Raw genomic sequence first — 57,113 nt, forward strand, 5'->3', positions numbered from 1 at the left:
CTCACTGCGCGCAACGCCAGCTCGAGGCGAGCGATTGCCACGGCTATGACCAGAATGCCGATTATGAGATATAATTTTGTCTGTTATGCCGAGATCGCCATATCCTGCACCACATCTTCCAGCTTGGGATCACGCAGCACATATCCGCGCGCCCAAACCGTTTCGATATGATTTTCACGGCCGGTGGCTTCGCTCAATTTCTTACGCAATTTACAAATGAAAACATCTAAAATTTTAAGCTCAGGTTCATCCATACCACCGTAAAGATGGTTTAAGAACATTTCCTTGGTCAGCGTTGTTCCTTTGCGCATACTCAGTAATTCTAACATCTGATATTCTTTACCAGTCAGATGTACGGTATTCCCACGGTCTTCTACGGTTTTTCCGTCCAAATTCACCTCGATATCACCGGTCTTAATGATCGATTGGGAATGCCCTTTTGACCGGCGAATGATGGCGTGAATACGTGCAATCAACTCCTCCCGGTGGAACGGCTTGGTCAGATAATCATCAGCGCCAGAACCAAATCCGCGCATTTTATTTTCTGTATCGGTCTCACCAGATAGAATTAAAATCGGCGTATCAATCCGCGCCACACGCAGCTGCCGCAGCACATCATGTCCGTTGATATCCGGCAGAACCAAGTCCAGCAAAATCAGATCGTAGTCATAGAGTTTGGCTAAATCGATGCCTTCCTCCCCTAGATCCGTCGTATAAACGTTGAAGTTTGCATGCCCTAGCATAAGTTCAATACTTTTAGACGTGGCAGGATCATCTTCGATCAAAAGTATCCGCATAAAAATCCCCAATGACAACTAAATACATGTTGAAATAAACTGATTAATTTAATGTTACCCAAAAATTCTATTTGTGTAAACTATTGATCAAATTGACGATACCTTTTTAAAGCGGTGGCGCGGAGGGCAGATTCGCCGTGCCGGGCCACTGCTGTTTGCCAACTGCTGTATTCATCTTGTGTCAAATCATAGAGGCTACAGGCCTCTTCCAATGAAATCAGGCCAAAACGCACCGCTTTCACAACAGCGGCCTTGTGTGAAGCGACCCAGCGCTTTGTGTTGGGCGGTGGCAGATCTCTGCGGCTTAAATACCCACCATCGGGCAACTGTGCTGTGCGCGGACCGCGAACCTTACGAATATGCATACTGCGGGCTCCTTTCTCGCGGCCAAATGAGCGCAAAGCACTTAATGTGTTGTGAAGCGCGCGATTTTTGTTATTATAATTCCGCTAAATTCTGTAGGACTGAGCACCTCCCATGCGCCACGACACCCCGTTAAATTCCCTTGGTTTTGCCAAGGCACCGGCAGACACGCGTGTGGTTGTTGCCATGTCAGGCGGGGTAGACAGCTCGGTTGTTGCCGCAGAATTGGCTGCACAAGGCTATGATGTTGTTGGCATTACGCTCCAACTTTATGATCATGGAGCGGCACTTGCCAAAAAGGGCGCTTGCTGTGCTGGCCGCGACATTCACGACGCGCGCCGCGTGGCAGAGGAGCTCAATTTTCCACACTATGTTCTGGACTATGAGAACACGTTTCGCGAGGCTGTCATCGACGATTTTGCTGAAAGCTATCTTGCTGGGGCCACACCTGTCCCTTGTATTCGCTGCAATGAGCGTGTGAAGTTTAAAGATTTGCTGCAAACGGCGAAAGATCTTGATGCAGATTGTATGGCCACGGGCCATTACATCCAACGCAAAATAGGCCCGAAAGGTGCACAATTGCACATGGCCGCAGATCAAAATCGAGATCAAAGTTACTTTTTATTTTCGACCACCTCCAAGCAGCTCGACTATCTGAGATTTCCGCTCGGGCATTTGACCTCAAAGGCTGAAACCCGGGCTCTGGCGAGCAAATACGGTCTTGGCGTGGCCGATAAACCTGATAGCCAAGATATTTGCTTCGTGCCAGATGGTGACTATGCAGCGGTGATTGAAAAGCTGCATCCTGGCTCAGCAAAGCCGGGCGATATTGTCGATCAGAGCGGCAAAGTCCTGGGAACCCATGACGGCATTATCCATTACACTATTGGTCAGAGGCGCGGTCTTGGAATCGGCGGGTTGACCGATCCAATCTACGTGGTCCATTTGGACATCGAAAACCGGCAGGTGGTTGTCGGACCAAAAGAGATGCTGGCGACACGGCAAGTGCGACTTAAGGAGGTCAATTGGCTTGGTGATAAGCCTCTGACCGCGCAGGCCGAATGGAGAATCGCCGCCAAAGTCAGATCCACCCGCCCGCCGCGCGACGCAGTGCTGCGCCCCTTGTCCGAGACTGAAGCGGTGGTGGAGCTCATGATAGCCGAAGAGGGTGTCGCGCCGGGCCAAGCCTGCGTTTTTTATGACCCCGAGGGCAGCCGAGTTTTGGGTGGGGGGTGGATCACCCGCGGCTAAGCCCGTCCCAGCCCCGTAAGCACAGCCCGTGCCGCACGATAGTGCAGGTCGGGATCTCCACGGCCTAGGCGTGTCATTGTCGCCTCGATGGCCTCCTGCTGCGCCGTGGGCGCCGTTAATATGTGCTGCAAAGCGGGTGCAATACGCTCGGCTTTACAGTTTTTACCGATGAACTCTGGAACAGCGCGGTTCTCTGACACTAGGTTAACCAACGTCACAGTATCAATTTTAAGCATAGAACCGATCACCAGCCGCGAGACAAGGCCCATGTCATAGGCAATCACCATCGGAGTGCCCGCTGCAGCCAGCTCAAGCGATACGGTGCCAGATGCCGCCAGAGCCGCTGTTGCGGCACTATAGGCCACCAGCCGCTCCTCAGCCGCGGCTTTCGCGCTGTGTCCGGAGCCTGTGATCAGCCGTTTTTCCTGCGGCAAAGCACTGATTTCGGCCTGCAAGAGCGGCGCCAGATGTGGCAATGTTGGAAAAATGAGCTGAAACTTTCCAAAACACGGCTGCGATAAGACCTCGCAGAATACGGGCAACAGGCGCTTGATTTCTGAGGCTCGAGAGCCCGGTAAAATCACTAAGGACTTCAACGCTGTATCTAAGTTGAAATCAGCTTGAAATTGGGCAATTTGTTTGGAGGTGATTGGCGCTTGAGCTGCAATCGGATGGCCCACAAAATCGCAGGCCATGCCTTCCGCCTCCATATAGGACGGTTCAAATGGCAGGAGCGCCAGCACATGATCGATGTAGCTTGCCATTTTCTTGGCACGCCCGGCGCGCCACGCCCAAACGGAGGGCGCAACATAATGGCAAGTTCTGATCCTAGGGTCAGCACTCCGCACAGCCCGCGCCACCCGCAAACAAAAATCAGGACTGTCGATGGTGATCAAAATATCTGGCTTCCAAGCCAGGACTTCAGCCACGGTCTTATGCAACCGACGCTTTAGGGCAAAATATTTTGGCAAAACCTCAGCCAACCCCATGACAGAAAGCTCTGACATGTCAAACAAGCTGTCCAAACCTTCGCTTTGCATCTCCGGCCCAGCGACCCCGCGGAAGCTCACATCGGAAACCAGATGGCGCAACCCGCGCATAAGATCCGCACCAAGACGATCGCCCGAGGCTTCACCCGCCACCACAAACACTTTCACGGCTCGGCCTCACAAACCCAAAGGAAAAGGCCCAACCGATCGGCCTCGGCAATGATTTTTGGTAAATCCAGCGCAACCACGCCACCTTGCACAATCGCAACGCCCGCCAGCCCCGCCTGCGCGACCTGCTCCATCGTCTCAGGACCTATAGCCGGCAGGTCCACGCGCCGCTCTTGCCCCTCCTTGGGAGCTTTATAAAGCAACCCGCCCTCAGGCCAATCTGTAGGACGGTCAGATGAGAGGCTGGACAACATCCACCGAGTGCCACCAAACACCTCAACGGCCAGCACATGACCAGAAGCCACCACGCAGCCCTGCCCCATATCCAAAGCTGAGAGTCCCGCAATCACTGAATGAGCCCGCGCCACATCGCGTCGCTCTTTTCCCATTGGCTGGCGGATGCTCAACACACCGCCCCGCGGCAAAAGCTCTGGGACGAGATGGGTAAACCCAACCACTTCAAACCCAGCCTGTTCGAAAATATCAACAACGGCGCGTAAAGCGGCGTCATCGCCACCAGAAAGCGCCCCAGAGATTTGCGCCACCAAGGGCTGCGTGGCCGCATCAATTTGCTCGGGATCGATCTTTGGACGCCTGATCGCACCAGCAAAACAAACCTGCAAGACACCGCGCTTTTTCAATGCCTTTAAGAATGTTCCGAGGGTTTCAAGCCGAAATGTCAAATCAACAGCAAGACCCTCAGGCGGAAATTGCTCAAGAGCCGCAATCACAGGCGCATGGGACAGGTTGCGAACAATCAGACCAGGCAAGGCGCCCTGCCCGCATATCAGCGCCAGCATCTGTTCAACCCGGTGTCAAAAAGGAGCGACCGCTGTCGCCCAGAATAAAATCGACAATCTCCTGCACATAGGCACTGTCGGTTTCCTCACCCAGCCGTTTCGCCCGATCTTGAAACGCACCTTCCCCTTGGGCCAGCATCTGAAACGCAGCGCGCAGAGCCGTGATGTCCTTGCGATCCACGCCACGGCGCTTGAGCCCAACCAAATTTAGGCCATCCAACTCGCCCCGTGACGCCTGCACCAAACCGAAGGGAATTACATCATTGGTCACCATGGTCACAGCGCCAATAATCGCACCCCTTCCCAGGCGCACGAATTGATGCACGCCGCAAAGGCCGCCAACAATCACCTCGTCTTCGATGATCACATGGCCGGCAATGGCGGCAGAATTTACAATAATGACCCGATTTCCCAGATGCGCGTCATGGGCAATATGGCAGCCCGCCATCAGCAAACAATCATCGCCAATCGAGGTGACGCCGCCACCCCCTTGAGTGCCTAGATTGATGGTAACATGCTCTCGGATGGTGTTGCCTTGGCCGATCTTCAGTTGTGAGACTTCGCCTTTAAACTTCAAATCCTGCGGAATTTCCCCAATTACTGCAAATGAGAAGATACGCGTTTCAGAGCCGACTTTGGTTTGCCCGCGAATAACCACATGCGAGCTGCAAACAACATTCTCGCCGAGCTCCACATGCGGTCCGATCCAACAAAACGGACCAATTTCACAGCCCGCCCCGATGCGGGCCCCTGGCTCGACAACCGCTGAAGGATGAATCTGTGCAGTGCTGTCTATGCTCACTTGCCGGTCTCCGGCAAATCCATCATGGCGGTAAATTCGGCTTCTGCTGCCATCTCGCCGTTGACCAAACCACAGCCCTTAAATTTCCAGATTTTGGACCCGCCGCGGAGGGTCTCCACATGCAATTCCAAAACATCGCCGGGCACAACTTTACGACGGAATTTGCATTTATCAATGGCCATAAAATAGATCAACATATTCGTATCTGCCAGGTTATGTGTTACCCCGACCATAACCGCCGCGGTTTGCGCCAGAGCTTCAACAATTGTGACACCCGGCATTATGGGCGTGCCGGGAAAATGGCCTTGAAAATGAGGTTCATTCATCGTGACGTTTTTGATCCCACGCGCCGATTTCACCCCGTCGATACCTTCGACACGATCTACCAAAAGGAAGGGATAGCGATGGGGGAGGATAGCTTGAATCAGTTGGATGTCAGCGCATGCGAGTTCGGTCATGTATATAATCCTTTATTTTATTAAAGGTATCAAACCCTGGCGCGCCGTGCAACATTTGCCACAGCCGGCTTTCCAGCCCATACTCTAAGCGAAGGGGACAACGAAGGTTTAATTTTCGGCCAGATAGGCCTTATCAACCCGCTCGACCAAAAGTTCTGTGATGTCTATGCCCTCAATGCTGCGCAAAATTGAGCTTTTCTCCAAAATCACCGTCGCATTGAGTTGCTGCATAATCAGGTCAAAAAAGGGCTCAATACGTTTGAAAAATTGTGGCTTCAGCCCCTTAAATTGCTCGTCCACCTGTCGAATTTTTTCAAGCCTTGCACTGCGAATTTTCTGCACTTTCACGTCAAATGCAACGGCGGCGGCGGCGAATTCTTCAGCAGACAAAGTCGCACGATCCTCAGTCAGCTGCAGCTCTTCATCTTTCAAGGCATTAAGAATGAGCGTATTTTCCGCGGCCACGTCTTGGTTGTCTTTGCGAAACTGCTCGCGCATCGATTTGCCATAGATGGAAATTTCATAGGCCCGATCAAGATCCACCACTAATATAGATGTCCCCTGCGCCGCTAAAGGCGCTGCGAGGAGTGTCCAAAACATGATGAGCCGCAGAACAGAAAGCCGGACTGACCCGGCGCAGGCAGCCATCAAAAAGACGTCGAAACGGTGAGATCAAAATTCTGCTCAACGTCATATTCTGCAGTCTTAACCGCATCAGTAAAGTTAAAGCGCAGCGGACCAATTGGCGTGTTCCAGAAGATCGACACACCAGCCACCGCGCGCAGGGTGAATTCATCGTGGTAAATTGTATTGGCCGATGCTTGACTGGTCCCCGACCCCACATGGGCTGAGTTTAAGCCCCATACGGAGCCCGCATCTAAGAACGCGCCAAACTCAATGCCGTATTCCTCTGGCAGACCGATTGGAAATTGCGTTTCAAATCGCGCAACGGCGTAGTATTCTCCCCCCAGCGCGTCATTAATTGAGTTGCTGCTGTCTACTTCGCGCGGGCCGAGACCGCCGGGCGCGAAGCCACGAAACAGGCCAGCTCCGAGGAAAAAGCGATCCGTGACCTGGCTCGAGCTGCCACTCGCATAATTGAGTGCGCCACCTTGAAGCGTCGCTGTGACTTTAAAGTCTTCATTGCGCACATAGGTTTCAGCACCCAATTTCAGATTCGTGCGGACAAATCGCGCATCACCGGCCAGTCCAAAATCTTGGGACAAACGTAAGAATATTCCGGCCTTCGGATTTAGACCTGTCCGGCGGTTGTCAAGAGAGTAGCTATAGCCCAAGCCGAGGGTTTTGCGGTCGCCCTCTGCCGCTTCTCCGGTAATAACTGCTGAAGATGTGGTCACATCTGTCAGCTCTTCCTTTTCATAGAAGAATTTCGGTGTCATATATCCAGATTCGCTGACCGGAAAGGCCAAAGCTGCGTCAAATCCGAAGGCACCAGTATTATACCGCGCGTTGTTCTTGCTTGTGCCTTGGTAATCAAGCCCAAAACTCAAGCTCAAATCGCGGTTATATAGCGACGGTTCTTTGAAGCCAAAATTAAAATTGCGGGTGCTTGAGGTGGTATTAACGCCGAAACTGGTGGCTTGGCCCCGTCCCAAGAAATTTGCTTCGCGAAAACTGGCCACCAACCCGACCCCATTGGCGGAGTTATAATTGGCACCGAATTTCAAGCTGCCGGTGGGCTTCTCAGTCACCTCAACTTTGACGATCCGTTGATTGGGCGCAGACCCCTCCTGGGCGGTTACATTAGACCGTGCAAAGAACCCCAGAGCCCTAATCCGTTCCGCGCTGGCGCGAATTTCACGCGGGTTCAGCGCATCGCCCTCAACGATTTTGAACTGTCGCCGGATCACCCGATCCAGCGTGGTCGTATTGCCAGCAATATCAATCCGCTCAACAAAAACGCGTGGGCCTCGAGATAGGATAAAATCAATATCCAAAGCCAAGCTTTCATTGTTACGGGTCACGCGCGGCTCAACACGTACGAAATCAAGCCCCAGCTCCAAAGCGCGGCGTTCCATACGGGCAATGGTACTTTCGACCAGGGCCGGAGAGTAGATATTCTCCTGCTCGACTTTGATCGCCTTGTCGAAATTGGCCGCGTCTACATCTTCGAGACTTGATGTCGTTGTAATTTTGCCAAAGGAGAATTGCTGCCCCTCTTGAACGCGGAAGGTGATAAAAAAGGAATCGCGGGTTTTGGAAAGCTCTGAGGTCACAGATTGGACTTGAAAATCGATGTAGCCGCGCGATTTATAAAAATCAGTCAGAACTTGTTTGTCGAATTCAACCCGGTCCTCGACATAGGCATCGCGCTGAATGAATGCCCGCAGAAGGCCGGCTTGCTTGGTGTTCAAAACGCGGCGCAAACGCCGGTCCGAGAATTTTCGGTTGCCAACAAAAGAGAGTCGTTCGATCTCTACAACACCGCCCTCAACGATCTCGAAAACAACATCGACCCGGTTGTCCGACCGCCGGATGATACGCGGCTCAACTGAAGCGGATATACGGCCTTGATTGGCATAGGCCTCGGCAATTGCATTGGCGTCATCACGCACTTGGCTCACCGAATAGACCCGTCTTGATTGCGAGCGCACCAAAGCGCTTAGCTGATTGCTGCCAAGCCGGTCATTGCCTTCAAACACCACTTCATTGACCGTCGGAAATTCAACAACTGTGACCTTGAGACGGTTGCCCTGCACCTCGGCCGATACGCTTTCAAACAGGTTTGAGGCACGCACGCGCTGCACCGCGTCATTGACCGCACCTGTGGTCAATGACGCGGGGGTTTCAATCTCTGTATAGCTGCGAATCGTTGCCGTCTCGATCCGCCGGTTGCCATCCACGATTATTTCATTGATTTTAAAATCATTTGCTTGCGCCGACTGCACCAACCAGACGCAAGAGATCATCATGACACTAAAGGCGCGGACCAAAATATTCACCCTTGCCGTATTAGCTCCAAAAAGTTTCATCACAATTGTCCCTGTTGATGACCTGATTAATAATTCGTCAACTTATCGCCTCGCCGGCAGTGTGTCAAAACCAACTGCGCGCCAATTGCCGCATTTAGTGAGGTTTTCAGCCACTGGGCCGAGTTACGGGCACATGAAATTCATGACCACTGCAAAGGCCGTCAGCGATAAAACCAAAAACAGCCCAATCGTCATCAAAACCCGTAAAGCGGAATCACTTGGTTTGCACCCCGTGATTGCTTCATAGGCGCAAAATAGCAAATGTCCGCCATCTAGGACCGGAATGGGAAAGAGGTTCATCAAACCAACCGCGGCCGACAGCCCCGCAATCAGCGCAACAAAGGGCATCGCCCCTTGACGCGCCATCTGCCCAGCCGTCTCAGCAATCGCCACAGGTCCGGAAATATTACACGCGCTGATCGAGCCCAGAATCATCTGCTTCAAACCTGCCAGCGACAGGTTAATAATCGACCAAGTGCGCTCCGCCGCCGCAAGCAACGCCACGCCAATGGGCAATGGGTCCGTGCCCGGCTCAAAGAATGTACCACCAGAAATACCTACCAATCGCCGGTTCACAAAATCGCCATTGGCGCTGGGAATTGCAACTGATTTAGCAGTTAGGCGCACATCAAATTCTGTGCCCGTCCGCCAGACCGAAAACCCCATTTCATCCCCATCCGCCTTAGCCACGGCCTGTTGCAGCTGTGAAAACCCATTAATCGGCAGCCCATCAATCCGCAAAATAACGTCTCCGGCCTGCAACCCCGCCTCAATCGCAGCAGAGCGCGGCTGGACCTGCGCCACCAAAGCCGGGAACGGTACGGGCCCAACCACTGAGCGACGATTCCCATCGCGCAACACTGTATAGCGCACGGGTGCCTCAAGCGCCTGACCGATCGTCGCAAATTCTTCGTAACTGCGCACCTCCTGCCCCTCAACGGCTAGGATTTCATCTCCAATCTCGAGGCCCATTTCCCCAGGCACGGGGGTTAATTGGGCGATTTTCAAACTGCCATCATATTGGCCATGCCACATGAAAAGTACGCAATATAGAATAATCGACAGGATAAAATTGAATACAGGCCCGGCCGCCGACGTCGCAGCCCGCGCCCAGATTGGCGCCCCATGCATGGTTTTGCGCCGCTCCTGAGCACTCAGCTTCGGCAAAAGCGCCGCATCAGGCGCGCTGGCAGCACTGGCATCGCCTTTGAAACGCACAAACCCGCCGAACGGCAGCGCTGCAAATTGCCACCGCGTACCATGCCGGTCGACCCGCGAAAGCAGCACGGTGCCAAATCCCACCGAAAAAACCTCCGCATGGATGCCGCACCAACGCCCAACAATGTAATGGCCGTATTCGTGCACCGCCACGATGATCGATAAGGCGATCACAAAAAAGAAGAACATCCAAATAAATCCGCCAAAAGAGGCGGAGAGTGCAGCCATATCAAACATCTATTGTCCGGGCCCTTTCGCGCGTGGCTTGATCGGCTTGCAAAACATCTGGTAAATCACGCGGCGCCGTGCCCAAAAGCCCAGACCGGTCCATATCGTGCAAAGCTTTTTCGACTAATATAGCCATATCCAAAAATCCAATGTCACCAGCAATGAAGCGATCTAACGCCACTTCTTTGGCCGCATTGAAAGCGGCGCCCCAAAGATGGCCCTGCCGCATAACCTCGCGCGCCAAACGAAGCGCAGGGTAACGCGCCTCATCGGCCGCATAGAAGCGAAATTGGCCAATCTGCGTGAGATCCAATCGCGCAACATCCAACGGTCGGCGCATAGGATAGTGAAGCGCAAAGCCAATGGCATGGCGCATATCCGGCGGTCCGACATGAGCCATCATCCCACCGTCTTGAAACCCAACCATTGCATGGATCAAACTTTCGGGGTGAATAATTGTCTCAATTTGCGCCTCACGAACCCCAAAGAACTCTTTGGTTTCAATTAATTCCATGGCCTTGTTAAACATAGAGGCACTGTCAATGGTAATCCTTTGGCCCATGGACCAATTGGGATGGGTTTGGGCCTGCGCCGGGGTGGCCTTGGCCAAATCCGCTTGCGGCCAATCGCGAAACGCACCGCCGCTTGCCGTAATGATAATCCGCTCAACATTTGCAATGTCTTCGCCAATTAGGACCTGAAACACCGCGGAATGTTCGCTGTCTACCGGCAGAATTGTCGCCCCATGTCTCCGGGCCTCTTCCAGTAAGATTGGACCTGCGGCCACCAGCGACTCTTTGTTGGCAAGCGCCAAGGTCGCGCCTTGCCGCACGGCATGTAAACTGGGCGTCAGCCCCGCCACGCCCACTATGCATGACATGATCCAATCCGCTGGCCGATCGGCCGCGCGCGCGATCGCCTGCGCGCCCGCCTCAACCGCCACACCAGATCCGGCCAGTGCCGCTTGCAACTCTGGCAAGAAATCTTCAAAGGCCGTGACAACCACTTCGGGGGAAAATTCAAGCGCGTCTTTGGCCAGCTGCGCAATATTGCGGCCGCCGCTCAAAGCCACCACGTGATAGGCCGCTGGGTCGCGCCGCAAAAGATCCAAAGTATTTTGCCCGATGGATCCTGTGGCGCCGAAGATTGAAACCCGGCGCGTCACGACAGAAACAGCGCCGTAATCAAGCCAAACGTCGCGGCCCCGCCAATGAAGCCATCAAGCCGATCTAAAAAACCGCCATGCCCTGGAATGAGTTGCGAGCTGTCTTTAACGCCCTGGCGGCGTTTTACCCAGCTCTCAGCGATATCCCCCATCTGCGCGCCGAAGGCCACGCATATAGCCACCGGAACGGGCCATATAGCGCCGATTTGTTGCGTCAGATACAGACCAAAAGTCCCTGCCAAAAGCCACCCTGCCACAGTGCCGCTCCAAGTTTTTTTGGGGCTTACAGCTGGCCAAAACTTCGCGCCGCCGATCCATCGTCCAGCGATATAACCTCCAATATCCGAAAGAATGACCACAGTGGCCAAGACCGCGATGCCAAGCGCCCCAAACGTCAAGGCAAGATACCAATAGGACAGCATACCAATCGTCAAGAGACCGCCATAACCGATGTACATCCTACGATTATGAGAGATGAACACCGCGCCCAGCATGATTGGAAGAAAGCCCGCTGCGGCTGCTAGGGTCAAATTCTGGGTCAAAACTGTTGGCAGCACGGCCATAGGCAACCATTCTATGCCGGCCACAGCCGCGACCGCCAGCAAGCGCCATCGATTTAGGCCAAACATGCGTGCCAATTCCCATTGCATGGCGACCACAGCCACCACGCCAAGGACCAACACCCCGATACGTCCAAAATAGAGAGAGGCAGAAAAAATAAGTAGCAAGGCCACAGCAGAGGCCATGCGCAGCGGCAGATCTGCCCATCGGTCCTGTGTCATGCGTAGATCGCTCCAAATCGGCGCTCACGAGCCCCAAAATTGGACAGCAATTTGGTGAACTCATCAGCATTAAAATCAGGCCAAAGCGTATCGATAAACTCATATTCCGCATATGCGGATTGCCACAGAAGAAAGTTGGAGATGCGCGCCTCGCCGCTGGTGCGGATCACCAAATCCGGATCGGGCAATAAATGCGTGTCCAAATACCGCGCCAAGACTTCGGCTGTCACATCCTTTGCGGCCAACACGCCGCTTTCCACATCTCCAGCCATACGCTGCGCCGCGCGCGTCACCTCATCACGTCCCCCGTAATTGAGCGCGATCGTCAAATGCACTTTTGAATTATGCGCCGTCAATGCCTCAAGCTCATCCATAAGTTTGATCAACGTTTTATCAAGCCGCAGACGATCCCCGATGAAGCGAACCCGCACGCCCTCACTTACCAAATCTCTGGCTTCGCTCAATATGTAACGCTTGAACAGTCGCATTAAACCACCAACTTCCGCCTGGGTGCGTTTCCAGTTTTCTGTTGAAAACGCGAATATCGTCAGATGCTTAACGCCAACATCCGGACAGGATTGAACGATTTCACGAATCCTTTTGGCCCCCTCGTGGTGGCCCGCTAACCGCGGCAGGCCGCGTTGCTGCGCCCAACGGCCATTTCCGTCCATGATAATCGCAACATGTTCCGCCGATTGTGCCATTGAACCAGTCCGATCTAAACCATCATAATTTCGGTTTGCTTGGTTTCTAAAGCGGTATCTATCAACTTAATTTGCGCATCGGTCAGGGACTGGACCTCTGTTTCCCAGAGCTTTTGGTCATCTTCCGGCATACCGGCCGCCTTGGCCTTTTTGATCTGATCCATTCCGTCCCGGCGGATATTGCGCACCGACACCCGGCAGTGCTCTGCGTAGCCCGCCGCCACTTTTGTTAACTCCCGACGCCGCTCTTCGTTCAGTTCCGGGATAGGCAGCATGATGATTGTGCCGTTAGTTTGCGGGTTTATTCCCAGACCGCTTTCGCGAATGGCTTTTTCGACTTTGCCAACCAGTGTTTTGTCCCAAACATTAACCGTAACCATCCGCGATTCCGGGACATTGACTGTGCCAACTTGGTTTATGGGGGTCATCTGCCCGTAAGCGTCCACCATCACCGGATCAAGAATAGATCCACTGGCCCGTCCTGTGCGCAGCGAGGCAAATTCTGTTTTCAACGAGGCCATTGCACCGTTCATGCGACGTTGAAGGTCATCAATATCAATATCTAATGGATCATCGGACATGCTATTTCTTTCTTAAGTTGGTTAACCGTGAACCTTGGTATAAGTTCCGTTGCCGGATAAAATTCCCTTAAACCCGCCAGGCTCATCGAGTGAGAACACAATGATCGGTAAATTATTATCACGCGCCAAAGCGATTGCTGAAGCATCCATAACTTTTAAGCGCTTTTGTAAAACCTCATCATAGGTCACCGACGCGTAGCGTACCGCGTCTCTGTGTTTCTTGGGATCTTTATCATAAATACCATCAACCTGTGTGCCTTTAAAAATTGCCTCGCAGGCCATTTCACTCGCCCTCAAGGTGGCCGCGGTATCGGTGGTGAAATAGGGATTGCCCGTCCCTGCTGCAAAAATCACCACCCGCTTTTTCTCCAAATGGCGCACTGCGCGGCGGCGAATGTAAGGTTCACACACCTGATCCATTGGGATCGCAGAGACCACCCGGGTATGAACGCCCTGCTCTTCTAATGAGCTTTGCATCGCAAGCGCGTTCATAACAGTTGCCAGCATACCCATGTAATCCGCCGTGGTGCGCTCCATACCCTGCGCAGAGCCCTGCAACCCTCGAAAGATGTTACCGCCACCGATGACCATGCAAATCTCGGCACCAACATCATGAACAGTTTTCACCTCAGTGGCGATCTGCTCCACGGTCGGTGGATGAAGACCGTATCCTTGATCTCCCATCAAGGCCTCACCAGAAATTTTCAATAGAACACGTTTGAATTGAACTTGGGAACTGGGAGTTTGGTGCATTGTGCCCTCATGTTATTTTTGCTTAAGATGTCTCAAAAATTGACCAAGAGCAACGGCGTGTGACAGAGCAAATGAAAAAAAGTGGAGAAATGCGATAAATGGTGCGAAATTCTTTGCTCTCAACGCTGGGGGAAACTCGCCCGGTTTTGATTGCTGGGGCAACCGCAAGTGGCAAATCCGCCCTTGCGCTAGATATCGCGGCAAAATTGGGCGGCGTCATTGTCAATGCCGATGCGCTGCAAGTCTACAGCGGTTGGCGCCTTCTTACCGCACGCCCCTCAGATGAGGAAGAAAACGGTGCACCGCATGCATTATATGGTCACGTGGCCAATCATGAAAGCTATTCAGTTGGCAATTGGCTGCGCGACATTGGCCCAATTCTGAGTGGAGACAAACGTCCGATCATTGTGGGCGGCACCGGGCTTTACTTTCGAGCTTTGACGGAGGGGCTCGCAGATATCCCCGCCATTTCTGCCAATATTCGCGCCCAATCGGCGGATCTCCTGTCCCAGGGCGGTCTGCAGCAGATGTTAGATGATTTAGATGCGGAAACACGCGCGAGGATTGACGTGCAAAATCCGATGCGGGTTGCGCGGGCTTGGGAGGTTTTGCAGGGCACCGGGCAATCTATTGTAAGTTGGCAAGCAAAAACTCCGCCGCCTCTGTTACCCCTGGCAGCCTGTCACGCACTGCATTTGACTAGCACTGTTGATTGGCTAAATGACAGGCTCAAGCGGCGCTTTGATATCATGATCGCGCAAGGAGCTCTAGAAGAAGCCCGTAGCAATTTTGAGACTTGGGACCCCGAGTGGCAGTCCTCACAAGCTATTGGCGCCCCTGAATTGATCGCGCATCTGTCTGGGCATTTGAGTTTAGAGGAAGCCACTGTCCTCGCCGTGACAGCCTCAAGTCAATTTGCCAAACGTCAAAGAACATGGTTTCGAAAACGTATGGCGTCTTGGCAGAGGTATAATGCTGACCAACTTTAAAATGGCATTGTTACATTATTAGGTAAGGCGGAGATATAGGCCCCGCTATTCATGGACATGTTGCAAACGATGACACCTGCCTAATTTTTAAGTCAGGCAGAGCGGCTGTACCGTTCTCGACTTGCGGGAACACCATTGCTAACCTAATATAAAAAATAAAAACTAAAGTTTTACCCCTCAAGCATGCGGCAAACACCGTCAATAACCAATCCGTATGCCCAAGGTTGTTGTAAATTAGAGAGCCTGTTCCTTAATACACTCAAAAACAATGCGCACCTCTTTACGCTGGCGACCCCCAATTGGCGTCAATAGGTAGAACGCACGGCTTGGAGCTAGATCGATTGTAAATGGCTTGGTAAGTTGACCCTTCGCAACATCACCGCCCATTAACGGGAACACTCCTAGCGCCACACCCTGCCCGTCTTTTACCGCACGCTGAACCATGTTTAAATCCACTATCACAACTTCGCTTTTGGGATTGAGATTAGGGCAACCCGCCTGGGCAAACTAGTTAATCCATTCACTACATCTTGAAATAACGCATTATAGGTGACAAACGTCGTTTTTGGGTTGTTGCTAATATACTTTCACGTTGACCTGAGCTGATTTTTAAGCATGAATAAGGTTCGAACAAGCTAAATGCAGAAGGCCAAATAAATAGCCAAAATTTTAGTTTTAATGACTTTCGGCGTCACAGGGAGAAAAAAATGACCCAAAAAAAAATATCCATGCATCCAGCTGCAGAAATGTATGCTAACGAAGTAAAAGAGGGCAAGCTTGACCGTCGCGAATTTATGTCCCGTGCAACAGCCCTCGGTGTAACAACCGTAGCGGCGTATGGCCTGTTAGGTATCAACACCCCGCTAAAAGCGGGCGGACACGCCAAACGAGGCGGTACAATTCGCATGCAGATGGAAGTTCGCGCTTTAAAAGATCCTCGAACTTATGACTGGACTCAAATTGCTACGGTAACTGCGGGTTGGCTAGAGTATCTGGTTGAGTATAATTCTGACGGTTCATTTGAGCCAATGTTGCTGGCCTCATGGTCCGCAAATGCAGACGCCACGCAATATACTTTGAAAGTTCGCGAGGGCGTTAAATGGAATAATGGCGACGATTTCACCGCGGATGATGTAGCTAGGAATATTATCGGTTGGTGTGAAAAAGATGTTGAAGGGAACTCAATGGCCGGTCGGATGGCTTCGCTGATTGATCCAGATACGAATAAGGCCCGAGATGGAGCTATAGTTGTAGTGGATGCATCGACAGTGCAGTTGAATTTATTGGCACCGGACATCACAATTGTACCTGGTTTCGCGGACTACCCTGCAGCAATTGTCCACAGCAGTCACAATCCTGACGATATGATCGGTACCGCAGTTGGGACTGGTTTTATGAGACCAGAATCCTACGAGGTGGGTGTTAAAGCAGTCAATGTTCGTAATGACAGCCACGAATGGTGGGGATACGCTGCCGGCAAAGGCGGTTTCTTGGACCGGATTGAATACATAGATTACGGGACAGACATGTCAGCAACTGTTGCGGCCTATGAATCAGAAGAAATTGACATGAACTGGGAATCAGTTGGTGAATTTTCTGATATATTCGACAGCATTGGACTCGTGAAATCAGCCGTTACTTCAGGATCCACTATCGTGGTTCGCACTAATCAAACGCATGAGCAGTATAAGGACAAACGGGTTCGGAAAGCCATTGCAATGGCTGTTGACAATAATGTACTTCTCGAGCTTGGGGTTAATGGTCAGGGTATCGCAGCAGACAATTGCCATGTTGGGCCGATACATCCAGAGCATGATCCGTCGGTCACTCGCATACCGCATGATCCTGCAGGAGCACTAGCTTTGATGAAAGAAGCTGGTATGGAGGACTATGAGCACGAGCTGATATCTATAGATGACAATTGGAGAAAAGACACAACTGACGCTGTTGCAGCCCAACTTCGGGATGCAGGCATTAAGGTAAAGCGTACAATCCTTCCAGGATCAACTTTCTGGAATGACTGGGCAAATTATCCATTTTCATCCACAAACTGGAACCACCGTCCATTAGGAACACAAGTTCTTGGCCTTGCATACCGTTCGGGAGAGGCTTGGAATGAATTTGGTTGGTCAAATCCTGATTTTGACGCATTGCTAGCAGAAGCCAATTCATTGGCAAACGCCGACGAGCGGCGAGTTGTAATGGGAAAAATGCAGGCTCTAGTAATTGAAGAGGGCGTAACTATCCAACCGTACTGGCGCCAGGTCGTTCGGCATCATACGGACAACTTAGTCGGCGTTGATATGCACATAGCATATCTGCCACAAGTTTATAAGTGGGCCTTGAAAGCCTAATTTCATAATTGGGCCGCTTCAATTATTTGGGGCGGCCCATCATATAGATAAATAAAAACTTTTATCAGTACCCTAAGGACCCCAAAATATGGGAATATTTTTAATCCGCCGCATATCATTAATGTTGCTCACAGCCCTATCTCTGACATTTATTGTCTTTGTGATGACCAATTTACAACCAAACTTGGAAAAATTAGCCAAAACACAGGGCAATTTCCGTATGTCAGAAGCGGAAGTATCGAGTTATTTAAGGGACCGTGGTTTTGAACGCCCCGTTACACTTAAATACGGGGAGTGGCTAGGGGTAGTTCCAAGTTATCGTATCGAAGGGCGAGATGGTGAAACCCGTAGTCGGTGCTCTGCCCATGGGGTAATTCAATCAAATACACCTAGATATTGTGGCATCATTCAAGGCTATTGGGGGCAAAGTTGGGTATTCAAAGAACCTGTCGCTAATGTCATTGCGAAGCGGCTATCCGCAACCGGTGTTTTGATGTTGTGGGTATTTCTAGTAATGATCCCGAGCGCATTATTTTTAGGTGTGTTAGCCGGAATGAAAGAGGGATCTCGATTAGATAGGACTTTGTCGACGGGCGCAATTGCAACGACTGCAACACCCGAGTACGTGTCAGGGGTAGTTTTCATTGCTCTTCTAGCATCATCAAAATTTGGCCTAAGCCCACTTTTTAGCTCTCTTGGTTGGTCAGATAAACGGATTTTATTCAAAGGATCTGCGACTTCGGCGGCCAAAGAAATACCAGCTGACTACGATGTATACTGGCTGCCAGATTTTTTAGAGGGTTTCTGGTGGAAAGTCGCAGAAGCCCCAACATTAGAAAATTTTATGTTACCGGTTCTTACAATTGCGCTTTATGGCATGGGGTACATTGCGAGAATGACAAGAGCTTCAATGGCGGAAGTAATGACAAGTCAATACATCCGAACAGCAAGGCTGAAAGGTGTTAATTTTAAAAATATTGTAATTAAACACGCGCTACGAAACGCTTTAATAGCCCCATTTACAGTGATTATGTTACAAATACCCTGGCTTCTCACAGGTGTTGTGATTGTTGAGACGCTTTTCAATTTTAAAGGGTTAGGCTTTGCACTAGTGCAAGCAGCGGGAAATAATGATATCGATTTACTTCTCGCTGTATCAGTTGTTTCTGTAATAGTGGTCCTAGTGACCCAACTGATATCAGATATCGGTTATGTCTTCTTAAACCCGCGCATAAGCATTTCATAGGAGCTGTGAGCAATGGAAGCTTTAACTTGGACAGGTAATGTTGGTGGTTTTTTAAACCCGATACTGGGTATATTTTTACTAATTTTATTAGTGGGATTTATGCTTCAGCTTATAAGCGGGTTGTTCATTCCCTCAGCACGAGGTTATGATGCTGATGGAAGCCTAATGGAACATCCCTTTACCGCAAAAATCAATCTAGCAGTCTCGATTAGCTTTGGTTTGTTTGTTGGAGTTTCGTTACTTTACCTTGTTCTCGGAATGATTTTTGGTTTAGAGGGTGGCGGTATCGTCGGAGGTATTTCAAAACAGCTCACCCCCGTATGGTTAACACTAATTTTAATTTTTGTTTTTTCAGTTGCATTTAAAAGAAAGCTCGGACTTTACGGCAAATTATTCGATAGCCCTGTAGGAATGGTTGGCCTCGGCCTGATTTTATTTTGGGTTCTCGTCGCTATTTTTGGTGGCATTTTTGATATGATCGTAACTCACAATGAACTTTCTCAAGTTTCTGGAATGAAAAATAAATTGCCTGGAACTCCCATGCGAGGCGCCGAAGGCACCGACTTTCAGTATTTTTTATTGGGAGGGGACGGCCTGGCAAGAGATGTATTCAGTCGAGCCGTCAAGGGTTCAGCAATTGTCATAGTTGTGGCACCGTTAGCGACGTTATTCGCGTTTATGGTTGGGATAACTTTAGGAATACCCGCTGGCTATTACTCAGACCCAATTTTAGAATTTGGCAATCGTGCCTTTCTAATAGCTTGCATTGTGGGCGCTCTTTTTATTTCGTTATTAACGTTTTTGGGCGCGGCTGTAGATATTATAATTTTATTAATTTTGATGGTGGTACTTATCCTTTGGCTTCTTGTTAAGTCCTCACTTGATACAGTTTTAAGTTTTTTAGCCAATTTAATCCTCGCTTTTCCAGTTATTCTCCTTTTCTTTCTTCTTGTGACCCCAGAAATAGTGAAGACGGGACTGCCAAATTATATGGCATTAATTTTATTTTTCTTTCCTGTCGTATTTCTCACTGTTTTGTTGAACTCTAAATATCATACACGTCCGGATGTCCGTCTATGGATTGTCGGCGGAGTAACAGTGTTATCTATGTGGGTCTATTTGTCCATGATATCCGAACCGGACACCGCAATTCATATTTTACCCATACCACTTGATTTTATATCTATGCCTCCTGAGATCCTGGTTGTTTTCGTATCAGTAGTATTTGTTAATTCCCCCACAGTATTTCGAATTGTCCGAGGCTTGACGCTGGATATTAAGTCTCGCGACTATGTCGCAGCGGCTCAAACACGCGGTGAAAGAGGATGGTACATTATGCTTTGGGAAATTTTACCAAATGTTCGTGGCCCACTAATCGTGGATTTTTGCCTAAGGATTGGCTACACAACAATCCTCTTGGGAACGCTCGGTTTTTTTGGATTAGGTCTTGAATCTGAAAGTCCGGACTGGGGTACAACCATTAACGCAGGCAGGCGTCTCTTGTCTATCGCACCGATACCAGCTCTGGTTCCAGCAATTGCACTCATGTCACTCGTGCTTGGCTTAAATTTACTTGCAGATGGTCTGCGCGAAGAAAGTTTGAGAGATTGAAATGAGCAAGAATGAAAATGAACCAATACTTGAAATTGAAGGACTATCAATTTCATTTTTTACGCGAATCCGGGAAATACCGGCCGTTATGGACTTCAGCTGTACAATCCAACCCGGCGAGGCGGTAGGACTGGTCGGCGAATCTGGATGCGGCAAATCCACTGTGGCACTTGGGGTCATGCAAGACCTGGGGGTTAATGGCCGTATTGTTGGTGGGTCAATAAAATTTAAAGGCCGCGACCTTAATCTCATGTCTGACGAGGAGCTTCGGGATATTCGTGGCTCCGAAATTGCGATGATATACCAAGAACCCATGGCTTCGCTAAATCCTGCTATGAAAATTGGCAAACAATTGATGGAAGTGCCGATGATCCACGAGGGGGTCAGCAAAGAGGCTGCCTATGCCCGGGCTTTGGAAGTCGTTACGGATGTGAAATTGCCAGATCCAGAGCGGATCTTAAAATCCTTTCCTCACCAATTGTCCGGTGGCCAACAGCAGCGCATCGTTATCGCCATGGCGCTTATGTCGAAGCCAGGTCTTTTGATCCTTGACGAACCGACCACTGCTTTGGATGTTACTGTTGAAGCAGCAGTTGTCGAATTAGTGAAAGATTTGGGCAAAAAATACGGCACCTCAATGCTGTTCATTTCGCATAATCTTGGCTTGGTCTTGGAAACCTGCGACCGAATTTGCGTCATGTACTCCGGCGAAGCGGTTGAGACTGGGCGCATTGAGGATGTATTCGACAAAATGCAGCACCCATATACGCAGGCGTTGTTTCGTTCGATCCCGCTGCCCGGCGCTGATAAGAACGGTCGCCCACTTATTGCCATTCCGGGCAATTTTCCGCTGCCGCATGAACGGCCAAATGGATGTAACTTCGGGCCCCGCTGCGAATATTTTGAGGTGGACCGATGTGATCAGGGCTATATATCAATGGACATTGTGCCCCATGGGGAGCGGCACGGTTCCCGTTGCCTGCGCTGGGGTGAAATTGATTGGGACGCCTCCCCTGAGCTGGCGGAAACCAAGGTCAAGACTGAGCCGGGTAAAGTTGTTCTTAAAATTGAAAATCTGAAAAAATATTATGAGGTGGCGGCCAATGCCCTCTTTGGAAGCGGCAACAAAAAAGTGGTAAAAGCCAATGAGACCTTAAGTTTCGAAGCCCGTGAATCCGAAACCCTAGCCATTGTCGGTGAATCTGGATGCGGAAAGTCCACTTTTGCCAAAGTTTTGATGGGCCTAGAGACGGCGACGGACGGAGATATACTTTTGGAGGGCAAAAACATCGAAAGTATCTCAGTTGAAAATCGTGACACCAAAACGGTGTCCGATGTGCAGATGGTCTTCCAAAATCCCTTTGACACGTTGAACCCCTCTATGACGGTCGGCAGCCAAATTGTCCGGGCATTGGAATTATTCAAAATTAGTGAGAATGCGGCTGCGCGCCACGAACGGATGCTGGAGCTTCTGGATTTGGTGAAATTGCCCCGCGAATTTGCGGACCGCATGCCGCGGCAACTCTCAGGTGGGCAGAAGCAGCGCGTGGGTATTGCCCGCGCATTTGCAGGCGACGCGAAGATTGTTGTCGCCGACGAGCCGGTGTCAGCGCTCGATGTCTCCGTACAAGCGGCCGTGACCGATTTGCTCATGGACATTCAACGCGAGCAAAAAACCACTTTGCTTTTTATCAGCCATGATTTGTCCATCGTGCGCTACCTATCGGACCGGGTTTTGGTCATGTATCTTGGACATGTGGTTGAAATGGGCAGCACTGAGCAAGTATTCCAACCGCCCTATCACCCGTATACGGAAGCGCTGCTCAGCGCGGTTCCAATCGCAGATACCTCAATTGAGAAAAAACACATTGTTCTTGAGGGAGATATTCCATCAGCGATGAACCCGCCATCGGGTTGTCCGTTCCAAACCCGTTGTGGTTGGAAATCGAAAGTCCCCGGCGGTCTATGTGAGAGCGAAGTGCCTAAGATCCGAGAACTGGCCGATGGTCACCAGATCAAATGCCATCTCGCTGATGATATTTTGGACAAAATGGACGCCGTGATTAAAATCGCCGCCGAATAGTCGTCACATCGCGCGCATTGCCCGTCTCATTTGGGCTATGCGACCTTTCCTTGGTTCCGGCTGCGTAAAGAAAACTCATCCTCCCCCCTTTCGATGGTTGCACAGCGGGGCAGTTCCAGAGATATATAGCGCAACGGGGTTCTGTCAGCCAGGCGGGGCTTACTTAATCAAACTTAACTCTAATTTAGCATAAATGCTGAATTAATCGAGCAATAACTTGGGAGCAATGGCCATGGCCGGTTCAGTAAATAAAGTGATTATCATTGGGAATTTGGGACAAGATCCTGAAGTGCGCAGTTTTCCAAGTGGCGGTAAAGTTTGTAACTTCTCTGTAGCGACTTCCGAAAACTGGAAGGATCGCAACACTGGGGAGCGCCGTGAAAAAACCGAATGGCATCGTGTCTCCATAACATCAGAGCCTTTGGTGCGCGTGGCCGAGCAGTATTTACGCAAGGGCTCAAAAGTTTACCTTGAGGGCCAGTTAGAAACGCGCAAATGGCAAGATCAATCTGGTCAGGATCGCTACACCACAGAGGTGGTTCTACGCCCCTACCGTTCTGAATTAACCATGCTTGACAGTCGCGGCGAAGGCGGCAGTGGTGGTGGCCAAGGCGGTGGATATATCGGCAATCAAGATGGCGGTGGCCAAGGCGGTTATATGGCCGATCCCAACCAGGGTGGCAATCAGGCGGGCGGTTATAGCAACCCCGCGCCCTCAGCTGATCTCGACGACGAAATCCCATTTTAAATCCTACCCCAGCACAAATGTCCCCTGCGCTGGGGTCAGTCCGCCTCGGCGTTTTCGGGTGCGGCTATACGGCTGGCGCGGCCATCGACTCCTCCAGCACAGATAAGACAACCGCCTGCGACACATCCGTTGTCACAAACGCCTGACCAATATCGCGGACCATAATAAAATTTAACTGCCCCGCAATTACTTTTTTGTCCTGCCCCATGAGCGCAACAAGAGCCACCGGATCAGGCAGTGCACCATCGATATCGGAAATATCGGTTTTCATCCCCATGGCCTTTAAATGTGCCCGCACCCGCGATGGAGCCTCTTGGGAACACAATCCCAAACGGGCAGAGGTCTCGAACGCTAAAGAGCAGCCAATCGCCACGCCTTCCCCGTGCAGCAGGCGATCAGAATATCCCGTGGCCGCTTCCAGCGCATGGCAAAACGTATGCCCGAGATTGAGCAAGGCGCGATCCCCCTGCTCTGTCTCATCACGCACCACAATATCAGCTTTCATTTGGCACGACATCCGCACAGCCTCGCTGCGCGCCGCGTGATCTCCAGCAACCAAGGCAGCTCCGTTTTGCTCAAGCCACTCAAAAAACGTCGCATTGCCCAGCAGTCCGTATTTCACGACCTCACCATAGCCAGCAAGGAAGTCCCGCGGGGCCAGCGTATCCAAAACATCTATATCAGCCAAAACGAGACTGGGTTGATGAAAGGCCCCGATGAGGTTTTTGCCCTGAACGGCATTTATCCCCGTCTTGCCGCCTACGGAGCTATCCACCTGCGCGAGCAAGCTGGTCGGAATCTGAATAAAGCGCACGCCGCGGCGTAAGATAGCGGCAGCAAAACCCACCAAATCTCCAATCACCCCGCCGCCCAAAGCGATCACCACATCCCGCCGCTCGACTTTCTCAGTCAAAAGAAAATCTATGGTCTCGCTGAGATGCGGCCAGCTTTTCGTCGCTTCGCCCACAGGCAGAATTAGAGTGGAAGAGGCAATGCCCACGATTTGCAAAGCCTCCGTCAATCGTTGGGCATGCAGTGGGGCGACGTTGCTATCAGTGACAATCGCCACTTTAGCCCGCGGCAAAACCGGTCCAATCAAAGCGCCGGCTTGATCCAAAAGACCACGACCAATGTGAATATCATAAGCCCGACCTCCCAAAGGGACGTGAACCACCTGTGTCATGACTTCTCTCCTGATGGGCTGAACACTCCGGGCTGCGCGCGCAATGCGGCTATCACCTGCTCTGCCGTCTGAGCAATGGAGTAATTTGGATGGGATTGAACGGTAACATCGGCCAGCAAATATTGATCTCTTCGCGCTTCAAATAAGCGGGCCAAAGTCGCCTTGGGATCTGCGGTTTTGAGTAAAGGGCGGGTATCCTTGCTGCGCACCCGCTCCCATAGCATTTCTAAATCAGCGCTCAGAAATACCGAAATGCCAAGTTTTGAAATAAGCGTACGATTGTTGCCAAACATGAAGGCGCCACCGCCTGTTGACAAGACGCAGGGCGGACCTTGCAGCAACCGCTCCAGCACTTTCGCTTCGACTGAGCGAAAAAATGGCTCTCCATCGCGTTCAAAAATCTCGGCAATAGAGCGATTGGCGGCCAGAGATATCTCTTGATCCGAATCTTTGAACGCAACATGCAAGGCCGCTGCCAGTGCTTTTCCGACGGCAGTTTTACCAGATCCCATCATCCCGACCAGAACGACTGTTTTGTTGAGCGACATCTGTCTTATTCCATGACTTAAGATTAACTTGCCTTGCGTCTTCAATGGCGCGATTGTTACAAAAAGACCATAAACAAAACCGCGCCAAAGGAAAACTCTTCAAAATGTTAAGATTGCTCAAATATCTTTTCTACCTTCTCATCGTCGCAGCGGTCGCATTTGTGGGTTTTGCCTATTTGGGGCCGTTCTTTGGTGTGGATTTTTCAGCGCATATGCAAACGATTCAATTACCACTGGCTTTGGATATCAATTGATATGAAGATTGCGCATGTTTGTTTTGTCGGCCTGCTCATGGCCCAGCCGGTTTGGGCTCAAACCGATGCGCCAATCTCAGCAATTGATTGGCTGTCCCAACCCGGGCTAACGCCGCTCAGCGAAGAACCTTTGGTCGTTGGCGATCCCGCACGCGGTGCGGAGCTGGCTGAGATTGATGTTATTGAGCTTGATGCCCCTGTTGAGAAAACCTATGGGCTGATTCCAAGCAAAATTTCTGGAATACCGGAAAATTTCTGGACTGACCTTGATCCTCGAATGCTGCACCAAATCCTCAATACTGCGCCTCTGTCAGGGCTCCCGGCGGCTGATGATTTGCTGCTGCGCGCGCTTCTAGCCGAAACATTGGGAGATGAAAGCGTTTTAAATACGCGCGTTCAAGCCTTGATTGAGCGCGGTGCGGTCCGGGCCGCCTATAGCCTTCTGGGTCAGAGCCAGATCAAGTCACAAGAAAGTTTTATACATTTTGCAGAAACCGCTCTTTTGACTGGCAATGTGGAACGGATGTGCCGCCAGCTTAACCTGTCGCGGCATATAACAGAGGATGAAGCATTAAAAGTCTATTGCCAAGCCCGTGTAGGATCATGGAACACAGCGGAGGTCAATTATTTTACCCTCGACACACTCGGCGCTTTCACCCCGACCCTATCCACCCTTTTGGCCGTAGATTTGGATCCAGAGCTTGCCGATGGTTTGGAATTGCCGAATGTGGATCCGAACCAGTTAACTGCCTTAGAATTCCAACTGCGCGCCGGCGCGGGTCAACCCGTGCCAACACAGGGTTTGCCACTGAAATTTGCGCCCTCTGACTTGAGCTCGTCCAGTGGTTGGAAGACCCAGATTGAGGCCGCCGAACGTTTGGGCGCGGTAGGTAGCCTGCCGGCGGCGCAATTGCTTGAGCGCTATAAATCCGGCCAGCCGTCAGCCTCTGGCGGTATATGGGACCGGGTAGATGCGGTCCAAAACCTTGATCTAACCCTGGCCGATCCGATTATCGACCCCAGCGAAGCGCTGCTTGCCTTTTGGACCATCATGCGTGGCCAAGGCCTTGTCGCCCCGCTGGCGCATGCTTGGTCACCGATGTTGATGAAATTCGACGCGTCACGCGATGGAGACGAAATTCTATTCCAGATGCAAGTTCTCAGCCGTTCAAATGCCTTTGTTTTTGAACCAACCATGACCCGTTTGCAGCGCATAAACCCCCATATTTTACCCAAAAATTTTGATCGCTTGATGGCAGAATTCACTCAAGAAATTTCTGCAAGCCTGCCCTTCCGCTCCGCCAATATGCTTCGAGCAATCGGATTAATTGCCAATGGATTAGAGGGAAATGAGCTGGCCTTGATTGAGGCGCTGGCGCTTTTCCGCGCGATGGGTCTGACACCAATTGCGCAACAATTGGCTATGGAGTTTATGATCTTGGCCGATCCGCGATGACTCTGTCGTGGATCTCCGTTTTCCTTGAAGCGCAGGCCGCTGATTTTGGGGCCGCGCGCAATACGCAGGAGGCCTATGGGCGCGACCTAAAAGATTTTCTCGCCTATCTTGAGGCGCGCAGCGTAGGATTTGCCACTGCCACGCGCGCGATGGTGGAAGATTATCTGGTGCACTGCGATGCGGCCGGCCTTGCCAGCGCCACCAAAGCCAGACGGCTCTCCGCAATCAAACAGCTGTACCGTTTCGCCTTCGAAGAGGAGCTGCGCAAGGACAACCCAGCCATTCAAGTGAAAGGACCGGGAAAGGTTAAATCTCTGCCAAAATCACTGGATCATGATGAGGTCGACCGCTTGCTGCTGCAGGCAAGGCACATGCCTAAAAAGCGCCATGACAAGCTGCGGCTTACCTGTTTGATGGAACTTCTTTATGCCACAGGCATGCGGGTGACAGAATTAGTCAGCTTGCCGGCCGAGGCGGTGCGCGGCGAGCCGCAGATGATTTTGGTGCGCGGAAAAGGCGGCAAAGAGCGGATGGTGCCACTTTCCACAACAGCCCGCGCGGCGACACAACTTTGGCTTACACTGCGTGATACCGACCCGCAGACCAAAAAATCCGCCTTTCTCTTTCCCTCACGCGGGAAATTGGGCCATTTGACCCGCATTTGGTTTTTTCAGCAGATCAAGAAACTGGCCATATGTGCTGGTATTGATCCGGCTAACGTCACGCCGCATACTCTGCGACATGCCTTTGCCACCCACTTATTGGCCGGTGGTGCTGATTTAAGGGCCATTCAAACGCTTTTAGGCCATGCGGATATTGCGACAACCGAGATTTATACGCATATCCAAGAAGAACGGTTGCGCGAGCTGGTGCTGGAGCATCATCCTTTGGCGCAACCACTTAAAACAGGTCTATGATGGAAAATTTTGACTTTGACACTGGCTTTTGGATTACCTTTGGGGCGATTTTCGTCTTATTGATCCTATCGGGCTTTTTCTCTGGCTCAGAGACAGCCTTGACCGCAGCCTCGCGCAGCAAGCTGCAAGCGCAGGCTGATAAGGGCTCGCTTGGAGCCGCCAGGGCTTTGAAGGTAACCAATGACAATGAGCGTTTGATCGGTTCGATTCTTCTCGGCAACAATTTGGTCAATATTCTGGCGACCTCTTTGATTACGGCGCTGTTCACAAAGATGGTGGGCGAGAACGGCATTCTTCTGGCCACATTGGTCATGACGTTTTTGGTTTTGGTCTTCGCCGAAGTGCTCCCCAAGACCTATGCAATCACCAATGCTGAAAGTGCCGCCATAAGGGTCTCGCGACCCATATCCTTAGTCGTCTTCGTCTTCGCACCAGTGGTCAGCTTCGTACGCCTCCTGGTGCGTGGCGTATTAGGGCTATTCGGCATCGCCACGGACCCTGATACAAATATTTTGGCCGTGCGCGAAGAAATCGCTGGAGCGCTCACTTTGGGCCACCAAGAGGGTTTGGTTGAAAAAGAGGACCGGGACCGCATCTTGGGCGCCTTGGATCTGGCCGATCGCACAGTCGAAGAAATCATGCTGCATCGCTCAGGTATTGAGATGATTGACGTCTCTTTGCCAGCTGAGGAAATTCTCTCTCAATGCCTCGAAAGTGCGCACACGCGATTGCCCCTCTACCGCGGCAATCCAGAAAATATCGTTGGGGTGATCCACGCGAAAGATTTGGCCCGAGCCATGGTTAAGCTCACCCGCGACAGCGCAGCCCGAAGTGAAGATCTGGCCAAGTTTCAGGTGCTAGATGTGGCGATGGAGCCCTATTTCGTACCCGAAACAACACCTTTAGATGATCAAATGCGGCAGTTCTTAAAGCGGCACACCCATTTTGCCTTGGTGGTGGATGAATATGGCGCGTTGCAAGGGCTGATCACTTTAGAAGATATTTTGGAAGAAATCGTTGGCGAGATCACCGACGAATTTGACACAAGCGACCAAGGGGTCACAGCTGCGAAAGACGGTCATGTTGTGGTTGATGGATCTATGACAATTCGTGATTTAAATAGGGCGCAAGATTGGAGCCTACCAGATGATGAGGCCAACACACTCGCCGGCTTGGTTATCCATGAAGCGCAGATGATTCCAGCCGAGGGTCAAGTCTTCGTGTTTCACGGTTTCCGCTTTGAAGTCGCGACCCGCAGAGAAAATCGCATCACACAACTAAAAATATACAAATTGTGAGCGTCAAGCAAAATAAGCGCAAACACCGTAGCCTATGCGAACGAAATTTTAATGATCTCGCGCTATGAGCGAGGAGTGATGGAAGTTTCCTTCATGTCATAACTCCTTGTACTAAACCGCGCCTTCGGGCGCGGTTTTTTTAGAAATTGGCATAAAATTCACATTGACGTTTAAAATATTATTTGTTTCTTTCACCCCTTAGCTGGCGAGCCCGACAGGGAGAAAAATAAAGGCAGAGGTTTTTGGAAACAAATCCTCTCCTTTAATTTTTTCAGATTGGGCTGCCACCGATTGGCTGGCACATCAGTATAAATTTTAAGATATTTATGGCAGGATCACTGTTCATACTCCGTGCGATAGAAAGGACTTTTTGGTGTTTAAAGTAACAAACGATTTTGGCGCGCTCCTATATCTTCTGTTGTCCTACACCGCGCTACAGGCGCAAACGGCTCAAATGCCGGCGGCAGAGGAATTCTCAACCGGCGAAGTGGTGAACAGCACTCCAGCAATGGGCGAATACTATGTCAAAGGCACCTTTGGGGATTGGACGCTGCAGTGTCTGAAAACGGAGCAAGCGCAAGACCCATGTCAGCTCGTTCAATTGATGCATAGCCCCGATGGCTCGCCCGTGGCCGAATATAATTTAAACCCAATCCAATCCGACGGGCTCGTTTTAGCCGGAGCAAATGTCATTACACCTTTGGAGACCCTTTTAACCCAACAGTTGACCATTCAAGTGGATGATCAAAAAGCTAAAATATATCCTTTTGCCTTCTGCATGCAAATGGGTTGCGTGGCCCGCATCGGGCTCACCGAAGACGATCTCAACAGCTACCGCTCCGGCGCGCAAGCAATTATCACCATGTTTCCCGCGGCGGCGCCCACCCAGCCCGAACGTCTCACACTATCTTTAAAGGGATTTACAGCGGGGCATGAGGCCTTGATGGACGTAGCAGAGAATTAAGTGCAGATAAGCTCTAAAACGCTTTCAGCGCCAATACCGCATTCATGCCCCCGAAGGCGAAGGCATTGGACAAGGTCGCTCTTACCTTCGCTTGCCGCGCCACATTTGGCACCACATCAAGCGCGCAATTGGGGTCTGGATGCTCGTAACCAATCGTGGGCGCAATGACCCCATCTCGCAACGCCATGAGGCAAGCAAGTAATTCCACCGCTCCCGTGCCTCCTATCAAATGCCCATGCATAGATTTGGTCGATGACATCATCAGGTCTTGCGCATGGGAGCCGAAAGCCTCCTGTACCGCAGCACATTCGGTTTTGTCATTCGCCGCGGTTCCAGTGCCATGAGCGTTGATATAGCCAATATCTTGCGGATCTAGGCGGGCATCGCAAAGCGCGCCGCGCATCGCCCTTACAGCACCCTGCTGGTTCGGCATCACAATATCACCCGCATCTGAAGTCATCGCAAACCCTATGAGTTCCGCGAGTATCTCAGCACCGCGCGCCTTAGCCCCCTCATAGGTTTCAAGCACAAAGATCCCAGCACCTTCACCCTGGACCATTCCCGATCTATTGGCAGAAAAAGGCCGGCAGGCGGTTTTGGACATCACCCGCAGCCCTTCCCAGGCCTTTATGCCACCAAAGGTCAGCATTGCATCAGCACCACCGGCGAGCATCACCTGCGCCATGCCGCTGCGAACCATCTGAAAGGCCAGTCCGATAGCGTGATTTGAGCTGGCGCAGGCCGTTGAGACCGTCAAAGACGGACCTTTGATGTTATAGGCGATCGAGAGATGGCTAGCCGCCGCATTGTTCATGAGTTTCGGAACGACGAAAGGGTGGACCCTATTTTTGCCATCTTCATACACAGAACGGAAATTATCATCCCAGGTGTTCATCCCACCCGCAGCGGTTCCAAGCACCACACCCGTCGATTCCGACAGTTCGTCCGTGATCTCCAAGCCAGACTGCGCCATGGCCTCACGGCTGGCCATGAACGTCAGCTGTGTCACACGATCATACAACGCCAATTTTTGCCGATCAAAATATATCTCGGGATCAAAATCTTTGATTTGCGCACCAATCTTAACCGATAACCTGTCTAAGTCTCGCATGTGCAAGGGGCCGATCCCAAGCCGCCCTTCGCGCATGGCTTGCAAAGTTTCGGGCACTGTTGCACCCAAGGCATTGATGGTCCCGGCCCCAGTAATCACCACGCGGTTCATGGGCTAGGTCTGCTCTGCAACTAGGGTTTCAACCGCAGAAATAATGGTCGCCACAGAGGAGATATCAAATTCACTTTCCTCTGGAGCATTTGCATTAAACGGCACTTCGATATCAAATTCCTCTTCAATGGCAAAAATACTCTCAACCACGCCAAGGCTATCAATGCCCAGGTCCTCAAGCGTTGCCGATAGGCTTACATCAGCCACATCCAGCAAGCCTTGTTCAGCGATGATTAGAATGACCTTGTCTTTTACACTCATAGAAACGCCTTTTACCCATTAATGGCGGTTGTCAGGGTCGGACAGTGACTTTTTCAGCCGCGCAATCTCTTTTAACATCCGCGGCAGACGCCGCAAGTTTTTGTAGACCTCAAGCTGCGCGTCCATCTTCATCGCTGGATATCCCAGCATCACGCGCCCAGCTGGGATATTGCTGAGGACTTTCGTAGCACCGCCCGTTATGGCGTTGTCGCCAATAAACAGATTGTCACTCACCCCAGTCTGCCCCCCTAGAACCACATTATTTCCCAATACAGAGGAGCCAGCGATCCCAACCTGTGCACAAATCATACAATTCTTGCCAATTTTCACATTATGGCCAATCTGCGCCAAATTATCAAATTTGCAGCCATCCCCAATCTGCGTATCGCGGATCGTGCCGCGGTCAATACAGCTGTTGGCACCGAACTCCACATCATCGCCAATCACCACCGAGCCAAGGGAATGGATGCGAACGAAAGCTTGCGGTTTGGCCCCCTTGCTATCGCCGAGCGTCTCGCGCACATTCTCGATCGTAGAGCGTTCACGGGTCACAAAGGAAAAGCCATCTGCGCCGATCACCACCCCCGGTTGCGCTACGAACCGCGCGCCGATGCGCACATCCGCACCGATGCGCACGCCCTCCATCAATGTGGCGTCAGAGCCAATCGCACAGCCTTCGGCAAGGCTAACATGGCTGCCGAGCCAAGCATTCTCTCCCAGGACCACCCCCGCAGCGATATGGCAAAACGCGCCGATCCGCGCGCCGGCGCCAATCTGTGCCCCAGGTTCCACACAGGCCTGGGGATGAATTCCAGGCCGACCCGATCGCCACCTGCGATCCAAAGCTTGTGTGAGACCAGCCATGGCGAAGCGCGGTCGCGGCACAAGAACCGCGCCCGAAAGGTTGAGGGCTTGCCAATCTGTTCCCTCTGCCAGGAGGGCCACACGGGCTTGACCAAGCTGCAAGCGCTCCGCATAGGATTGGCTTGTCGCGATAGCCATAAGACTGCCTGCCGCATCTTGCGGCTCGCAGGCACCCGTGACCTGCAGCGCAACATCGCCCACTGCTTGGCCGTTGAGCGCCTTCGCCAGATCTTGTAAGTTATATTCGCTCATGAACGGTCGCCCTTTGCTTCACGCCCCGTTTATCCTGTGATCTCACCCATAACCACCCCTTCGCGTTGCAAAGCCTGCCAAATCTTTGCGTCACGGCCATAGACATCGGCGCGAAACTCCAATCCGCCTTCCGGGCGCGCCAGGGCCGTGCGATAAATAATGTGCACAGGTATGCGGCGCGCCAAATCGATCTGCACCTCTTCGCCGGAGTCCAAGGCCTCCTGAAACACGGCCTTCGGCGTGTCACTTTGCGCCGCGAGCAGCGCATAAGCGAAGTCAAACGGATCTGCCAGGCGAATACAGCCGTGGCTGAAGGCACGCACTTCGCGACCAAATAGGTTTTTGGCTGGGGTATCGTGCAGATAAATATTATGCCGATTGGGGAACATAAATTTTACCAGCCCCAAAGCATTGCCAGGGCTGGGCGGTTGACGCATGCCAAAGGGAAAGGTTTCCTCATCAAAACTGGTGAAATCCAACCCGTCCCGCGCCACGACATTGCCCAGATCATCGCGCAGCTCGAGATATTCCACCGACGCGGCGTCCTCTTGCAACATCGGCAGATATTCACCGACAACGATAGATCGCGGGACATACCAGCTCGGGTTGACGACCATATATTCCATAGTGTCGGAAAATTCGGGACTGCGGCGATCATCATCGGCAGCTCCGACCACCGAATTGGTCTCAAAGGTAACCCTGTCGAAATCGACAATTTTCGCCTTGAAATCGGTGAGATTGACCGAGATATGCCGCGCGCCCAACGATTGATTAAACCAACGCTCCCGCTCCAAAGCGACCATAACCGATGCCAAACGCTCCGAGGCCGCAATATTGACCTGTTCGAGCGTCAGTTTGTTGGCCTGACCAGTCACCGCCAGACCATGATCGGATTGAAAGCGCGCCACGGCGGCTGTCAGCGGTCGGTCATAGGTGCTGGAATAGCTTCTACTCAGATAGCCCATGGCAACCAATCGGTGGCGCAAAGCCACGACCTGCGCGCCTTGCTCCCCTGGTTTTAAGTCTGTAGCGCTCACAGGCCGGCCCCAGCCGCCCGCTGCAACCTGCCTCTCTAGACGCAGTTTTTCTTTGACGAGCCCCATGTATTGACGGCTTTGCGGCGGCAATGATTTGAAAAAGGCCTGCGGCGCGCTGGCTTCCAACTCCTCCAAGAGATCAAGCGGTTTGCTGTAGCGCACTTTGCGAACAATTTCCTCATCGATCTCTGATGGGATCAACAGACCTGACCGCACGGCGCTAGCATAATCTAGAAACGCCTTTGTGAGCTCGGCTTCCAGCTGTCCCAAGGCGCTTTCACTATCGGCCGCCCGAAGCTTGGATACCACAACCTCCGCATTAAACCGCGCTTTCGGCAGGCCATGCATGTCCGCGTCAGCAAATGCAGTGATAAGCGCCTGTAATCGCGCACGCTCTTGCACCGTCGGACCAGTCCAAAACGAGCGATAATCCCGCGCGCGATAAAAACTGGAGATACTGCGCTCCGAAACGGTATATTGCGCCAAAGATTGCTTAAATCCAATGGACTGCGCCGCCAGCTCAGTGCTGAACAAAAGTGCCAAAACACTCACCATGACCTTGCCCATACGAAACTCAATTCGACCCATCATGTCGCGGCGCGCCCTCGTTAGAATTCGGTTATAATGAATGCGCATTTCGAGAGCAAAAGTCTAACGCCTTTTGCGCAGTGAATACTAGATTTCGAAGATTGTTACACTGAAAGCACAAAGTTCAGACTGGGTTTTCAGCACAATGCGCAAGCGTCTGGCACCCCACCTGCAAGAGCCAGCTCTGCGGCAAACCGCCGAAATTTAGATAGTTCGAATTGAAACGATATTGGGCTTTGCAAAAAACCAGAAAATATGTCATATGGAAAGCGCACCTGGAAAAAGCGGTCATGCGCTGCATTGATCGCGGTGCACGACTGGGACAGAGAATGACTAATAAACCGACCGTAATTTCACGACGCGGCGTATTGCGCGCTTTTGCAGCCACAGCCTTGGTCGCGGCGCCAACATATTCCAATGCTGCCGGTTTTTTGCGTGGCGCGGGCGATATTCGGCGATTAAAAATGTACTCACGGCGGACGGGCGAATCCTTGGACGTAATCTATTGGATCGAAGGTGACTACATCAAAGATGCTTTGACCGAGGTGAATTGGTTCATGCGCGATTGGCGCAGAGATAGATCCCGCGCCATTGACACGCGCACCGTTGACATCATCGCAGCGACACAACAGCTGCTCAACACCTCCACCCCCTTCCTCATGCTGTCCGGTTACCGCACACCCGAAACCAACGCACTGCTGCGTAAGCGCTCGCGCGGTGTCGCAAAAAATTCCCTGCATATGAAAGGGCAAGCGGTGGATCTGCGTATGCAGGGCAAATCGGTTCGTCAGGTGGCCACAGCCGCCGCATCCTGCGCTGCCGGCGGGGTCGGTCGTTATTCACGCTTCAATTTTGTCCATTTAGATTGTGGCGAAAAGCGCCTTTGGGGCCGCTAGTCTCTGCTGCAAATCTCGCCGCCACCCAGAAGGATCGGCAGCACCTCTGTGCCACGGCACCCGACAACTGCCGAGCGGATCGCCCCTAAAATCGCATTTTCAAGGCCGCCCTCCGGGCAATATGGGAAATCCGCGGAAAATGGGTTGTAAGGCCTAAGCGGCTTGATATAGAAGAGCCGTATCAGGTCTGACACGGCCCGTGTAGAGGTCCGGAGCGCCGCTTTGCCTCCGCCTTGAAAGACAAATGGTCCCGTAGCTCAGCTGGATAGAGTACTCGCCTCCGAAGCGAGGGGTCACAGGTTCAAATCCTGTCGGGACCACCATTTTCCTTGAATAATGCGGCACACCACCCTCGCAATTGCGCAGCGCGCAGGCTAGCCTTGCCCGCGTAAAGAGGAGTTTGCGTTCATGGTTCAAGACGTCTGGCACGATCCGATTGATGCTGTCATCACATGGGTTGATGGATTGGATCCGGCGCATCTGCAAAAACGCCAGATTTTCATGGGGTCAGCACCACATCTTTTTCATGAAAATGCCACAAACCCGCATCGTTGGGCCTGCAATGGCGAAATTTATCTCTGCCTGGCCTCGCTGGAGCATAATGCCCCATGGCTGCGCAAAATTTGGATCATCGTCGATCAGCAATCACCCAATTTGTCACGCCTGAGCGCCGCGCTGCGTGCCAAAATTCGCTTGGTTGACCACAGTGACATATTCGCCAATCATGGCGCGGCACTGCCAACGTTCAACTCCTTGGCTATAGAGACATTTCTTTGGAAAATTCGAGGGTTATCGGACCGATTTATCTATTTCAATGATGATGTTTTTCTGACGGCGCCCTGTCAGAAAAGCGATTTCTTCTCCCCAAGCGGCCCAATTCTACGCGGAGCCTGGGCTGATTTCGGCGCTTTGCAAGACGATCCGGTCCAGATGGCTGATCCGGCTAAGTTCAATCACTATATGCAACTTAACGCAGCGGACCTATGCGGCGTCCCGGCTCAGCGCCTCTTTCGCGCAGCACATGTGGCGCACCCCTGTTTGCGCCGCACCATGGTGCACCTTCACAGCCGTTTCGAAACTGCGTTTCGAGACAATGCCCGCTATCAGATGCGAGATATTCGACAGTTTTCGCCGCAAAGCCTGCACAATCATGCCTGTATTTTGCAAAAAACCGCGACGCTGCATCCAGTCAAAGATCACTATCATATCTATAGCGGACAAGGGGTTGGAGCGGCAGACGGGACAATCCCCGCTCTGTTGCAAACCATCAAAGACACCCCGGACCTCAAGATGCTCTGTGTCAATGACCTGCCACAACTCGAGGCGCTCTATCCTGATATTCGTACCTGGCTGGCACAGGCGGTGACCGGCGCTCTGTAAAAAGTCATCAACGAAAGTAGATACCGCAGTTTCAGATCAAAACTCGGAGATTGGGCAGCTAACAGCACCTGTCAAATCCGATACACAACAGTCTTTACCGAGTGAGCACAGCCGATAGCGGCGCGATAACGCTGTCGCCGCGATCGGAATGCAGCAGCCAAAAGCGCAGAACAGCCCAAGTCTCCGCAGGCGGATCCAGTGCCACGATCGCATGTCCGGTCTGCACAGCTTTCTGTGCCACGACGTCCAGAGCGCTCAACACATCTGAAGCACGGGACATCTCATCAGAAATCGTCAGGTCTGCCCTTGGCAAAAACCCAAGGTTTTCTTTGGCCAGATGGTCTTGCAACAGGCGCAACTGCGCCGGAGACCTCGGGCCGTGGTCATAATCCGAAGCCCAGAGCCCCGTCGCCATGGGCACAGCCTGCACTGAGGCATCGGCGATCAGAGCCACATTCACCGAAGTGAGGGTCTCGGGCAAATGCATATTGGTAAAAATCTCAAAACCCGCGGCTCGGTAGCGTAACATTTTAGCGCGCGCATCCGCTGCTTTCCCATCAATTGCCACGGCAATCGGCATCCCAATATCCAACAGCCAATCTGGCGGGTCCACGAACGGCCTGTCCATCAAGACAATGCTGATAAGCCCTTTGCCCGCGCTTGCCTCAAACTCCAGAGCATAGCGCAGATAAGTAACCTCAGGCAGCGGATCGGTTTGCAACAATCGCGGCGCGCTCACCTGCATAGCGCTTGTGTCATCGAGCACCGTGCCACTCGGGCGGCGCATCCCGGCCAAACGGGTGGGCGACTGCGGCAAGAGCAAGGGAGAATCTCCGAGGTAGACCTGCGGCATATTCGTAGAGGGGCGCCGTTTTTGCACCATCGGCAATGTGGCCAAAGTCTCCATCTCTCCGCTTAATACCGGTTTTTGCGCCGACAGGGTGAAGCTGCGACCTAGGCTGGCTGCGGTTGGAGCTTGCGACACCACGGCGGGCGGTGCGGAATTTTCCAACGGTGGATCCAGATCAATCACCGTTACCTCCGAGGCTGTGGCCATATCTGGGCTTTGACCGACCGGCAGCACAGTCACCTCTGGATCCAGGCCTTGGAGATTCAAAATATCATGGGACAGTGAAAGGACCACCAGCCCCGCACCGCCGATCAGTGTACCCCAAATCAGACCATTGAAGAACGGTAGTTGCATCTGTCACCTTTCAATCACCAAAAACGCCCTGTCACTCTTGACGATAGCTTCGTTCCCTGAGCATCTATACCGCGACCAATCTGCCAATTGCGAGACCCATTGTTCCGAAAGAGCGCCCGTGGGGCAAAAAAACATAAAGGACGACCCATGTTACTGCTGATCGATAATTATGACAGCTTCACTTATAATCTGGTGCATTATCTCGGGGAGTTGGGCGAAACGGTTGTGGTCAAGCGCAATGATGCCTTGGACGTGCAAGAGGCTATGTTGCTGGGTGCCTCATCGATTCTCTTGTCGCCAGGCCCATGTGATCCCGCGCAGGCCGGTATCTGTCTGGCCTTGACCGAGGCCGCAGCGGCCGCCCGCGTTCCGCTTATGGGGGTCTGTTTGGGGCATCAAACCATTGGGCAGGCCTTTGGCGGCTCTGTCGTGCGCTGCCATGAAATTGTGCATGGCAAAATGGGCAAAATGCATCATACCGGCCAGGGCCTTTTCGATGGGCTGCCCACACCTTTCGAGGCCACGCGCTACCATTCGCTGATTGTCGAACGCGCCACTTTGCCGGACTGTTTACAGGTGAGCGCGGAGTTGGAAGACGGAACGATCATGGGGCTTGAGCATAAAACCTTGCCCATTCATGGAGTTCAATTTCATCCCGAGAGCATTGCCTCCGAACATGGGCATCATCTGATGCGCAACTTTCTTAACATGGCAAAGGAACTGGCATGACATCTGCTTTGCAATCCTTGATTGGAACGGCCGCCGACCGTCCACTGACCCGCGCTGAAGCGGAGGTCGCCTTTGAAACACTGTTCAATGGTGAGGCAACGCCAAGTCAAATTGGCGGTTTTTTGATGGCGCTGCGCACACGCGGAGAAACGGTCGATGAATTTGCGGCCGCGGCCGCCGTCATGCGCGCCAAATGCAACGCCGTGCGCGCTCCTCAGGGTGCCATGGACATCGTCGGCACCGGCGGTGATGGCAAGGGCACATTGAATATTTCGACCGCAACCGCTTTCGTGGTGGCCGGTGCCGGCGTGCCCGTGGCCAAACATGGCAACCGCAATCTCAGCTCCAAGTCCGGCGCCGCCGATGCTTTGGGCCAGATGGGCATCAATGTGATGGTGGGTGTGGATGTGGTCGAGCGCGCATTGGAAGAGATCGGCATCGCCTTTATGATGGCCCCTATGCATCACCCAGCTATTGCTCATGTGATGCCCACGCGCACTGAACTTGCGACACGCACAATCTTTAATATCCTCGGTCCCTTGACCAATCCTGCCGGGGTTAAACGTCAGTTAACGGGCGTGTTTTCGGCAGAGTTGATCCGCCCGATGGCCGAAACCCTTTTGGCGCTCGGCAGCGAGGCAGCTTGGCTGGTGCATGGCACCGCTGATGGCACTGATGAGTTGACCATCACAGGCACCAGCGCCGTGGCCGCCCTCGACAATGGCCAAGTGATTGAGTTTGAAATTCATCCAGAGAAGGCGGGCTTGCCGGTGCATCCCTTTGAAGCCATTCTCGGCGGTAGCCCCGAAGACAATGGCAAGGCCTTCGCCGCGCTTTTGGATGGCGCCGCTTCGGCCTACCGGGATGCAGTCTTGCTCAATTCTGCAGCCGCGTTGCAAATTGCAGGCAAAGCCAGCTCACTGCGGGAAGGGGTCGAACGAGCGGCGGCGGCGATCGACAGCGGAGCGGCCAAAAGCAAAGTCACCGCCCTAGCTACACTCACCAACGCCGTATAACATTTGGACTGATAAATGACTGAAACTATTCTTGATAAAATTAAAGCCTACAAGCTGGAAGAGATTGCAGCACGCAAGGCCGCAGTCTCCTTGCTCGAGGTCGAGGCCGCCGCCCGCGCAGCCTCCCCCCTGCGCGGCTTTGCCAGCCGGCTCAAAGAGGCCGCACAGACCGGTTATGCTTTGATCGCAGAGGTGAAAAAAGCCTCGCCGTCGAAAGGTCTTATTCGTGCAGATTTCAATCCTCCCAAATTGGCCCGCGCCTATGAGCAAGGCGGTGCGACCTGCCTGTCTATTTTGACAGATGGGCCGTCCTTTCAGGGTGATGATAGCTATCTCACCGCCGCCAGCGCCGCCACAACACTGCCGGCGCTGCGCAAAGACTTTATGTATGACACCTATCAGGTCGCAGAAGCCCGCGCCTTAGGGGCCGATTGTATCTTGATCATCATGGCTTCTGTCTCGGACAGCCAAGCGGCAGAATTGGAAGCCGCCGCCAGCGCCTGGGGCATGGATGCGCTGATTGAAGTGCATGACGCGGCGGAATTGGAACGCGGCCTTGCGCTCAAGTCTACCTTAATTGGCATCAACAATCGCAATCTCAACACCTTTGACGTCACGCTGGACACCACCCGCGAACTTGCGCATCGGGTGCCCGCAGGCAAAACCATTGTTGCCGAAAGCGGAATTTACACGCCCGAAGATTTGGCCGATCTGGCCGGCTATGGCGCGCGCAGTTTCCTGATTGGCGAAAGCCTGATGCGTCAGACCGATGTCGCGCAGGCCACACGAACTCTTTTGGCCAATCCGCAGATGCCAGATAGGATTTAAATGTCAAAACTTACCCATCTCGATGAGGCTGGACAGGCGCATATGGTTGATGTTTCGGAAAAATCCGACACAGACCGGATGGCAACAGCCACGGCAATTGTGCAGCTGACGCCAGAGGCAATGGCCGTCCTGCTTGCGGGGGATATAAAGAAAGGTGATGCGCTAGCCGTGGCGCGCATAGCCGGCATCATGGCGGCGAAAAAAACCTCTGAGCTGATCCCCCTGTGCCATCCTTTGCCGATCACTAAGGTCAGTGTCGATTTAGAGCCCGATCGCACCACCCATCAAATCTTGGTCACCGCCAGCGTGAAAACGCGCGGTCAAACCGGAGTTGAGATGGAGGCGCTCACCGCCGCCAGCACAGCGGCCCTCACGGTCTATGATATGATGAAAGCCGTCGATAAGGGACTTACCATCACCTCTATTCAGCTCGAAGAAAAACAAGGCGGAAAATCCGGTCACTGGAGACGTTCGGCGCTATGATTTCGGTTCACGAGGCGCTTGACCATATTTTGGCACTTAGAGGCAGGCTGCCAAGCGAAGAAATTCCCCTCCAGCAAGCACAGGGGCGGGTTCTGGCCCAAGCTGTCACAGCCACCCGCGATCAACCGCCCTTCACCGCCGCGGCCATGGATGGCTATGCGATCGCTGCCAGCGACCTCGCAGCCGGCATGCAAACATGGCAGGTAATTGGCTTATCTGCAGCCGGGCACCGTTTTTCAAATCCCGTTGCCGCAGGCCAGACCACACGGATCTTCACCGGCGCACCAATGCCGCAAGGTACAGATCATGTCCTCATCCAAGAGAATGTCCGAGCAGAAGACGGAAAAATCACGCTTATTGCAGGTCCGAATGACGCGGCCTATCTGCGCCCAGCTGGCAGCGATTTCACCGAAGGCTATACGCTGAGCGCCCCGCGGCGCCTGTCCACGCAAGATATCGCGCTTTTGGCCGCTATGAATGTCCCGCGCCTCAAGGTGACCCGCAGACCGACAGTGGCCCTGATCGCCACGGGCGATGAGTTGGTGCAACCCGGCGATTTCCCCCGCGACGACCAAATCATCGCGTCAAACAGCTATGGCCTGGCCGCCATGTTGCAAAAATCAGGCGCAGAGGCGCGAATTTTGCCGATTGCCCGCGACAGGATGGGCTCTTTGGCAGAGGTCTTCGCCCTGAGTCGAGATGTTGATCTGGTGCTCACCATTGGTGGGGCCTCGGTGGGCGATTATGATTTGGTGGCGCAAGCCGCTGCGGAGTTGGGGCTGCAACAATCGTTTTACAAAGTGGCGATGCGGCCCGGGAAACCTTTGATGGCCGGGCGCATGGGTGGACGGGCGATGATCGGGCTGCCGGGCAACCCCGTTTCCGCTATGGTCTGTGGCGAGATCTTCGTTGTGCCGCTGATCGAAAAAATGTTGGGGCTGCCAGCCGGTCCGCGCGCGTACCGAACCGCGCCGCTGGCCCATGATCTTCCCGCCAATGGCACCCGAGAACACTATATGCGCGCCACCTTAGTCGATGGCGCTTTGCATGTTGCCCAAAGGCAAGACAGCTCTTTGCTGAGCGTCTTGAGCGTCGCGAACGCTCTGGCGATTGCCCCAATCAATGCCCCGGCCATGCCCAAAGGCAGCGAGATGCGCTACATTACCATCTAACGCGCCGCTACATCTTGACACAAAAAGAGAACGGGAGTAGAACATAATACAAACAGACCGAAGCAGCTCAATCTCGGGAGATGATGTCATGCTAACCAAAAAGCAATTGCAACTGCTCAACTTCATTCATGCGCGCACGCAGGTCAATGGCGTCTCCCCTTCATTTGACGAAATGAAAGAGGCACTTGATCTCAAATCAAAATCCGGCATTCATCGCTTGATTACGGCGCTCGAGGAGCGCGGCTTTATTCGGCGCTTAGCACATCGTGCACGGGCCATTGAAATTTTGCGGATGCCCGAAAAGATGCAACCTGCGGCACGCGAATTTGTGCCGCAACTGATTACAGGAGATCGCCCTGAGCGGCCGCGCGATGCCATTGATGTGGATGCGCAGGGCATGAGGTCATTGCCGATGATGGGGCGTATCGCAGCTGGTGTGCCAATTTCAGCGATCCAAGATTATGCGCACGACGTGGCTGTGCCAGGCGATATGATCTCAAACGCTGGCCAGCATTACGCGCTGGAGGTTAAGGGCGATTCTATGATCGACGTGGGAATCAACGACGGGGATGTGGTTGTGATCCGCGAAGCCAGCACGGCCCAGAATGGTGATATCGTTGTGGCCTTGGTCGAAGATCATGAAGCCACTTTGAAGCGTTTCCGGCGCAATGGCAGCGCCATCGCACTTGAGGCGGCCAATCCTGCTTATGAAACCCGCGTATTTCGCGACGACCAAGTGAAAGTACAGGGCAAATTGGTGGGCCTGATCCGCACCTATTAAGGCGCTTTACAACCTGCAATATAACGACCTTTCGCTCATCGCAGCTCGGGCTGTTCCACAGCCTGTGACCAATAGCCTGTCTGACTGTGACCCAGTGTAGCCTGCCTGACCTATCGAAGCGCCCGGCCACGCCCCCCGCTGTTGCGAGACGCCCCAAATCAAACCCATCGCAGGCCAGATCAGATCGCCATGCTTGCACAATCACCAATCGAGCTTGACAAGGGTACTGCGGTTCAGATCCCTTGCGAACAATGTCTATCCAAGACGGCATATCCCCATGCGCCGCCCGCTGAGAGATGGGGCGTCCGTCATTTTGAAGCCAACTGCGCGCCACAAACCCCGAGCCTTTCGCGACATTGAGAACCCGCGCGCCCTGACCATCACCCCAATCAAACGCCCATCACCGCTGATCAACACATCCGGTTGCGGAAAATTATTCCACAAAACCAGAGCTGCAAAAGCGGGAATAACAGCTAAAATCCGCATGCGGCCGCGCCAAAGGATGCCAAATAGCACAGAGGTCGCCAATATCCCTAAGGCCCTTGGCGGTGATGCTTTGATATATCTGATCGAATGGGGCAGATCTACGACATGGGTCGCCACATCCAAAATTGCGCCGAGCCCCAATGTTATGCCCCAAAGCCCCAGTGCCTCCCCGCCAAATGGGGCCAGTGCTGCGGCCAAAATCGCAGAGGGCATGACCACAAACCCATAATCGGAACTGCGATCACTTTTGCCAACACCCCATAATGCGGCAATAGGTTGAAATGCGCCACCGCAATGGGTGCCGTCGCAAGGCCCGCAACCATGGCCAAGACCACTGAGCCTATCAAATAGGTCGCAGCCCCCGGCCATCGCGACACCCATGTCAATTGATTCATCGCGTTAAACACGATGATCAAAAGACCAGTGGCAGAAAAGGACATTTGAAAGCCCGGCCCCAGCAGGGCCTCTGGCCGAAGCAGCAAAACCAAAATTGCGGCAATGGCAAGCGCTTGCAAGGTGAGCCCGCGCCGCTCAAGCAGCACGGCTGCGAAGATGGTAAAGGCCATTATATACGCACGCTTCGTTGCGACACTGGCACCCGACAGCATCAGATAAGCCGCCCCTGCCCCTATGCTCATAAGCGCGGCAATTTTTTTGATCGGCCGGTTTAAGATTAGATAGGGCAGGCAAGAAAAAAGCGCCCGTGTTAAAAAGAACACCAGACTGGTGAGCAAGCCCATATGCAGGCCAGATATCGCCAAAAGATGCGAAAGATTGGCCGCGCGAAGCGCTTGCTGCACGTCGCGATCCAGATACATTCTATCACCAACCGTAATGGCCACAGCCACGCCGGCGGTGCGGACAGGCACATGCGCGGCCATATGTGCACCGATCTTCTGACGCTATTTTTGAACTGTGAGCCCATCGCGATCCGCCGGTGCTGCGCGCCAAGTCATAATGGCGCTGCGCGTGTAGCCTACGGCGCCCAATTGCGCAAACCAAGCCTGTTTTTGAAAATCATAGCCATAGGGCTCCGCAGGCCCAGGCGGCGGCGATAGATGCGCCGCCAGTAGCACAGGTGCCATTCCATGCAGAGCCACGCGTATACGCAGCGGCGTAACCTGTCGCGGCAAAGTCTCCAGCACCAACTCATCCAAAGTGAGGCGCGGCCTTTCAGACAGGCTGCGGTCAATGCTGATGACCCGCCCTTGCACCGCAACATAAAATCGGTCCGACAGCACGGGACCAAAGACCGCATGTGCCCTATATTGGCACCAAGAAAAGCCCGCTGCGACCGCGTCGATCACGATTAAAAACCGCGCGATCCCGTCGCGAAATCGGATTGCAAGAATAACACTAAGGCCGGCAACAAGGCTGCTGGCCAAGAAAACCAATGCTCCAGGCTCGTGGAATATTCCGAAATAGGCTGCGATTCCCAAGCCAAAGCCGAAGGCGGTCCAACGCATGAGGTTTTGCGCCTGCGCTTGCAACGCAGGCTCCCCCGCTGCCCATATTCAAGACCAATGCCGCACTTGTCCTCTCTGTGGATGCGCCTTAGGTACAGTCTGCGCCCTTTTCCTTTGCGAAAGATAAACACCATGTCAGACACTAAAATCGTTACCCGTTTTGCCCCCTCCCCGACCGGAACATTGCATATCGGCTCGGCGCGCACGGCCCTGTTCAACTGGCTCTTCGCTCGGCGTCATGGCGGACAGTTTTTGCTGCGGGTTGAGGATACAGATAAGGAGCGCTCAACCGAGGCCTCCACTCAGGCGATTTACCGAGGTCTGGCATGGCTTGGGCTTGACTTCGATGGGGTGCCCGTCAGTCAAGCGGCCAATGCGGCGCGCCATGCAGAGGTGGCAAAGGAAATGCTGGCAGGAGGGCACGCCTATAAGTGCTTCGCCACACAAGAGGAAATTGCCGCCTTCCGAGAAGCGGCGCAAGCGGAGAAACGCTCGACCCTGTTTCGCTCCCCCTGGCGCGATGTCGCAGAGGCCGATCACCCGGACGCGCCCTATGTGGTGCGGCTCAAAGCCCCGCGCGAGGGGCAGACGATCATCATGGACCAGGTGCAGGGCGATGTTGTCATTCGCAACGATCAGCTTGATGACATGGTTCTGCTGCGTTCCGATGGCAGCCCTGTTTATATGCTCGCCGTCGTGGTGGATGACCATGATATGGGAGTTACCCATGTCATACGTGGCGATGATCATCTGAACAATGCAGCGCGGCAAATTCAGATCTACCGGGCCATGGGCTGGGAGCTTCCGACCTATGCGCATATCCCGCTCATTCATGGGCCAGACGGAAAGAAAATGTCCAAGCGCCACGGGGCGACTGGGGTCGAGGAATATCAAGCGCTTGGCTACAGCGCGGCCGGAATGCGCAATTATCTGGCGCGTTTAGGCTGGAGCCACGGGGATGATGAGTTTTTCACCGATTCCCAAGCGCAATCTTGGTTTGACCTTGAGCATATTGGCAAATCGCCTGCACGGTTTGACTTCAAAAAATTAGCAAATATTTCGGGCCAACACATCGCGCAAACCGATGATGCTGCGTTGCTGCATGAACTGGAGGGATATCTGGCAGCAACCGATGCTGCCCCCTTAAATGATGCCCAAAAATCACTCTTTATGTCCGGCGCATACTGCGCCAAGGAACGCGCGAAAACAATGGCAGAACTTTTTGATAAATCTTTATTTATGTTTCAGTTTCGCCCTTTGGATCAGGAGGCAAAGGCCGTTCAGGTGCTTGACTCAGTATCCATTGGTATACTGAATCAATTGACGCCGCAGTTGCGAAATGCTATCTGGACGCGAGAAGAACTGGAAGCCTTGGTTGAACGCCTTGCACTGTCCCATGAGACCAAAATGGGCAAGTTGGCAGCCCCGCTTCGGGCGGCACTTTCAGGACGCGTTACCTCGCCGAGTGTATTTGATATGATGCTTGTGTTGGGCCGAGATGAAACCATAGCACGGCTAACCGATATAAGTTAAGCGGGCTCCGCGTGACCATGCTGAATTGGGAAGATGAGACTAATATGACAGAAGACGTACAAAAAACTGCCAAATTAACCCTGGATGGGACCACTTATGACCTGCCAGTCATGTCACCGACAGCCGGACCGGATGTGATTGATATTCGAAAACTCTATGCGCAGGCTAATGTCTTCACCTATGACCCCGGCTTTACCTCGACCGCCGCTTGCGACTCGACCATTACCTTCATTGATGGCGAGGCCGGTGAATTACTGCATCGCGGCTATCCCATCGACCAGCTCGCCTCGCAAAGTCATTATTTGGAAGTGTGCTTTTTGCTGCTCAACGGTCACTTGCCCAATGCAACCGAGCTCGAGGAATTTGAAAGCCTGGTGACAAATCACACCATGCTGCACGAACAGATGGTCAATTTCTTCCGCGGGTTCCGCCGCGATGCTCATCCAATGGCCATTATGACCGGTGTTGTCGGGGCCATGTCTGCATTCTACCATGACTCAACAGATATCACCGACCAGCACCAGCGCGAGGTCGCCTCCATTCGTTTGATCGCAAAAATGCCAACGATCGCGGCCATGGCTTATAAATACACAGTCGGGCAGCCCTTCGTCTATCCGCGGAATGATGTGGACTATGCCTCAAACTTCCTGCGCATGTGCTTTGCGGTGCCTGCCGAAGACTATGAGGTAAACCCAATCTTGTCCCGAGCAATGGACCGGATATTCACGCTTCACGCAGATCATGAGCAAAACGCGTCCACCTCTACGGTTCGCCTTGCCTCGTCCTCTGGCGCCAATCCATTTGCTTGCATTGCCGCGGGAATTGCCTGTCTTTGGGGTCCGGCACATGGCGGTGCAAACCAAGCCTGCCTTGAAATGCTCAATAAAATTGGCACTGTGGATCGCATTCCAGAGTTTATTGCCCGCGCGAAAGACAAAAAAGATCCTTTCCGTCTTATGGGCTTTGGACACCGGGTCTACAAAAACATCGATCCGCGCGCCACGGTTCTTAAAGAATCAGCAGATGAGGTTCTGGAGCTTTTGGGGGTTGAAAATAACCCCATCTTGCAAGTGGCCAAAGAGTTGGAAAAAGCAGCCCTAGCCGATCCCTATTTTGCAGAGAAAAAACTCTTCCCCAATGTTGATTTCTACTCAGGCATTATCTTGGAGGCCTTGGGCTTTCCAACCTCAATGTTCACACCGATCTTCGCCCTGTCTCGGACCGTCGGATGGATTTCTCAGTGGACAGAAATGATCTCAGATCCAACAATGAAAATTGGCCGCCCGCGCCAGCTGTATTGCGGCAATACTGTGCGGGATTATGTTGATATCGAAAATCGCTAGAACAAAAGTTCTCTATCCCTATTCCCACAAGGTGCCACTTCGGTACCCGGGAATGGGGATTTGACCGGCGGCTTTCGCAGAAATGCTTGGGGCCAATTTTCTGGACTGCCGCTATCTCACCTACAAATTATGTCTCACTGAGGCCGGTTCACCGACCTTCAAATTTTGCAGTGCGTTTATCGAGGAAGGCAGTTACACCCTCTTTGAAATCGCGTGTGCGGCCACAGGCGCCTTGCAAGCGCGCTTCCAGCTCAAGCTGGTCTTCCTCGGAATTGGAAAAGCTCTGTCGAATTGCCGTTTTTACATGTCCATAGGTCTCCGTGGGACCTGCGGCCAAATGCGCGGCTCGGGCCTGCCATTGGGCTGCAAATTTTTCATTGGCGACAGATTCCCAGATCATTCCCATCTCACTTGCCTGCTGGGCGGAAATTTTATCGGCAAAAAGCGCGGCGCCCATGGCCTTGGCCAGTCCCATTTGCCGCGGCAAAAGATAGGTGCCGCCCGCATCAGGAATGAGACCGATACGCGTGAAGGCCTGCACAAAATATGCCGATTGTGCCGCAATCACGACATCCGCTGCGAGCGCCAAGTTGGCCCCTGCCCCGGCGGCCGGACCATTGACCGCTGAAATGGTCGGAACAGGACATTCCGTAATGGCTTTAAGCATCGGCACGTATTCATCTTTCAATGTGCGCTCGAGATCAATATCTGCAAAATTTCCCTCAGCGCCCAAGTCCTGTCCCGAACAGAACGCCCGGCCCGAGCCGGTGAGGACCACCACCCGCGCAGCCTGACCGGCCTGGCGCATGGCATGCGTTATTTCAGCGCGCATCTGTGTATTGAGCGCATTCATCACCGAGGGGCGATTAAGCGTGATCACGGCAACATCACGATCGATAGCGTAGGTGAGTGTTTCATAAATCATGATAACATCCTATGTTTTCGGCGCCTTGCGCCCTGCCCCAATCAAGATGAAAGGAGTTTTTCTATTTCTTTCTCTTCGTCTTCTGTCAACTGATCGATGGTCTCGTTGCGTTTGCTGCGCCGCTGTACGGCAATTAATCCTGCCAGTGAGACGAAAAACAAAGCTGGACCCGCCAACCAAAGCACGAGGTTAGTACCCAGCCCATTGGGCCGCAGCAAAACATATTCCCCATATCGCGCAACAACATAGTCCATAACCTCTGTGTCGCTATCACCTTCCAACAAGCGGGCGCGCACCAATAACCTGAGATCTCTGGCAATGCCGGCGTTGGATTCATCAATGCTCTCGTTGCGGCATTGTAAACAGCGAAGTCCTTGCGAAATTAATCGGGCTCTATCTTCCAAAATTGGATCCGATAAAATTTCATCGGGCTCCACGGCCGCTGAAATACCTGCCCAAACGATCAAGAACACGACAGCGAGAACCTGCCTCATGGCAGTGCCACCCGGCCTGGGTCGCGAGCAGCGCCAGGTGCCAAGCGGTAGCGCCGATCAAACAAGCTCAAAAAGCCACCCAAAGCCATAATGATAGCCCCAGTCCAGATCCAATTGGCCAAGGGTTTTATAAAAATCCGTACGGCATAACCACCCTCAGCTTGCGCATCTCCAACAACCACATAAACGTCGCGCCATACTCCGCTATCAATACCTGCCTCCGTCGTTGGCATCTCTGCCACTGGATAGTATCGCCGCTCCGGATGCAGCATTGCGATAGGGTTGCCTTGCTTGGACAGGGCGACATCAGCCATCGTGGTCAGGTAATTCGGTCCGCGCCGATCCTCGACAGCCTCCAATGTGATGGTGAAGCCCGCAACCTCAGCAGATTGGCCAATCTCGAGAACGCGAATATCTTCAACCTGCCATGCGGTAATGCCAGCCACGCCAAAGATGGTGATGCCAAGCCCCGCGTGAGCTATTGCCTTGCCCCAATCGGCCAAAGGAAGCCGCAGCAACCGGCGCGCTTTGCCCGCGCCCCGTCCACAGCGTTGATAAAGCTCAATCGCCACGCCCATGACCAGCCAAACACCAAGGCCCAGCCCAACCGGACCTATCAAAGAGCGTCCGGTTTGCATGGCCCATGCCAGCCCAAAAATCGCTAAACATAAAAGTGCCACAGGCCAAAGCCGGGTGATATGCACCCTGCGCGCCCGCTTCCAAGGCAGGGTTGATCCAATCGGCAAGATCACCGCCAAACCCACCATAAAGGGTGTGAAGGCCAGATCAAAAAACGGCGGACCAACGGAGAGCTTACGGTCCATTAATAATTCGGCCACCAAAGGCCAGACCGTGCCAACAAAAACCACAAAGCAGCTAATCGCCAATAGCAAATTATTGGCGATTAAAGCGCTTTCACGGCTGACCGGCGCGAAGATCCCCCGACTATCCATGGCCTTTGCGCGCAGAGCAAATAGCAGCAATGCCCCACCGAAAAACACGGCCAAAATCATCAAGATGAACACACCTCGCTCCGGATCATTGGCAAAAGCATGCACAGAAGTCAGAACGCCCGAACGCACAATGAACGTGCCAATCAGTGAAAAGCCAAAGGCCAAGATTGCCAATAGAATCGTCCACGTCTTCAGCGTATCGCGTTTTTCAACCACAATGGCTGAATGAAGCAAGGCTGATGAAATCAGCCAAGGCATGAAACTTGCGTTCTCCACAGGATCCCAAAACCAAAATCCGCCCCAACCAAGCTCATAATAGGCCCACCAGCTGCCAAGACCTATGCCAATGGTCAGAAAAATCCACGCCGCCAAGGTCCAAGGCCGCACCCAACGTCCCCAAGCCGAATCCACCTTGCCTTCCAGCAGCGCCGCAATGGCAAAAGAGAAGGTGATCGAAAGGCCGACATATCCGAGATATAGAAACGGCGGGTGAAAGGCCAAACCGGGATCTTGCAGCAATGGATTTAGCCCCTGCCCGTTAAAGGGCGGAAAAGCCACCCGTGTGAATGGATTGGATGTCAGTAAGACAAAGGCCAGAAAGGCCGTGGTTATGGCGCTTTGCACGCCCAAAACCCGCGCCAAAAGGCTTTGCGGAAGGCGGCGGCCAAAAATGGCGGCGCAAGCGGCAAAAAATGTTAAGATTAAAATCCAAAGCAGCAGTGAGCCTTCATGATTGCCCCAAACCCCAGCGATTTTATAAATCATCGGCTTGAGCGTATGAGAGTTGAGCACCACTAACCGCAAGGAAAAATCCGATTTCACAAATGCGAGCGTGAGCACCCCGAACGCAAAAGCGACCAACAAAAATTGCAATGTGGCGAAAACAGAGGCCAACTGCATCCAGCTGCTGCGGCGCAATGTAGCCCCCAGAAGCGGAATGATTGTCCCAAGCACCGCAAAACCAAGCGCGATGTTCAGACTGAAATGAGCGAGTTCATTAAGCATAGGTTTGGTATAGTGGCTCAAACGCGCTTGGCAAGAAACTCCGCTCCGATTTGACGGCGCAAATGGTCACAACCCCAGCGCCGAGCACCGTCAGCCAGCTTTGGATCAAGACCCTTCGCCACCTTGATAAACGCCTTGCTCTTTCAAAGCGTCGATGACCTCTTTGGGCATATAGGTTTCATCATGCTTTGCCAAAATTTCTGTGGCTTCAAATAGGCCATCTGCAAACCTCCCCGTGGCGATGGTGCCCTGCCCCTCCTCAAAGAGATCCGGAGGCAGGTCGGTGCCAATATATTTCACGGCCACGGTGTTGGCGCCATCCGTTATGTCGAAATAAAAATGCACACCCTCGCCTTTGCGAATGCTGCCTTGCGCAACCAAACCGCCTAGACGAAATACTTCCCCCGGCGCCGGGGCGGCTTCGGCCACCTGTGTGGGCGAGCGAAACAGGTTGATCCCGTCGCGCAGTGCAAAGCCGATCAACCCGGTCGCGCCCACTAAACAGACCAGCGCCAGTACAATCACTTGGATGCGCCGTTGTTTCTTGAGGCCGCGCATTATGGAAACACCGGTGGCATCATCAGAGCAGTTGTCTCGTCACACCCAAGCATGAGATTGGCGTTTTGCAGCGCTTGACCGGAGGAGCCTTTGGTCAAATTGTCCAAGGCAGCCAATACGACAACCCGACCAGAGATCCGATCTTCGACCACGCCTAAATGGCAAAAGTTAGATCCCCTGACATGACGCGTGCTGGGATGGGTGCCCATGGGCAGCAGCTGCACAAAAGGCTCAGCAGAATAGGCCGCCTCCAGGGCGCCATAAATTGCATCCGCCCTGCCCTGCACATAGACCGTCGCCAATATACCGCGGTTGGTTGGCATCAAATGCGGTGTGAACTGCACAGACACTGGCCGGCCAGCCAATGCGGAAAATTCTTGATCAAATTCCGCCAAATGTCGATGCTGACCGCCCACCGCATAGGCATGAAAACCTTCAGAAAGCTCTGCATGCAGCAGATTTTCTTTCGCTGAACGTCCAGCGCCAGAGACCCCGGTTTTGAGGTCAATAATAATCTGATCGAGATCAATCACACCAGCCGCGATCAAAGGGCGCAATGCAAACTGTCCCGTTGCGGCATTACAGCCCGTACCTGCCACCAACCGCGCTTTAGAAATTTCAGCACGATAAAACTCTGTAAGCCCATATACGGCACTCTTTTGCAAATCTGGCGCGTCATGGGGCTTGCCATACCATTTGCTGTAGACATCAGAGTCATTGATGCGAAAATCTGCCGAGAGATCAACGACCTTCACATGAGCTGGCAGCTTGCGAATGACAGACTGCGATGTGGCATGCGGCAAAGCGCAAAACACCAAATTGGCATTGCTCATGTCAATCTCGTCGATTTTTTGCAGGAGTGGCAAAGACAAATGCGACAGATGTGGAAAGACGTCACGCATCGCGAGGCCAGCCTTCCGATCCGCGGACAATGCAACAATCTCCATTTGCGGATGCAATGCAATCAGGCGCACAAGCTCCGCACCGGTGTAGCCGCTCGCGCCAAGAATGATAATCCGATGTGACATTGCAAAATCCCCTGTTCTCCATCGGATATGGAACGAATGCCGGCGATTTTCAAGCCACCTTTGCGCCGCACCTAGCCCGCTTCAAACTGCATCGGGCGTTTGAGAAACTGCGTGGCGCGTTGGGAGACTTTGACCGGATTCCCAGTTGTTAAAAATTTGCTGGCTGTGGCCGCGCCCAATTTGTCTTGATGGCGCTGCAAATAATCTTCTAAGCTTTGCGCAACCAAATCCGCCTGTGAGAAAATCTTAACCTCCGGCCCAAGCGCTTGTTGAAACGCATCATGCATCAAAGGGTAATGGGTGCATCCCAAAATGGCGGCTTGCGGATGTGGCATTTTGCGGTGCAGCGCGTCCACATGGCTTTGCACCAAAGCTTCGGCAAGAATGAAATCACCATCTTCAATAGCATCCACCACGCCGCCACAGGCCTGTGCTTCCACATCCACCCCAATGGCGCGAAACGCCAATTCGCGCTGAAAGGCTCGGCTCGACACGGTGGCGGGCGTCGCAAAAAGTGCCACATGTTCCACCGCAACTTGGCGGGGCGGAGAGTTGTCGCCCCAGTGTCGCTCAGTCAGCGCTTCGATCATTGGCACGAAGACTCCGAGCACCCGTTTGTCGTCTGACACCCAATGTTCCTGCATCCGGCGCAATGCGGCAGCCGAGGCCGTGTTACAGGCCAAAATCACCAAATCACACCCGTGATCAAAGAGAATTTGCACCGATTGGGTCGTGCAACGGTAAATATCATCCACATCGCGCACGCCATAGGGCGCATGCTTATGATCGCCAAGATAGACTATATCCAAATCAGGCATCTGTTTGTGGATGGCGTCATAAACCGTCAACCCACCCAAACCGCTATCAAAAATTCCGATTGCCATGCTCAAATTTTCCGTATCTCACCCACTGCACTGTCACAAGCATAGCTTAAGGCACCTGACTTGACCATTCCTATGCCTCAAAACAGCAGCTTAGGCGGCAGAACGCTCAGTGTCACGGCCCGCTGTCAGCTGATCGAGCAACTCCTTCCAGCGCCGCTGCATAGACTGCGCATTGGCCAGTTTGACTGGACCAAAACCGCGGATATTCTGCGGCAAACCTAAAAGTTCGCGCCAAATGTCCAGCTGAGCCGGCTCGTATTCTAGCAGCATCCGCGCGACCAAGATCTCAAAATCTTTTATCAATTGCCGCTCCATGCGCCGCTCAGCACTGTATCCGAACGGATCGAATGGGGTTTCTCGCAAAAACTTTAGACGCGCCAACCCTCGGCTTACAGGGTCAAACCAAGCCCCAAAGCTGCGCTTTTGCGGCCGACCGTCCGGGCCTTTATGCGCCAAAAGCGGTGGAGCCAAATGATATGAAATTTCGTAATCTCCCTCAAATCGCTCTGCAACCTGTGTCTTGGTAGCCAGAAGCAAACGCGCAACTTCATATTCATCTTTGTAACACAGCAGCTTGTGATAGGACTGCAAGGCCACTTCTAGCAATCCTGCCTCTACCCCCGCAAGTTTGCTCCGCATGGCCTCATAGCGCGGCAAACGACCCGTACCATAGGCATGCAACCCCGCCAGTCGGGCTGCCTCTGGATCTTGAACCGGCGCTTCTGCTCGGGCAAATTTCATTTCTAAATCAGCATCAACCATGGCCCAACGCCCCAGCGCGAAGGCCTGCTGATTCTGGGTTACTTTCACACCATTCAGCGCGATCGCCTCAAGCAAAGCCTCTTGAGTGAGCGGAAGCAATCCTTGCTGATAGGCCGCGCCAAGCAAAATCATATTGGCATAGACCGTGTCACCCAAAGCTGTTTCTGCCAAGAGGGTCGCATTGAATAGCCGCGCGCGCTCGTGCAATCTTGCAGTGAGCGCTAAGTGCAAATCAGCGCCCGGAATTGCAAAACCGGTATCGCGGGTGAATTCCCCTGTTATTATTTCGTGCCGATTGACTACAGCGCCGCCTGTAGGTGCCATTAGGCCCAGAGTGTTGCCCTGGGCCGAGACAACAAGGTCACCGCCGATCAACGCATCGCATTCCCCTAAAGCCACGCGAATTGCGGAAATATCTTCCGGTGTCTCACCGATGCGGCAGTGAATATGCACCGCACCGCCCTTTTGAGCCAGACCAGCCATTTCCATGACCCCGGCCGCCTTGCCATCCAAATGCGCTGCCATCGCTAGAAGCGCACCGATGGTCACCACCCCAGTGCCGCCCACGCCAGTAACGACGATATTATGTGTGCCTTTAAGCGTGCAAAGCTCCGGAGCAGGCACCTCCGGAATCGACAACACCTGAGCCAGTGGACGGCGCAGCTGCCCGCCGCGCACGGTGGCAAAAGAGGGACAAAACCCATTTATACAGCTGAAATCCTTGTTGCAGCTGGACTGATCGATCTGCCTTTTTCGCCCCAATGGGGTCTCGAGGGGCAGCAAAGAGACGCAATTGGATTGCACCCCACAATCACCGCAGCCTTCGCAGACATCTGGATTGATAAACAAGCGCTGATCTGGATCGGGAAAGGCCCCCCGTTTGCGTCGGCGCCGCTTCTCAGCCGCGCAGGTTTGCACATAGACAATAACGGAAACGCCAGACAATTGCCGAAAGCCCTCTTGCACTGCATTAAGCTGCGCACGCGGATGTATTTGAATGCCAGCTGGAAAATCTGCCGGAGAGATGTCTTCTTTTTCGTCATAAACCACAGCAAGGTTTTTCACCCCGATCCCGCGCATCTCTTGCACGATCCGCGCCGCATCCAATCCCCCATCATTGTTTTGTCCGCCTGTCATCGCTACGGCGTCGTTGAACAAAATTTTGTAAGTCATGGTCGTGCCAGCGGCGACCGCTGCGCGAATGGCTTGAATGCCTGAGTGGTTGTAGGTCCCATCGCCAATATTTTGGAACACATGTGACCGGGTGGAAAACAGCGACTCGCCGATCCAGTTGGCCCCCTCTCCGCCCATTTGTGTGAAACCCAAAGTCTGCCGATCCATCCATTGCACCATGTAGTGACAGCCAATACCGGAATAGGCGCGGCTGCCTTCGGGAATTTTGGTTGAGCTGCTGTGGGGGCACCCAGAGCAGAAATATGGCACGCGACTGGCCAAAGTGGGCCCGTTATTCGCAGTATGCGCCGCGTCAATTCGCTCCAAGGCACCTGTTAGGCGAGCCGAGCCGCAACCCTCAGTAATCAATATGTGACCTAATTTTTGTGCAATCACTATCGGATCGAGCGCGTAGCTATCGGCAAAGAGCAAGGCACCTTGCGCATCTTGCCCCCCAAACACCCGGCGGCTGCCTTTTTGGTTGAAGAGTGCCTCTTTGATCTGGCCCTCAATCAATTTGCGTTTCTCTTCCACAACAACAATGCAGTCCAAACCTTCCGCCCATTCGGCAAAAGATTGCATATCAAGTGGCCAGGTCATGGCGACTTTATAGGTTGTCACGCCGTGGCGCACGGCCGCCTGCTTATCAATGCCGAGCACCTGCATAGCATGGGCCAAATCGAGCCAATTTTTCCCAGCAGCGACAAAGCCAATTTTTGCGCCAGCCTGTCCCAATACCCGCTTATCCATGCGATTAGCGCGCGCATAGGCTTGTACTGCGCGACGCTTGTGGTGAATGATCCGCGCCTCTTGTTCCTGCGGCGTATCTATGAGGCGAATGTTCAAGCCACCATCGGGCATGTCGAACTCTGGCGTGACAAATTGCAACCGCTGAGGATCGCCATTGACCACAGAGGTCACTTCAATCGTGTCTTTGATGCATTTCAGCCCAGCCCAAACCCCGGCAAAGCGTGACAGGGCAAAGCCGAAGAGCCCGTAATCAATCACCTCCTGCACGCCCGCAGGCGACAGCACCGGCATGAAGCTGTCCATCATGGTCCATTCGGACTGGTGCAAAGTGGTCGAACTTTCTCCTGTGTGGTCATCCCCAAGTGCTGCCACGACCCCGCCAAGGCGGGAGGTCCCAGCCATATTTGCATGGCGAAAGACATCACCGGAACGGTCCACGCCTGGCCCTTTGCCATACCAAAGTCCAAACACACCCTGAAATTTGCCTTCACCGCGCAACTCGGCTTGCTGGCTGCCCCAAAGGGCCGTTGCCGCCAAATCCTCATTCAACCCTTCTTGAAAACGCACCTGCGCTTTTTCAAGCTCCGCCGATGCGCGCGTCATTTGAAAATCAACTGCGCCGAGCGGCGATCCGCGATAGCCCGTGACATAGCCCGCTGTGTTATGTCCCGCCGCTCGATCTCGCGCTGATTGCATCAACATCATCCGCACCAAAGCCTGGGTGCCGTTCAACAAGACTTGTTTTTTGGTCAAGTCATATCTGTCAGCGAGTGAAACATCGTGCTGCATGGTCTGCGGCCTCCTGGAATGCATAATCAACTGTTAGGTCAAAAACTATGACCTAACAACGAAAATTTCCGTGACCTAGTCTCAATTTGCATGTTATGGCAACCGTAAGCGATCAGAGAGGTGGGCCAGTGGACTGGGATAAATTGCGAATCTTCCATGCGGTTGCTGATGCCGGGTCGCTGACCCATGCAGGAGGGACTTTGCATCTTTCGCAATCAGCCGTGTCACGGCAAATCAGAGCGCTTGAGGAGTCGCTCGACGCGACATTGTTTCACCGACATGCACGCGGGTTGATACTCACAGAGCAGGGTGAGCTGTTATTTGAAGCCACGCGCGCCATGAGCAAACGCCTTGATGCCGCTTCAGCGCGTATTCGCGACAGTGAAGATCAAGTATTTGGCGCACTTCGCGTCACCACAACCACTGGTTTCGGCACCCTTTGGCTAGCGCCCCGCTTACCGCAGCTCTATGAAAAATACCCGGACCTCAATGTAGAGCTGATGCTTGAGGAAAGGGTATTGGACCTGCCGATGCGTGAGGCCGATGTC

Annotated in this window: 54 protein-coding genes and 1 tRNA gene (1 of these 55 running past the window's edge); 24 read left to right on the plus strand and 31 right to left on the minus strand. The window is 53.0% G+C overall.

Translation table 11 applies throughout. From position 1 onward, the window contains the following. Window positions 1-83: 83 nt before the first annotated feature. Window positions 84-797: a response regulator transcription factor CtrA gene (locus tag ABLW18_RS01150; RefSeq protein ID WP_347823049.1), complete on the minus strand. Its 714-nt coding sequence runs from the start codon at window positions 795-797 to the stop codon at window positions 84-86. A gap of 80 nt (window positions 798-877) precedes the next feature. Beyond that, window positions 878-1,162: a DUF1153 domain-containing protein gene (locus ABLW18_RS01155; RefSeq protein ID WP_347823050.1), complete on the minus strand. Its 285-nt coding sequence runs from the start codon at window positions 1,160-1,162 to the stop codon at window positions 878-880. A gap of 112 nt (window positions 1,163-1,274) precedes the next feature. Between ABLW18_RS01155 and mnmA the strand changes: the two genes are divergently transcribed. Further along, window positions 1,275-2,411 (plus strand): tRNA 2-thiouridine(34) synthase MnmA, encoded by a 1,137-nt coding sequence (gene mnmA / locus ABLW18_RS01160; RefSeq protein ID WP_347823051.1) that lies wholly within the window; start codon window positions 1,275-1,277, stop codon window positions 2,409-2,411. Here mnmA and lpxB read toward each other — a convergent pair. The 12 genes from lpxB to pyrH all read right to left on the minus strand — a co-directional run bounded on the left by lpxB (window position 2,408) and on the right by pyrH (window position 14,052). Continuing rightward, window positions 2,408-3,568: a lipid-A-disaccharide synthase gene (lpxB, locus tag ABLW18_RS01165; protein WP_347823052.1), complete on the minus strand. Its 1,161-nt coding sequence runs from the start codon at window positions 3,566-3,568 to the stop codon at window positions 2,408-2,410. The two genes, mnmA and lpxB, sit on opposite strands and share 4 nt — an antisense overlap. Continuing rightward, a complete protein-coding gene (lpxI, locus tag ABLW18_RS01170) occupies window positions 3,565-4,368 on the minus strand; it encodes a UDP-2,3-diacylglucosamine diphosphatase LpxI (RefSeq protein WP_347823053.1) in 804 nt (267 codons plus the stop codon). The genes lpxB and lpxI overlap by 4 nt, the downstream gene beginning before the upstream one ends. A gap of 4 nt (window positions 4,369-4,372) precedes the next feature. Further along, window positions 4,373-5,170 carry an acyl-ACP--UDP-N-acetylglucosamine O-acyltransferase gene (lpxA, locus tag ABLW18_RS01175; RefSeq protein WP_347823054.1) on the minus strand — a complete coding sequence of 266 codons (798 nt, stop codon included), beginning with the start codon at window positions 5,168-5,170 and terminating at the stop codon, window positions 4,373-4,375. Beyond that, the gene (gene fabZ / locus ABLW18_RS01180) at window positions 5,167-5,628 is read right to left on the minus strand and encodes a 3-hydroxyacyl-ACP dehydratase FabZ (RefSeq protein ID WP_347823055.1); all 462 of its coding nucleotides are present in this window, start codon (window positions 5,626-5,628) and stop codon (window positions 5,167-5,169) included. Before fabZ ends, lpxA begins: the two co-directional genes overlap by 4 nt. A gap of 108 nt (window positions 5,629-5,736) precedes the next feature. Continuing rightward, the gene (locus tag ABLW18_RS01185; protein ID WP_347823056.1) at window positions 5,737-6,228 is read right to left on the minus strand and encodes an OmpH family outer membrane protein; all 492 of its coding nucleotides are present in this window, start codon (window positions 6,226-6,228) and stop codon (window positions 5,737-5,739) included. A 47-nt stretch (window positions 6,229-6,275) separates the two neighbouring features. Continuing rightward, window positions 6,276-8,621: an outer membrane protein assembly factor BamA gene (gene bamA, locus ABLW18_RS01190; protein ID WP_347823057.1), complete on the minus strand. Its 2,346-nt coding sequence runs from the start codon at window positions 8,619-8,621 to the stop codon at window positions 6,276-6,278. Between the two features lie 123 nt (window positions 8,622-8,744). Continuing rightward, window positions 8,745-10,067, minus strand: coding sequence for an RIP metalloprotease RseP (gene rseP / locus ABLW18_RS01195; protein WP_347823058.1), 1,323 nt, complete (start codon window positions 10,065-10,067; stop codon window positions 8,745-8,747). A gap of 1 nt (window position 10,068) precedes the next feature. Beyond that, a complete protein-coding gene (gene dxr / locus ABLW18_RS01200; RefSeq protein ID WP_347823059.1) occupies window positions 10,069-11,232 on the minus strand; it encodes a 1-deoxy-D-xylulose-5-phosphate reductoisomerase in 1,164 nt (387 codons plus the stop codon). Next, a complete protein-coding gene (locus ABLW18_RS01205) occupies window positions 11,229-12,014 on the minus strand; it encodes a phosphatidate cytidylyltransferase (protein WP_347823060.1) in 786 nt (261 codons plus the stop codon). The genes dxr and ABLW18_RS01205 overlap by 4 nt, the downstream gene beginning before the upstream one ends. Further along, complete coding sequence (gene uppS, locus ABLW18_RS01210; RefSeq protein ID WP_347823061.1) at window positions 12,011-12,718, minus strand: polyprenyl diphosphate synthase; 708 nt, start codon at window positions 12,716-12,718, stop codon at window positions 12,011-12,013. The genes ABLW18_RS01205 and uppS overlap by 4 nt, the downstream gene beginning before the upstream one ends. Before the next feature lie 14 nt (window positions 12,719-12,732). Beyond that, the gene (frr, locus tag ABLW18_RS01215; RefSeq protein WP_347823062.1) at window positions 12,733-13,299 is read right to left on the minus strand and encodes a ribosome recycling factor; all 567 of its coding nucleotides are present in this window, start codon (window positions 13,297-13,299) and stop codon (window positions 12,733-12,735) included. A 21-nt stretch (window positions 13,300-13,320) separates the two neighbouring features. Next, window positions 13,321-14,052 carry a UMP kinase gene (gene pyrH / locus ABLW18_RS01220; protein ID WP_347823063.1) on the minus strand — a complete coding sequence of 244 codons (732 nt, stop codon included), beginning with the start codon at window positions 14,050-14,052 and terminating at the stop codon, window positions 13,321-13,323. A gap of 98 nt (window positions 14,053-14,150) precedes the next feature. Here pyrH and miaA point away from each other — a divergent pair, with 98 nt between their 5' ends. The 6 genes from miaA (at window position 14,151) to ssb (ending at window position 23,083) form a co-directional block, all read left to right on the plus strand. Further along, window positions 14,151-15,041, plus strand: coding sequence for a tRNA (adenosine(37)-N6)-dimethylallyltransferase MiaA (miaA, locus tag ABLW18_RS01225; RefSeq protein ID WP_347823064.1), 891 nt, complete (start codon window positions 14,151-14,153; stop codon window positions 15,039-15,041). 707 nt (window positions 15,042-15,748) lie between these two features. Next, window positions 15,749-17,395, plus strand: coding sequence for an ABC transporter substrate-binding protein (locus ABLW18_RS01230; protein ID WP_347823065.1), 1,647 nt, complete (start codon window positions 15,749-15,751; stop codon window positions 17,393-17,395). An 88-nt stretch (window positions 17,396-17,483) separates the two neighbouring features. Further along, a complete protein-coding gene (locus ABLW18_RS01235) occupies window positions 17,484-18,641 on the plus strand; it encodes an ABC transporter permease (RefSeq protein WP_347823066.1) in 1,158 nt (385 codons plus the stop codon). Window positions 18,642-18,653: 12 nt separating this feature from the next. Next, window positions 18,654-20,252 (plus strand): ABC transporter permease, encoded by a 1,599-nt coding sequence (locus tag ABLW18_RS01240; RefSeq protein ID WP_347823067.1) that lies wholly within the window; start codon window positions 18,654-18,656, stop codon window positions 20,250-20,252. Window position 20,253: 1 nt separating this feature from the next. Continuing rightward, window positions 20,254-22,335, plus strand: coding sequence for an ABC transporter ATP-binding protein (locus ABLW18_RS01245; protein ID WP_347823068.1), 2,082 nt, complete (start codon window positions 20,254-20,256; stop codon window positions 22,333-22,335). 232 nt (window positions 22,336-22,567) lie between these two features. After that, window positions 22,568-23,083: a single-stranded DNA-binding protein gene (gene ssb / locus ABLW18_RS01250; RefSeq protein ID WP_347823069.1), complete on the plus strand. Its 516-nt coding sequence runs from the start codon at window positions 22,568-22,570 to the stop codon at window positions 23,081-23,083. A gap of 64 nt (window positions 23,084-23,147) precedes the next feature. On the opposite strand, the gene aroB is transcribed toward ssb, so the two are convergent. Then, complete coding sequence (aroB, locus tag ABLW18_RS01255) at window positions 23,148-24,266, minus strand: 3-dehydroquinate synthase (protein ID WP_347823070.1); 1,119 nt, start codon at window positions 24,264-24,266, stop codon at window positions 23,148-23,150. Next, window positions 24,263-24,814, minus strand: a complete 552-nt coding sequence (locus ABLW18_RS01260) for a shikimate kinase (protein ID WP_347823071.1) — start codon at window positions 24,812-24,814, stop codon at window positions 24,263-24,265. Before ABLW18_RS01260 ends, aroB begins: the two co-directional genes overlap by 4 nt. A gap of 104 nt (window positions 24,815-24,918) precedes the next feature. On the opposite strand from ABLW18_RS01260, the gene ABLW18_RS01265 reads away from it, so the two are divergent. From ABLW18_RS01265 to ABLW18_RS01285, 5 genes are all read left to right on the plus strand, one after another. Then, window positions 24,919-25,068: a hypothetical protein gene (locus ABLW18_RS01265; protein WP_347823072.1), complete on the plus strand. Its 150-nt coding sequence runs from the start codon at window positions 24,919-24,921 to the stop codon at window positions 25,066-25,068. A gap of 1 nt (window position 25,069) precedes the next feature. Next, window positions 25,070-26,524 carry a hypothetical protein gene (locus tag ABLW18_RS01270; RefSeq protein ID WP_347823073.1) on the plus strand — a complete coding sequence of 485 codons (1,455 nt, stop codon included), beginning with the start codon at window positions 25,070-25,072 and terminating at the stop codon, window positions 26,522-26,524. After that, complete coding sequence (locus ABLW18_RS01275) at window positions 26,521-27,441, plus strand: tyrosine recombinase (protein ID WP_347823074.1); 921 nt, start codon at window positions 26,521-26,523, stop codon at window positions 27,439-27,441. The genes ABLW18_RS01270 and ABLW18_RS01275 overlap by 4 nt, the downstream gene beginning before the upstream one ends. Continuing rightward, window positions 27,441-28,739: an HlyC/CorC family transporter gene (locus ABLW18_RS01280; RefSeq protein ID WP_347823075.1), complete on the plus strand. Its 1,299-nt coding sequence runs from the start codon at window positions 27,441-27,443 to the stop codon at window positions 28,737-28,739. Before ABLW18_RS01275 ends, ABLW18_RS01280 begins: the two co-directional genes overlap by 1 nt. A 373-nt stretch (window positions 28,740-29,112) precedes the next feature. After that, window positions 29,113-29,703, plus strand: a complete 591-nt coding sequence (locus ABLW18_RS01285; protein ID WP_347823076.1) for an invasion associated locus B family protein — start codon at window positions 29,113-29,115, stop codon at window positions 29,701-29,703. Window positions 29,704-29,716: 13 nt separating this feature from the next. Here the strand turns inward: ABLW18_RS01285 and ABLW18_RS01290 are convergent, their stop codons facing one another. The 4 genes from ABLW18_RS01290 to ABLW18_RS01305 are packed head-to-tail and all read right to left on the minus strand — an operon-like array spanning window position 29,717 to window position 33,930. Next, window positions 29,717-30,925, minus strand: coding sequence for a beta-ketoacyl-[acyl-carrier-protein] synthase family protein (locus tag ABLW18_RS01290; protein WP_347823077.1), 1,209 nt, complete (start codon window positions 30,923-30,925; stop codon window positions 29,717-29,719). Window positions 30,926-30,928: 3 nt separating this feature from the next. After that, complete coding sequence (locus tag ABLW18_RS01295; RefSeq protein WP_347817467.1) at window positions 30,929-31,186, minus strand: phosphopantetheine-binding protein; 258 nt, start codon at window positions 31,184-31,186, stop codon at window positions 30,929-30,931. Window positions 31,187-31,204: 18 nt separating this feature from the next. Further along, a complete protein-coding gene (gene lpxD, locus ABLW18_RS01300; RefSeq protein WP_347823078.1) occupies window positions 31,205-32,302 on the minus strand; it encodes a UDP-3-O-(3-hydroxymyristoyl)glucosamine N-acyltransferase in 1,098 nt (365 codons plus the stop codon). A 29-nt stretch (window positions 32,303-32,331) separates the two neighbouring features. Beyond that, a complete protein-coding gene (locus ABLW18_RS01305) occupies window positions 32,332-33,930 on the minus strand; it encodes a L,D-transpeptidase family protein (protein ID WP_347823079.1) in 1,599 nt (532 codons plus the stop codon). A 326-nt stretch (window positions 33,931-34,256) separates the two neighbouring features. Here ABLW18_RS01305 and ABLW18_RS01310 point away from each other — a divergent pair, with 326 nt between their 5' ends. The 3 genes from ABLW18_RS01310 to ABLW18_RS01320 all read left to right on the plus strand — a co-directional run bounded on the left by ABLW18_RS01310 (window position 34,257) and on the right by ABLW18_RS01320 (window position 36,203). Beyond that, window positions 34,257-34,823: a DUF882 domain-containing protein gene (locus ABLW18_RS01310; protein ID WP_347823080.1), complete on the plus strand. Its 567-nt coding sequence runs from the start codon at window positions 34,257-34,259 to the stop codon at window positions 34,821-34,823. Window positions 34,824-35,069: 246 nt separating this feature from the next. Next, window positions 35,070-35,146, plus strand: a tRNA-Arg gene (locus ABLW18_RS01315). A gap of 85 nt (window positions 35,147-35,231) precedes the next feature. After that, complete coding sequence (locus ABLW18_RS01320) at window positions 35,232-36,203, plus strand: stealth family protein (RefSeq protein ID WP_347823081.1); 972 nt, start codon at window positions 35,232-35,234, stop codon at window positions 36,201-36,203. 94 nt (window positions 36,204-36,297) lie between these two features. Here ABLW18_RS01320 and ABLW18_RS01325 read toward each other — a convergent pair whose 3' ends face one another. Then, the gene (locus ABLW18_RS01325) at window positions 36,298-37,407 is read right to left on the minus strand and encodes a hypothetical protein (RefSeq protein ID WP_347823082.1); all 1,110 of its coding nucleotides are present in this window, start codon (window positions 37,405-37,407) and stop codon (window positions 36,298-36,300) included. A gap of 147 nt (window positions 37,408-37,554) precedes the next feature. On the opposite strand from ABLW18_RS01325, the gene ABLW18_RS01330 reads away from it, so the two are divergent. From ABLW18_RS01330 to lexA, 6 genes are all read left to right on the plus strand, one after another. Further along, window positions 37,555-38,136: an aminodeoxychorismate/anthranilate synthase component II gene (locus tag ABLW18_RS01330; protein WP_347823083.1), complete on the plus strand. Its 582-nt coding sequence runs from the start codon at window positions 37,555-37,557 to the stop codon at window positions 38,134-38,136. Beyond that, window positions 38,133-39,152, plus strand: a complete 1,020-nt coding sequence (gene trpD, locus ABLW18_RS01335; protein ID WP_347823084.1) for an anthranilate phosphoribosyltransferase — start codon at window positions 38,133-38,135, stop codon at window positions 39,150-39,152. The genes ABLW18_RS01330 and trpD overlap by 4 nt, the downstream gene beginning before the upstream one ends. A gap of 15 nt (window positions 39,153-39,167) precedes the next feature. Next, complete coding sequence (gene trpC, locus ABLW18_RS01340; RefSeq protein WP_347823085.1) at window positions 39,168-39,980, plus strand: indole-3-glycerol phosphate synthase TrpC; 813 nt, start codon at window positions 39,168-39,170, stop codon at window positions 39,978-39,980. After that, window positions 39,981-40,463 (plus strand): cyclic pyranopterin monophosphate synthase MoaC, encoded by a 483-nt coding sequence (gene moaC, locus ABLW18_RS01345; protein WP_347823086.1) that lies wholly within the window; start codon window positions 39,981-39,983, stop codon window positions 40,461-40,463. After that, window positions 40,460-41,635: a gephyrin-like molybdotransferase Glp gene (gene glp, locus ABLW18_RS01350; RefSeq protein WP_347823087.1), complete on the plus strand. Its 1,176-nt coding sequence runs from the start codon at window positions 40,460-40,462 to the stop codon at window positions 41,633-41,635. Before moaC ends, glp begins: the two co-directional genes overlap by 4 nt. 88 nt (window positions 41,636-41,723) lie before the next feature. Next, on the plus strand, window positions 41,724-42,416 hold the full coding sequence (gene lexA, locus ABLW18_RS01355; RefSeq protein WP_347823088.1) for a transcriptional repressor LexA: 693 nt from the start codon (window positions 41,724-41,726) through the stop codon (window positions 42,414-42,416). 255 nt (window positions 42,417-42,671) lie between these two features. Here the strand turns inward: lexA and ABLW18_RS01360 are convergent, their stop codons facing one another. Genes ABLW18_RS01360 through ABLW18_RS01370 form a run of 3 tightly spaced genes read right to left on the minus strand, consistent with a single transcriptional unit; the run spans window position 42,672 to window position 44,368 of the window. Continuing rightward, window positions 42,672-43,115, minus strand: a complete 444-nt coding sequence (locus ABLW18_RS01360; RefSeq protein ID WP_347823089.1) for a hypothetical protein — start codon at window positions 43,113-43,115, stop codon at window positions 42,672-42,674. Then, on the minus strand, window positions 43,046-43,783 hold the full coding sequence (locus ABLW18_RS01365; RefSeq protein WP_347823090.1) for a ComEC/Rec2 family competence protein: 738 nt from the start codon (window positions 43,781-43,783) through the stop codon (window positions 43,046-43,048). The genes ABLW18_RS01360 and ABLW18_RS01365 overlap by 70 nt, the downstream gene beginning before the upstream one ends. Before the next feature lie 21 nt (window positions 43,784-43,804). After that, window positions 43,805-44,368 carry a DUF4131 domain-containing protein gene (locus ABLW18_RS01370; protein ID WP_347823091.1) on the minus strand — a complete coding sequence of 188 codons (564 nt, stop codon included), beginning with the start codon at window positions 44,366-44,368 and terminating at the stop codon, window positions 43,805-43,807. A 132-nt stretch (window positions 44,369-44,500) separates the two neighbouring features. Between ABLW18_RS01370 and gltX the strand changes: the two genes are divergently transcribed. Next, window positions 44,501-45,901 (plus strand): glutamate--tRNA ligase, encoded by a 1,401-nt coding sequence (gltX, locus tag ABLW18_RS01375; protein WP_347823092.1) that lies wholly within the window; start codon window positions 44,501-44,503, stop codon window positions 45,899-45,901. Window positions 45,902-45,945: 44 nt separating this feature from the next. Continuing rightward, window positions 45,946-47,244, plus strand: coding sequence for a citrate synthase (locus tag ABLW18_RS01380; RefSeq protein ID WP_347823093.1), 1,299 nt, complete (start codon window positions 45,946-45,948; stop codon window positions 47,242-47,244). A 148-nt stretch (window positions 47,245-47,392) separates the two neighbouring features. On the opposite strand, the gene ABLW18_RS01385 is transcribed toward ABLW18_RS01380, so the two are convergent. The 7 genes from ABLW18_RS01385 to ABLW18_RS01415 all read right to left on the minus strand — a co-directional run bounded on the left by ABLW18_RS01385 (window position 47,393) and on the right by ABLW18_RS01415 (window position 56,565). Beyond that, window positions 47,393-48,169, minus strand: coding sequence for an enoyl-CoA hydratase-related protein (locus ABLW18_RS01385; protein ID WP_347823094.1), 777 nt, complete (start codon window positions 48,167-48,169; stop codon window positions 47,393-47,395). A gap of 41 nt (window positions 48,170-48,210) precedes the next feature. Continuing rightward, on the minus strand, window positions 48,211-48,663 hold the full coding sequence (locus ABLW18_RS01390) for a cytochrome c-type biogenesis protein (protein ID WP_347823095.1): 453 nt from the start codon (window positions 48,661-48,663) through the stop codon (window positions 48,211-48,213). Beyond that, a complete protein-coding gene (locus ABLW18_RS01395) occupies window positions 48,660-50,621 on the minus strand; it encodes a heme lyase CcmF/NrfE family subunit (protein ID WP_347823096.1) in 1,962 nt (653 codons plus the stop codon). Before ABLW18_RS01395 ends, ABLW18_RS01390 begins: the two co-directional genes overlap by 4 nt. 105 nt (window positions 50,622-50,726) lie before the next feature. Continuing rightward, window positions 50,727-51,179: a cytochrome c maturation protein CcmE gene (gene ccmE / locus ABLW18_RS01400; RefSeq protein WP_347823097.1), complete on the minus strand. Its 453-nt coding sequence runs from the start codon at window positions 51,177-51,179 to the stop codon at window positions 50,727-50,729. Continuing rightward, window positions 51,179-52,207: an N-acetyl-gamma-glutamyl-phosphate reductase gene (gene argC / locus ABLW18_RS01405; RefSeq protein ID WP_347823098.1), complete on the minus strand. Its 1,029-nt coding sequence runs from the start codon at window positions 52,205-52,207 to the stop codon at window positions 51,179-51,181. The genes ccmE and argC overlap by 1 nt, the downstream gene beginning before the upstream one ends. 71 nt (window positions 52,208-52,278) lie before the next feature. After that, window positions 52,279-53,091 (minus strand): glutamate racemase, encoded by an 813-nt coding sequence (murI, locus tag ABLW18_RS01410; RefSeq protein WP_347823099.1) that lies wholly within the window; start codon window positions 53,089-53,091, stop codon window positions 52,279-52,281. A 90-nt stretch (window positions 53,092-53,181) separates the two neighbouring features. Continuing rightward, entirely contained in the window at window positions 53,182-56,565 is a 3,384-nt protein-coding gene (locus ABLW18_RS01415; RefSeq protein WP_347823100.1) for an indolepyruvate ferredoxin oxidoreductase family protein, read from the minus strand. 128 nt (window positions 56,566-56,693) lie between these two features. On the opposite strand from ABLW18_RS01415, the gene ABLW18_RS01420 reads away from it, so the two are divergent. After that, window positions 56,694-57,113: the 5' portion of a LysR family transcriptional regulator gene (locus tag ABLW18_RS01420; RefSeq protein WP_347823101.1), read on the plus strand. 489 nt of this gene lie beyond the right edge of the window; 420 of the gene's 909 nt are visible here — the first part of the coding sequence; its start codon is at window positions 56,694-56,696; its stop codon lies off the right edge, out of view.

Source organism: uncultured Planktomarina sp. (assembly GCA_943788425.1).
Taxonomy (GTDB): domain Bacteria; phylum Pseudomonadota; class Alphaproteobacteria; order Rhodobacterales; family Rhodobacteraceae; genus Planktomarina.

What these genes read in the sequence shown, in the direction of transcription:
- ABLW18_RS01150 (WP_347823049.1), bottom strand. Translation starts at nt 797, where the DNA reads ATGCGGATACTTTTGATCGAAGATGATCCTGCCACGTCTAAAAGTATT.
- ABLW18_RS01155 (WP_347823050.1), bottom strand. Translation starts at nt 1,162, where the DNA reads ATGCATATTCGTAAGGTTCGCGGTCCGCGCACAGCACAGTTGCCCGAT.
- mnmA (WP_347823051.1), top strand. Translation starts at nt 1,275, where the DNA reads ATGCGCCACGACACCCCGTTAAATTCCCTTGGTTTTGCCAAGGCACCG.
- lpxI (WP_347823053.1), bottom strand. Translation starts at nt 4,368, where the DNA reads ATGCTGGCGCTGATATGCGGGCAGGGCGCCTTGCCTGGTCTGATTGTT.
- fabZ (WP_347823055.1), bottom strand. Translation starts at nt 5,628, where the DNA reads ATGACCGAACTCGCATGCGCTGACATCCAACTGATTCAAGCTATCCTC.
- ABLW18_RS01185 (WP_347823056.1), bottom strand. Translation starts at nt 6,228, where the DNA reads ATGTTTTGGACACTCCTCGCAGCGCCTTTAGCGGCGCAGGGGACATCT.
- bamA (WP_347823057.1), bottom strand. Translation starts at nt 8,621, where the DNA reads ATGAAACTTTTTGGAGCTAATACGGCAAGGGTGAATATTTTGGTCCGC.
- rseP (WP_347823058.1), bottom strand. Translation starts at nt 10,067, where the DNA reads ATGGCTGCACTCTCCGCCTCTTTTGGCGGATTTATTTGGATGTTCTTC.
- ABLW18_RS01205 (WP_347823060.1), bottom strand. Translation starts at nt 12,014, where the DNA reads ATGACACAGGACCGATGGGCAGATCTGCCGCTGCGCATGGCCTCTGCT.
- uppS (WP_347823061.1), bottom strand. Translation starts at nt 12,718, where the DNA reads ATGGCACAATCGGCGGAACATGTTGCGATTATCATGGACGGAAATGGC.
- frr (WP_347823062.1), bottom strand. Translation starts at nt 13,299, where the DNA reads ATGTCCGATGATCCATTAGATATTGATATTGATGACCTTCAACGTCGC.
- pyrH (WP_347823063.1), bottom strand. Translation starts at nt 14,052, where the DNA reads ATGCACCAAACTCCCAGTTCCCAAGTTCAATTCAAACGTGTTCTATTG.
- miaA (WP_347823064.1), top strand. Translation starts at nt 14,151, where the DNA reads ATGGTGCGAAATTCTTTGCTCTCAACGCTGGGGGAAACTCGCCCGGTT.
- ABLW18_RS01230 (WP_347823065.1), top strand. Translation starts at nt 15,749, where the DNA reads ATGACCCAAAAAAAAATATCCATGCATCCAGCTGCAGAAATGTATGCT.
- ABLW18_RS01235 (WP_347823066.1), top strand. Translation starts at nt 17,484, where the DNA reads ATGGGAATATTTTTAATCCGCCGCATATCATTAATGTTGCTCACAGCC.
- ABLW18_RS01240 (WP_347823067.1), top strand. Translation starts at nt 18,654, where the DNA reads ATGGAAGCTTTAACTTGGACAGGTAATGTTGGTGGTTTTTTAAACCCG.
- ABLW18_RS01245 (WP_347823068.1), top strand. Translation starts at nt 20,254, where the DNA reads ATGAGCAAGAATGAAAATGAACCAATACTTGAAATTGAAGGACTATCA.
- ssb (WP_347823069.1), top strand. Translation starts at nt 22,568, where the DNA reads ATGGCCGGTTCAGTAAATAAAGTGATTATCATTGGGAATTTGGGACAA.
- aroB (WP_347823070.1), bottom strand. Translation starts at nt 24,266, where the DNA reads ATGACACAGGTGGTTCACGTCCCTTTGGGAGGTCGGGCTTATGATATT.
- ABLW18_RS01260 (WP_347823071.1), bottom strand. Translation starts at nt 24,814, where the DNA reads ATGTCGCTCAACAAAACAGTCGTTCTGGTCGGGATGATGGGATCTGGT.
- ABLW18_RS01265 (WP_347823072.1), top strand. Translation starts at nt 24,919, where the DNA reads ATGTTAAGATTGCTCAAATATCTTTTCTACCTTCTCATCGTCGCAGCG.
- ABLW18_RS01270 (WP_347823073.1), top strand. Translation starts at nt 25,070, where the DNA reads ATGAAGATTGCGCATGTTTGTTTTGTCGGCCTGCTCATGGCCCAGCCG.
- ABLW18_RS01275 (WP_347823074.1), top strand. Translation starts at nt 26,521, where the DNA reads ATGACTCTGTCGTGGATCTCCGTTTTCCTTGAAGCGCAGGCCGCTGAT.
- ABLW18_RS01280 (WP_347823075.1), top strand. Translation starts at nt 27,441, where the DNA reads ATGGAAAATTTTGACTTTGACACTGGCTTTTGGATTACCTTTGGGGCG.
- ABLW18_RS01290 (WP_347823077.1), bottom strand. Translation starts at nt 30,925, where the DNA reads ATGAACCGCGTGGTGATTACTGGGGCCGGGACCATCAATGCCTTGGGT.
- ABLW18_RS01295 (WP_347817467.1), bottom strand. Translation starts at nt 31,186, where the DNA reads ATGAGTGTAAAAGACAAGGTCATTCTAATCATCGCTGAACAAGGCTTG.
- lpxD (WP_347823078.1), bottom strand. Translation starts at nt 32,302, where the DNA reads ATGAGCGAATATAACTTACAAGATCTGGCGAAGGCGCTCAACGGCCAA.
- ABLW18_RS01305 (WP_347823079.1), bottom strand. Translation starts at nt 33,930, where the DNA reads ATGATGGGTCGAATTGAGTTTCGTATGGGCAAGGTCATGGTGAGTGTT.
- ABLW18_RS01310 (WP_347823080.1), top strand. Translation starts at nt 34,257, where the DNA reads ATGACTAATAAACCGACCGTAATTTCACGACGCGGCGTATTGCGCGCT.
- ABLW18_RS01320 (WP_347823081.1), top strand. Translation starts at nt 35,232, where the DNA reads ATGGTTCAAGACGTCTGGCACGATCCGATTGATGCTGTCATCACATGG.
- ABLW18_RS01325 (WP_347823082.1), bottom strand. Translation starts at nt 37,407, where the DNA reads ATGCAACTACCGTTCTTCAATGGTCTGATTTGGGGTACACTGATCGGC.
- ABLW18_RS01330 (WP_347823083.1), top strand. Translation starts at nt 37,555, where the DNA reads ATGTTACTGCTGATCGATAATTATGACAGCTTCACTTATAATCTGGTG.
- trpD (WP_347823084.1), top strand. Translation starts at nt 38,133, where the DNA reads ATGACATCTGCTTTGCAATCCTTGATTGGAACGGCCGCCGACCGTCCA.
- trpC (WP_347823085.1), top strand. Translation starts at nt 39,168, where the DNA reads ATGACTGAAACTATTCTTGATAAAATTAAAGCCTACAAGCTGGAAGAG.
- moaC (WP_347823086.1), top strand. Translation starts at nt 39,981, where the DNA reads ATGTCAAAACTTACCCATCTCGATGAGGCTGGACAGGCGCATATGGTT.
- glp (WP_347823087.1), top strand. Translation starts at nt 40,460, where the DNA reads ATGATTTCGGTTCACGAGGCGCTTGACCATATTTTGGCACTTAGAGGC.
- lexA (WP_347823088.1), top strand. Translation starts at nt 41,724, where the DNA reads ATGCTAACCAAAAAGCAATTGCAACTGCTCAACTTCATTCATGCGCGC.
- ABLW18_RS01360 (WP_347823089.1), bottom strand. Translation starts at nt 43,115, where the DNA reads ATGCCCTCTGCGATTTTGGCCGCAGCACTGGCCCCATTTGGCGGGGAG.
- ABLW18_RS01365 (WP_347823090.1), bottom strand. Translation starts at nt 43,783, where the DNA reads ATGGCCGCGCATGTGCCTGTCCGCACCGCCGGCGTGGCTGTGGCCATT.
- ABLW18_RS01370 (WP_347823091.1), bottom strand. Translation starts at nt 44,368, where the DNA reads ATGCGTTGGACCGCCTTCGGCTTTGGCTTGGGAATCGCAGCCTATTTC.
- gltX (WP_347823092.1), top strand. Translation starts at nt 44,501, where the DNA reads ATGTCAGACACTAAAATCGTTACCCGTTTTGCCCCCTCCCCGACCGGA.
- ABLW18_RS01380 (WP_347823093.1), top strand. Translation starts at nt 45,946, where the DNA reads ATGACAGAAGACGTACAAAAAACTGCCAAATTAACCCTGGATGGGACC.
- ABLW18_RS01385 (WP_347823094.1), bottom strand. Translation starts at nt 48,169, where the DNA reads ATGATTTATGAAACACTCACCTACGCTATCGATCGTGATGTTGCCGTG.
- ABLW18_RS01390 (WP_347823095.1), bottom strand. Translation starts at nt 48,663, where the DNA reads ATGAGGCAGGTTCTCGCTGTCGTGTTCTTGATCGTTTGGGCAGGTATT.
- ABLW18_RS01395 (WP_347823096.1), bottom strand. Translation starts at nt 50,621, where the DNA reads ATGCTTAATGAACTCGCTCATTTCAGTCTGAACATCGCGCTTGGTTTT.
- ccmE (WP_347823097.1), bottom strand. Translation starts at nt 51,179, where the DNA reads ATGCGCGGCCTCAAGAAACAACGGCGCATCCAAGTGATTGTACTGGCG.
- argC (WP_347823098.1), bottom strand. Translation starts at nt 52,207, where the DNA reads ATGTCACATCGGATTATCATTCTTGGCGCGAGCGGCTACACCGGTGCG.
- murI (WP_347823099.1), bottom strand. Translation starts at nt 53,091, where the DNA reads ATGGCAATCGGAATTTTTGATAGCGGTTTGGGTGGGTTGACGGTTTAT.
- ABLW18_RS01415 (WP_347823100.1), bottom strand. Translation starts at nt 56,565, where the DNA reads ATGCAGCACGATGTTTCACTCGCTGACAGATATGACTTGACCAAAAAA.